Below are 57,671 nucleotides of genomic sequence, written 5' to 3'. Positions count from 1 at the left end.
GGGCGTGAAGCGGGCGCCTACGGTGTCGGTGGTGGGACCGTGAACATTTTCAAGGGCTACGACAGCAGCTGCACGATTAAGGTGCTGGGCGGGCTCGAGATCAAGAGCTGCTGCACCAGCAACGCTGGTGGCGCAGCGTACTCGAACAATGCGATCGGCGGCGCTGCGGTCAGCGCCGGACTATCGGTTGCCGGCACGGCGGCAAAGCAGGGTATCGCGTTGGGGTCGAGATATGTCTTCGACCAGCTTTACGAAACGGTCGATAGCACGATCGTCAACTCGGGTCTGCTGCAGATGGGCGCGTGGGCCGACAGGGCTCTGGCGTCCTCCGGAAACTTTGGCGCCTTCGGCTTTCAGTTCTCGTTCTCGCTTTCCAATGGCGTTCAGTTTGTCGATTTCAATCCGTACGTCTTTGCCGCTGAGATCGCCGCGCAGTTGATCCAGATGTGGCTGGCATGTTCGTCCGATGAGCAGGTGCTCAGTCTCAAGCGTGGCCAGAACCTCTGCGTTCAGTACAACCAAGGCTGTTCCAAGCGCGTGCTCGGCGTGTGTGTCGAAGAAAAGAAGAGCTACTGCTGCTTCAACTCGCTGATCGCGAAGCTCGTCAACCAGCAGGGCAAGGCCCAGCTCGGAATCCCGTTCGCGGGTTGCGCCGGCCTCACGGCCGATCAGCTTCAGCAGATCGATTTTTCGAAGATCGACTTTACCGAGTTCGTCAATTCCATTCAGTCCAAGGCCGTCGACCAGGACGCGATTTTGAAGCGGGTCCAGCAAGCGATCGGCGCCAACGGCAAGGGGTCGTCCCAATGAAACGCATTGTCTCCGTCACGTGCGCCGCGGCGCTGTCCGTTTGCGCCCACATGGCCTACGCCGGCAGCTACGACGACTTCAGCGCGGTACTCGTGGACGCGATCGATCACGGATCGGCGTTCGGTGCGCTGCGTGGGCCCGTTGCCAACTCCCTGATCACCAAGCTGCATGCCAACGGCCCGGTGTACGTCACCGCGCGGCCGATTGGCGATCTCCCCCGCCCTGGATGCAGACGCCTGGATGTCCTGTTCGACATCCGCGGTGTGCAGACCGCGGTAGGTGAAACCAGCGGGCGCTTGGACGTGAAGATGAATTACTGCCGCGACCGCGTCCCGCCGATCGGCCTGACGTCGGGCGCAGCAGTGCCTGAGAAGCACGATGCACCGTGAGTTTTTCTGACCAATACGGAGGAATCATCATGCTGAACGAATCCAAATCGACCGCCACCAGAGCATGGCCGAGTTGGCTCACTCCCCTTCTGTCGAGTGTCCCGACCTATTTATGCCGCCTGGTTTACGTCGCAGTCATCGTGCCATGTGCAATGCCGCTGGCACTGATCCTCGTGCTCAATACGGGGTCCCTGACGGCGACGACACAGACTGTCCTCGAGATGGCTGCAGGTAGCGGAACTGACCCTGCGGCGATCACCTTGCAAACCTGCGACGATGACTTCACGAGTTCGGCGCAGGCAAAGCATGTTCCGCATATCTGCACGCACTACAAGAACGCGGACGTCGCAGTCGCTGAGCTCGCACAGCGAGCCGTGCCGGTGGAGCGCGTGCTCTACCTGGCCGTCGTGATCCTTACCTTGGCGGTCAGCTGGTCGACGTGGCAGCCGACGCCCTTCGGGTGGTACCTGCTTGAGCGGAAAGCCAAGGTGGCCGAAGCCACCGAAGCCAACCGCCATGGAGCGGCGCAATGACCATCCAAATCACGATCACGGGCACCGATGCGGCACAGGCTCCGCATCTGCCGAGCCATCTGTTTGCGGGTTCCGGCAGCGACGGTGCGACGTTCCGTGTAACTGCTGGGAGTGCCCCGTCCGAAGACGAGCTGGCTTGGCTTCTCGAGGATCGCATTCCGGACGCCCACCTCGTCCGCTATGACCAAGAGTCTGGCGAAGGGTTCTTTGTCGTCGTTGATGGGGACGCGCCGGAATGTGGATCGGTCATTTCCCTGGGACCCCGCGAAGATTGGGATGCCGACGGCGGTCAGCCCTCTGACGCCATGCACGATGACGGGTCCATTCCGACCATCGAGCAGTATTTTGACGACCTCGATCGACACGACTGGTACTTCACCTTCTCGGACGATAGCCGCGTTTACCGGAATGGCGTCGACGACAACAAGCGCTTGAGCGCGATTGCGACGCGCCTTGGCGGCGACCACGCTGCGCTCTACGAGGCCTTTAACAAGCACTATTTCTCGGGCGGGCCGTGGTCAACCCCGAAATGCGACAAGCCGACTCGCCCCGTCGACGGTGTCCTCCGCCTGCCCCCGGCGCCCGAGCCGATCGATGCTGCACTTGCCCCGCTACCTGCAGCGACCGTCGCTATGTCGGAGCCCCCGGCGTCAACGATGGTAGCCCTTCTGCGTCAAGCTCGCGAGGTGCTGTCACAGGTGGAGTGGGATTTCGATCCGCCTAGGCACGTTCTTCAGCTTTTCGACGACATCGATGCGCTGGTCTCAGATGCGACTCCTCCGACTGTAGAAGCGCTGACCGCCGAACGCATGGTGAACGACGCATCTGCTGGCGATCGCGATCGAGCGGTCTCAGACGTAATGGCTGCAGCGTGTGTATGGCGGGATGCCCACCGTGCGTTGCAGCGTGCGACCTATTCGCCGCGAATCGCAACGGCCGCTATCGGATTCAATCTTCTCGCCGCGTGGCGTCAGCGTCGATCCGTCGCGACCGCGAAGATCGTCGCAGCTCACGTTCAGGCGGCAGCGGAGGATGACCTTCTCAACGCAGTGGATCGGTTGACGCCTGGCGCCGCCATCGACTTTTCGGAGGGCGCCTAGCATGTGTGCAAACACGAATCTCGCGTTCACTGCCTGCTCCGTCGCTCTTTGCATGATGGTGCCGCAATGAAACCGATCGTCAGCGCATTGATGCTGCTACCGGGCGAGTCGACGTTCGATGCCAGTGCGCGAATCGATTCGATTCGCCACGCGCGTCGGCTCAGCCGTGCGGCCGTCGACAAACTGGCCGAACGCGAGCGCCTGACGAATTTCTGGCGCGCGAGTATGCCCGTCTGGCAACCCGAGCTGTGTCGGATCAAGCCTGCGTTTGCGCTCGCACACGTCGCGGCGTTTCGCCCGGGTAGGAACTTCGGCCATCTGAGCCTGCTTCCCGGGCATGTCCCGCCGCACATCGCATACCGCCAACGGCTCGGAGCGAGCCTCGGGCGTCGCGCCACTACGACGAAGCAGCTTGCATTGTTCGAGGTGACTCCATGAGCGAGAACACGAAGATCGAATGGTGCGACCACACGTGGTCGCCGTGGGAAGGGTGCCAGAAAGTGGGCCCGGGTTGCGACCACTGCTATGCGGAGGCGCGAAACGCGCGTTTCGGCGGCGGCACGCCAACGAACTGGGGACCGGGCGCACCGCGTCGACGCACAGCACCGAACTCGTGGAAGTTGCCGCTGCGGTGGGATCGTAAAGCAGGCGAGATGGGGAAGCGCCTGCGGATCTTCCCGAGCCTTTGCGACCCGTTCGACAACGCCGTCGATCCGGCGTGGCGCGTCGACTTCTTCAGGTTGATCGCCAAGACGCCGAATCTTGACTGGCTTCTCCTGACGAAGAGGATTGGCAACGCCCGTGAAATGCTCAACGAAATCGTCCACGAGCTGTCGTGCGACCTCAATACGTGGGACGAGTTTCCATGGCCGGGCATCTGGCTCGGCGCGACGATCGTCAACCGGGCGGAAATGTTGCGAGACGCCGAAAGGCTTCTCGCAGTGCCGTGCCGTGTCCATTTCTGGAGCGTCGAGCCAATGCTCGGCGACCTGGGCAAGATCCCGCCCGAGATGATGCCCGACTGGATCATCTGCGGTGGCGAAAGCGGGCCTGGTGCCCGGCCAACGCATCCAGAGTGGCCGCGTGCGCTGCGCGACCAATGCGCGGATGCCGGTGTGCCCTTCCATTTTAAGCAATGGGGCCAATGGCACACGGACGCCTTTCTGATGAGCACCGGCGAACCCGTGTTTCGTCAGTTCGACTCATTCCAACAATGGGTCAACAAGGCATCGACTTGGGTGAATGGCGGGGTTTGCCTCGATCGAAACGGCAACGTGCTGCGCAATGGCGGCGACTTCATGCGCGCCCGCGATGCGGGCGACTTTCCGGTGACCGTCATGCATCGAACCGGCAAGCGGGCCGCCGGCCGGTTGCTCGACGGCCGCACTCACGACGAATTCCCGGAGGCGCGATGAAATCTGTACTCGATATTCAGGGATCTGGTGACGCACGGTTGATGCTTGACGTTGCACAACCCGTGGCAGCGCTGCGCGATGACTTCAATTTTGATACGAACAGCCTCATTCGTTCGATCATGACGCTGCTTGAGATGGACGCGGCTGGTGCCCTTATGCCCCAGCGCGGCGGGGATCAATACCGCAAGCTGCTATCGGCGGCGGCTGCGCGACTAGCCGCCGTGCCGCCGCATGAGCCGGGTCCGAAACAGCCGAGTCGGCTGGTTGCACAGTCGACAGCCTGTTTCGCGGAGCTCGCAGATCACGAGCGTTCGGACGCTCCCTCATTCCAGTCGCGAGTGCAGGAGTGGATGCTGACCTGCTTCGGAGCGGCGATATCAGCCGATCGCAATGAGCGCAACGATCGCTTCTACGAAGAGGCCGGCGAGCTTGCGCAGGCGCGTGGCATGACGCGCGAGGAAGCGCATGTGCTGGTCGACTACACCTGGTCACGGCCGGTTGGCGAAGCGAGGCAGGAAGTCGGGGGCGTCATGGTCACGCTCGCTGCACTGTGCTCCGCGAACGACTTGGATATGCAGGCGGCCGGTGAAGCCGAGCTCGCGCGCATCAATGTCCCTTCGACGATCGAGAAGATCCGCGCGAAGCAGGCCGCGAAGCCCAAGCACTCGCCGCTCCCGGCCGTGTCTCCGTCGTTTGTGTCGCCGTCGGACGCAACGGACGACCTCGCCCGCGTTTATGCAGCCTTCGGAATCGGCGAGAAGGCGCGCACGATCAACACGCTGCTTGTGAACATCGGTAACGCAACGCGTCGCTCGGATTGCCTCTGGGGTATCGAAAAGCTGTTTCGCTACGAAGTGCCGGCGGACGACTGCCCGGGCGAGACGATCGAGGAATGCGATCTCAAATGGGGGCAAGCGCCCGCTGAGTACGTTGAGACGTTCAAAGCAGCGCTCCCGGCCTTCATTGCACGCCGACCCGAGCTCGCCTTGCAGCAGACGTTGCCGGCCGGTGCTCGGGATGAAGATGCCCATGTCGCGAAGCGGATGTGGGAGACGCTGGTCACCGTCTACGCGACGATCGTCGGAGACGACCGCGTCGATGTCGACGACGGGCTCAACGCTATCCAGCGCCTCGAGCGCGTGGCCCAGGTTCTCCGCTTCGAAGTCGAGCTTCTCCGCGCCCAAGCGGCGGGCCTTATCGAAACCGGCTCCGGAGATACGACGTCGCACCCCATGCATGTGACGGGTGAAGATGCGACGAGCACCGTGCGGGGGCAGTCATGACCGCGCTGCGGGGAATCGCCGCTGCCGTGCCTATCGTGCTCGCCAGCGCGTTGCTGGTGTCGCCCATCGCGAACGCAGAGGGCATGGACTACCCCTCTGCCTGGCACTGCGATGGGCAGCAAAAGTTCAACTGGTACTGCGATGACGATGACAAGGCGGCCGTACCGGTAGCCGCGAGCGCCGGCAAGCCGGCGGATTCCGACGACTTCGACCAGATCAAGTCGGCCGACGAGATGCGCGAGGCGCTGAAGCACCGACTCGATGTCGCCAACATGGATCCGACGCCCCAGCACATCAAGGCGTACATCAAGCTCTGGGAGTACGTCCAGCAAAAGAGCGCTGTCTTCGCTGATCAATGGCGCCGTGTCGTTTGGCAGAACCCGAGCCTCGACTACTCGCTCAAGCGTCCGACGAACAATGTCGCCGTCCATACCTACGACCAGACGCGCGATTCCGACCAGGACGCTCAGCTGCGCGCGCTCGCGCAGAAACACGGCCTGATCTTCTTTTTCCGCTCGGACTGCCCGTATTGCCATGCCATGGCGCCGACCATTCTGCTGCTCGCGAAGCGCTATGGCATCGATGTGCTGCCGGTCTCGCTGGACGGTCGCGGCATAGCTGAGTTCCCCAGCCCGACGCCCGATCACGGGCAGGCATCGGTCTGGGGTGTCCAGCAGGTGCCCGCTCTCTTCATCGCGTCGAGAGAGACCGGTGACCACGCCATGATCGGCTCGGGAACGATGTCCCTCCAAGACATCATCGAGCGCATCTTCGTTCTGACGACCTCGCAGCCTGGGGAGCTCTTCTGATGAAACCGACACGCTGGGTTGCGGCGTTCACCGCTGCAGTGTTCGCCATCGCCCCTATTTATGCGCAGGCGATGTCGATGCAGCAAGTCTTCGACTCGATCAACGCGATGGGCAACGTCTCGAGCCCGCGCGCATTGCAGGGCGAGACCATGGATATGTACAGCGGCGGCAGCGTGTTCATGCGCACGCCACACAAGACCTACCAGCTCGCGAACGTCACGGCGCCGGAATGGGGCGCGGGCTGTGGCGGGATCGACCTGTTCGCCGGCGGGTTCAGCTTCATCAACAAGGAGCAGTTCGTCGCCCTGCTGCGCAACATCGGCTCAAACGCATTGGGCTACGCGTTTAAGCTAGCACTGCAGAACCTTTGCCCGACCTGCGACAACGTTATGCAGTCGCTGCAGACCATCGCGCGCGACGTCAACCGCATGAACATCGATTCGTGCCAGGCCGCCGAGGGCATCGTCAACGCCGTGACGCCGGTTGCATGGAAAAAAGAGCAGGCGAACCTGGCCGACACGCTCGGTCCGTTCACGAACCTGTATTCGGATATGACCGACGCCTGGTCGAATACTGGTAACAGCTCCGCGCAAGCCGCCCAGACGATCAACACGGCCACCGCTTCAGACTCCAACCTCGCAGCCAAGCAGCCGTATGGCAACGTGACGTGGCAGGCGCTGCAGCAGCTACCAGATCTGAGTACCTCGGATCGCGAGTTCTTGATGTCTTTGGTCGGCACGGTCATTTTCCCTGATCCATCCGATTCGGGTGGGACCGAGGTAAATCCTGTCTTCCTGCCCCGCATCGGTAGCCTCACGGTGCAGGAACTGGTCGGCAACGATCCTGCCTCCAACACTGGCAACACGATCCAGGTGTACGTCTGCGACGAAGCGACGAAATGCCTGAATCCTTCCGTGCAGGAGATCGGCTACACCCCCTTCCGCGCGCTCGTTCAACAGAAGCTGCAGGTGATCACTGACGCGATCGCATCGCGTTCGCCGATCCCCAACCCGGACGACACGTTTCGCTTCCTGAGCATGACCGACCTGCCGGTCTACAAGATGATCGCGGTTGGCACGCGCCTGAACAATTCGGCCCTGGCCGATCAGCTGATGAGCACCTACCAATCGCTCATCGCCACCAAGTACGCCGAGGCGTATATCCACGGATCCGCCGAAGACCTCCGGCGTGCGATCGCACGCTACGGCACGGTGAAATCCAGCACGTCGCTGCTTGACCAAGCTACGAAGCTCAACACCAATATCGACACGGTCGAAGCCGAAGCGCGCAGTGTCGTGATGCAAGCGTTTAGTCAGACCTCAAACGCCTGGCAGCTGGTCGAGCAGCTCCAGTCGATCGAGCGTGCCGTGCACGCGAACGTGTCGTCCTCGCTGCGGAACTCATTGGCATTCGGCCAGACGTTGAATGCCGGGGGCACGCAATGAACATGGAAATCGACACCTACGGCAACGTCGATACCTTGTACTACGTCATGCAAGGCATCGCGTCTTTCATGGGCAGCGGCACCTGGACGGGCCTCATCCGTTACACGTTGCTGTGCGGTGTGGTGATCTGGACGATTGTAGCGATCGGTCGGAAAGGCTATGAGATCTTCCGCTGGTTCGCCGCTGCAATGCTGATGACGCAGCTGCTGTTGCTGCCGATGGAAAACGTATTCATCACCGACGTCAACAATGTGCGGCCGACCCGGGAGGTGGATCACGTCCCGATATATCTGGCTGCGGTTGCCCAGAGCTTCACGCTCATCTCCCGTGTGCTGACGCAGGCGTACGAAACGGTTTTCTCCGTTCCGGATACGCTCACCTTGAAAAAAGGCGATGTTGGTTTCGGTATCTCGGTGTTACAGAAGGTGAACAAGGCTGAAATCTCCGATCCCGGGCTGCACGCCGACCTGATCCAGTTCTTCAAGGAATGCACCGTCTACGACATCCAGGACGGCGCGATTGATCCGAAGACGATTATGAGCGGAACGGATCCGTTCAATACCGTGTTCACGTCGACCAGCCCGGCGCGGTACGTCACCACCAACACCCTCACCGCAAATCCAACGACGGACACATGTTCCGCGATCGGCACGTTGCTGCTCATGCGCGTACAGGACGCCGAGCAAGCGGCCGAGCAGATGTACGGCAGCGAGATGTATCCGGAGATCTCCGACGCCTCCTTGGCGAAGGCGGAGTTTGTCAACGCGATCGGTGATTCATACGGCTTCATCCTCCAGTCGTCGCAGAGCGCGTCGTCGGCGCTGCGTCAGGCGATGTTCAACAATGTGTGGCGTCAGGCGGGCGCTGAGCTGCCCGCGATGCTGAACGATCCGGCGCGCGTTGCTGAGGTCAATGCGTTGATGAGTTCGGCCCAAGCGGCAGTCGCGACGAACGGCTCCCTCTCCAGCATGGCGATCCTCGCGAAGAACACGCTACCGACCGTGCGGAACTATGCCGAAGCGATCATCTATGCCGTTTTCCCGCTCATTCTGGTGCTCTGCTTGATCAGCGGTGCGGATGGCGCCAAGCGGATTCTCGCGATGTACGCCAAGACGGTGGCGTGGGTATCAATCTGGCCGGTGCTTTTCGCGGTGATCAACGGGCTGTCGTTGATCCACCTCAGCCACGAGATGCGCTCGATGTCGCTGCAGGCCGGCGTGCCGTTCGGGATGGCCGCGAAGTTCGGCTCGACGTTGGTCGACGAACAGGCACTGCTCGGATACATGGTGATGCTGACGCCCCCACTTGCGTGGATGCTGATCAACTTCGCATCGATGGGTGTTGTCGGCGCGTTCTCGCAACTGAGCGGTGCGTTGACAGGATCTGCTCAGCAGATCGGCGGCCAGCAGGCGCAGGGCGACGAAAACATCGGCAACGTCCATATGGATTCGTCGTCGATCGACAACGCATCGCGGAACGTGACGTCGGCCAACAAGTACGACAACACGGTGCAGTCGCGCACCGGCTCGATGAATATCGATACCGGTAACGGATCCGCCTTCACCAATTTTGGCAATGGGTTGATCGCGCGCACCGAGTATCAGAACAGCCTGGGGGTCTCTGCCGCGTCCCAGGATTCTTTCGAGCGGTCGCTTGGCACCGATACGTCGACCGGGATCGCCGCGAACCGAACCAACTCGACGTTCTCCGGCCGCGAGCAGCTCGCGTCTAGCACGAACAGCGTATCGAACAGCCAAGAACGCGGCAGCACACAACGGCTGTCGGATGACGCCAGTTCGGGCACGCGTGGTTCCACGAGCCAATCGGGCGAACGCCGGACTTCAGTTGATCAGCAATACGCGGTCGATCAAGCGCACTCGGTTGAAGGCCAAACCTCGGTGGGGGGTAAGGGCTCCATCATGCTCGGCGGGGGCTTTGATAAGTCATTCTCCGATGAAGGGGCGGCAGTTCCCAGCGGTGGTGGTGGAGGCAGCGGCCCATCTCGGGCCACCGGCCGTGGTCCCACTGCGAATGGCGGGTCGGGGACCAACAATCCAGTTGCGAATTCGCCAATATTTGACCAAGCACAAGAAGACAAGCTTGCTCGGAAGGCCGAGTCTCTCGGCAAATCACCGCAGGAAGTCCAAGCCATCCGAGATGCATATCGGTCGAAGGTGCGGGCCGCCGACTACGCCAATGGAGGAGGCACAGGAAAAGGTCGGTCTAGTTTGAAATTTGGTCTCGATTTGGCAGCCGAGGGCGGATACACACGCTTCTGGAGAAATTCCGACGCCCAGAAGTTCGTCGATCAATACGGAAGTCTCGGGGCTTTTACCGAAAGCGACCAAGTCAGCCACGAGGGTTCCCAGACCCACACGGACTCCACCGGTATGGATTCGGGGCAGCATGTCCGCACCGACCACTCGGCTTCTCTGACGGACCAAGTCTCGTCCGGATCGCGTGTCGCCGCAGACCTCTCTCGCAGCGCTGACGTACGCCAGCGCGGGTCGACGCAAATGGTTTCGCGCGTCGATACCTCGACCAACCTGATGACGCCCGAGAACCTGCAGGCGGTCGCAGCGCGCAATGGGATGCGTTACAGCCAATTGATGACGCTGCCCGCTTCGCAACTTGCTCGGCTCGTCGCAGAAGACGCGTCGATGCGCGACATAGTCTCGCGCAACTCCACTTTGCCGACCACCGCTCGTGACGGCACCGCTCTGCCCTCAAGCGGTGCCGATGTCGTTCGGCAGAACCAACGCAATCTGGCTGGTGTTGGTGCAAATGCTCCCGCAGCGTATCAGCGCTTCGCGGGTGCGGTTGGCCCTGTGGACGCTACACCCCTCGATGTTGCAACGCCAATGCCGCAGGTCGTGACCGACGCGCAGCAGCGGGTGGACGGCATGCAACAACGCGTTACGAACGAGGCCGCCGCGCCGATCAAGCAGGTACGGGACCACGTGGACCCGTCGGCCGACAACAAGTCACTCATGACCCCTGAGCGAGCACCGGGTCGGCCGCTTTCAGCGTCGCCGGCACCGGCCTCTGCTTCCAACGAGAACGCACCGCTCACCGCATGGATCAATGCGATCCAGCCGACCGCACCGGCTGGCGGAACTGCTTCCCCGGCGGCGGTCCAAAAGTTCCTGAATCCGCAAGCCACGGGAAACGGACCGACCTTTGAAGCTGCTCGGGTGGTCGGACCAGGCACGCAGGCCTCTGGTACGCCATCGCGCTTGTCGGAGTCTGACTTCCGGATTGTGGCTTTGAATCCCGACAACGATCGCTTGCCATATGGGCAACATGGCCGTCAGGCGGTCGATGCATCGAGCCGGGCCTCGACCAGTTCGACGTCGTCGCAGGCGAACACCACCGCGCTGGGCGGGGCTGCGATCGACCATGCTGCGCCCACCGCTGCCGGCGCACAACAAGGCGAATCGGCGCGACCGATTGATCGGAATCGATTGGTTCCATCGACTCACTCCCGCACGCCGGCCGCTCCTGTGTCGCCAGTGTCGATGATCCGTGGCGACAGCGTTTCGGTGTCGCCGCAGAGTGGCCCAACAGCTCGGAACAGGAATGCGTTCGACACGACGCCGCCGGCCACGCCCGGAACGAGCACCGCCGCCCGACCAGTTTCTGCTGCCGCTCTCTCGACGGCGGAAGGTATCCCGGAACAAGGCGGGGCGACTCGATCCTCCGTTGCAAATCGAGTCCCGCCATCTGTTGGTTCTACCACGTCGGCTACCGCCGTGCCGACTGCGTCCATGAAACGCAGCGGTGGCGTCTCGGCATTGGCACCGACAACCGCAACGGGGCGCAACGCGGCGGCGATCGACGAAACGAAGTCCTCTCAAACCGTCGCGAGTACGACCGCCCCCGTACTTCCGTCGTCCACGCGTCCCACGGTGAGAGATCCGGGGACGGGTGGTGACAACAGCGCGAGCGTCGCGTCACAAACCGCTGGAGTTCAAACCAAGGCGAGGTTCGACCAGGCGCCGGCTGGCCAGTTGCCTGCGGTTGGGGGCGCGATGCCCACGGCTCCCTCGCAGTACGTCGGTCCCTCGAACACAGGCGGTTCAGAGGCAAATGCTCTGCGCGACGAGTCGGCTGCAAGCGGCCCGGCAACGTCGCCCAGCGCTCTCGCGTCGTCGAATCGGCTCGGGCGTGGGCTTGGCGAGGACGTGCGTCCGATGAAGTCGATTCCCAGCACTGATGCCGCAACAGGTGATCTCAATGACCAATGAAAAAGGGGCCTTGCGGCCCCCTCGAGAAGTGAAGAACTACCCTTCACCAATTCCGAAGAGAATCGTTCGGCCCATGGTAAGACTGCTTCCAGCTGTTCGTGTAGTCGTCCACAAGGCTGCTTTGCCGACCGAGTCCGTCGTGATGTCCGTTGTAAGACCTATCGGTCAGGGCGATGTGGCCGAATTTCACTGCAATGCCCAGCTGCGCAAACACGCAGAAGATACAAGACAAAAGTGCGCCGAACGCAAGCCATTCGAATGGCAGTTGCATGACCGTTATCACGAGGGCAGCAATGAGCAGCGTGAACAGGTAGCCCCACATGATTTTTCGATAAATCAGTCGACCGCTTCGCGAAGCGATAAAGGAAGTGAAAACCGAATAAACCACTGCAGCCATGACTGCAAAGAAATTCGCGAGCACATAGTCCATGATGAGCGTCCCCGTACGCAATTAGTGTTGACGTTACGCCTGATCTGGCGTAGCGGCAAGTTAATCCTCGGTGACGCAATTCGTCCCGGCGTCCTTTCAATTACGTCTCGTATTCGGGTTTTGTCGACGGTGAGTCGAGTGCGCCTCGTGGCGCTCACGATTCCCGCACTGCTTCTCGCTGCCTGCGCTGCGCCCCATGGCGATGACGCTTGCGCCGGCCCCTATGCCGCTGGCGCGCAGACCTCCGACGTCGGGAGGCCGGCGTGAAGTTCCTCCTCTTCCTGGTGATCGTGGGCGGTGTTGGGTACTACGTGCTGCATGACGGCCCAACGCCCGATTTGGGCAATCTGCCATCGTCTGTCAGCCATCTGGCTGGATCGCTGAAACACCCTGCCGAAGCCACCTCGCATTCGGAAAGGTCTTCCTCGACGGATCGTGCCTCGGTGCAATTCGCCACCTCGCCCGACGGCCAGGCCGAGGCGTTGGTGTTGAGCGTCATCGACAGCGCGCAGTCGGAACTCGACGTCGCCGCTTATGAGCTCACCAATCGCCGCATCGTCACCCATCTGATTGAGCGCGCCCACGCCGGCGTGCAGGTTCGTGTCGTCCTCGACCGCTCTCAGCTCGACGGCCGCGGCTCGAAGCTCGCGGATCTCGTGGCCGCCGGCGTTCCGATTCGCATCGACATGGCCGTGCCCCTTATGCACGACAAGTTCATCGTCGCCGACGGCGATACGACCCAGACCGGATCCATGAACTACACGCAAGCCGGCGCGTACCACAACGCCGAAAACGTCCTCGTCATCTGGCACCACGCCACTGTTGCAGCAGCCGTGCGCGCCGCATGGACGCGGCTCTGGAATGAATCGAAACCGTACCCGGCAGTTTGATTCGGGACGCACGTAAGCCCACCAATTTCACTGGAGAACACGATGCCTCACGTTGATTACGAAGTCGCCTGCCGGACGATCGGCCAACTGATCGCGCACCAGGTTGCAGTCATCGCGGAAGAAGAGTCCCGAAGCCAACCGGATGCCGCACGTGTTGCGGCAGCAGACGTTGAACGCAAGGCGCTGGTCGCCGCGCGTGACGCGCTGCAGCCGGACGACGCTGCGGCGATTGCGCGTGCGTTGGCCGTGTACGGCCCGCGCGCCTGGCAACTGAACGCCGATCCCGCCTGAGTCCGGAGCCCATCATGGACACGATTCCGGATTTCGTGATGCAGCGCGCTTACGAGCGTGTGGAGCGCGAGGCGATCGACGGCAGCCGCGAGCAAGCCGAACCGCGAGCGGTCTTGTTCGGTGGTCAGCCAGGCACCGGCAAGACGGCCCTCGCACGCCAGGCGATGACCGAACTTAGTGAGCGCGGCGGTGCCGTCTTGATCGACGCGGATCGCATGCGGGAGAACCTCCCGCAGTACAGCCAGCTTCTTCGCCAGGATCCGCAACACGCAGCCGACCTGACTCATGCCGATGCCGGTCGCTGGGCTGGCCGGTTGACCACTGCGGCATCCGAAGCGCGACGCGATCTTGTGATCGACGGGACGATGCGCAACCCCGAGAGCCTGCGCAATCTTGCCCGGCGCCTCAGCGAGCGCGGTTACAAGCTGGAAGTTCGTGGCGTGGCGATGCCCGCAGAGGTGTCGCTCACACGTGCGCAGATGCGTACCGAGCGTGAAATCGCGATAACCGGTGCCGGGCGGGTCGTCAATCCCGAGCAGCACGACCAGGCCTATGCCGGCATGGTGGAAACCGTCGCGTTGCTCGAGCGTGAGAAGGCCGTGGATCGAATCCTGATCGTGGACCGGCATCACCGCGAGGTATATCGAAACGAACTCCATCAGGGCGAGTGGCGGGAGCCTCAAGCGGCCGCGGCGTCGATCGCGCGTGAGCGCGAGCGTCCGATGACGCATGGCGAGATTGCCAATCACGTCCAGATGCTCGATGACGTCCTGGCGGCCCGTACCGCGCGTGGCGCACCCGCACCGGAGATAGCCGACGTCGCGCAGCGACGTGAACACGCGCTGGTCGTCCAGCAAGGTGCGGCACAGGGGTTGATAGTGCGAGCGCCAGGTGAAGATGTGTCCCATCCTGATCGAAGCCTGCGCGACATCCTCCGGTCGATGACGCGCGACGTTCCGAACCTCGGAGGTCACTATCCCGATCCGGTCGCCGAAGAAATTGCCGCGTCACGCCACCTGTCGGCGCTTGAAGCCAGACTGCACGAGCTTGGGGCGACCCGGCTGACGCCATTGGATGCCGGCGCATCGTCAGTGGTGCTGGCAGCCGGCGACAAGCACGTGGTGCGACTCGATAACGGCGACCTCGCCGCTCGTCCGAAGCTTCCAGAAGTGTTGCAGCCAGTGGCAAGCGGCACCGAGGGCAATCTGAGATTCGAGATCATGCCCCGCGCGGATATGCGGGGAATTACGCCCGCCGATGTCGAGCGGACAGCCGAAGCGCTTCGGCGACAGGGATATCACTGGGGCGATCAGGGCGTCGACAATCTGGGCGTAGTCGACGGTCGCGTCGTAGTCGTGGATCCGGGCGGCATCGAGCGACTGCGCGAGCGGCAGCCGTTGCAGGCAGCGCGCCAGCCCGGCGAGGCAAAAGCGGAAGTCGAAATCGATACGGCGCGCGCGCCGCGCCGGCGTACCGTTGACCACGCTCGCGACGCCGAGCGCGGCCGCGCCTTCGATACCTTAGGCCGGGATCAAGCGCTCGCCCTCTTCCCCGAGCTCGACGCAGCCTATCACCACCTCGATACGCGGACCTCGATCAGCGCGGTCCCCCAAAGCGAAATCGAGCGCGCCAACCTGTCCGAACAGATTCACCGCGGCCAGTTGCCCGACGGTGACGTGCCGGACGACGTTTCGCGTCGGGCGATCGGCTTGGCTGGCGATCACCACAACCTGATTCTGCGTGACGCGCAGCAGCTGGAGCGCAACTACCGTGGTGAGGTGCTGGCCAACTCGACGCACCACTCGCTGGTCAAGATCGGCCAGACCGTTGGCATCGTCTATCCGCGCGATCGACTGTCCCGCGATGTCGAGGTTGGCGAGCACGTGGCGATTCAGTATTCGCCCGACAGCGCATTGCACCAGGTCAAGGACCGCGATCACGAAATCGAGCGCGCGGACCGATCGTACGACCACCAACATGCGATCGAGCGATAGGAGCCGCCATGTTCCTGTTCAACCGCCCCAGACGTCTGCGACCGGTTCCGCATTTCACGCGGCTCTATCTCGCTGAACGTCGCCATATTCGCCGCCGGATGTGGACCAGCCCCCGACTGCTCCGTATCGAGGCCGACTGGGCGACCCGCTACGTCGCGCAGTGGCTCGCACTCTGCTGGTTGGCATGGGCGCCGTCTCTGTTCCTCTGGGAGCAGTTGATCACCAACGGATTCCACCTGGATTACCCGATCGTCGTCGTGCCGCGCTCGTCGCTGGCGATCTACGGGCTCACCGGCATCGTCGTTTCGATGCTCTACGTCTGGTGGCGACCGTACATCAGCTACGTCGAGCTGCAGGTGAAGCGCCACATGGACGACTGGTATCGCGCTGTATGTGAGGCCGAGCGAACCGGTCGTCGGTATTAACTCAACAACGAATCACCTTGTCTTTTACAACCGTTGATCACACCACGAGGTAGACCATGAAATTCACCAAGAACACGTTCCTGATCGTCACCCTGTCGGCTGCGGCGTTGCTTGCTGGTTGCGCCACCACCGGTAACGAACATCTCGAAAACGTCACGCAGTCGAGCGTCCAGGCTCAGATTCAGCAGGGCAAGAGCACGAAGCAGGACATTCAGGATGCCTTCGGTTCGCCGAACAAAACCACGTTCACGGATTCCGGGCTCGAGATCTGGACATACGAGCTTGCGCATGCGACGCCGCACGCCATCAACTTCGTGCCGATCGTCGGCGCGTTTGCGCACGGTGCGGACGTGCGAAAGAAGACGTTGACCGTGTTGTTCGATGACAGCGGCGGCGTCAAGAAATACACGTTCTCCGAGACCACCGACGTGGCCAAGGGAGGCATCGGCCAGTAAGCGCCGCCACCGAATTGATCCCCGGAAGTGTGTGTACCCATTTCGCACTTCCTTTGACGCCAGCCGGCTGGCCCGGCTGGTCTTTTTTCCCCTGACATTGCATATCTGCAGAGGCACCAAGGATGAACCAACATCGTGCATCTCTCATTGAGCGACGGAAAGCTGCTGCGTCGATTGTGTGGCCTGAGGGCACCCTAATCCTCACCAATCCGAATCCCGATCCCGCGGCGCGGCGCACGCTCAAGTCGCTGGCGTTTGCTTTGGCAATCGTGCTTTGCATGTTCGCCATCACCGGCCAGAACGGCCCGCTGCAGGACTGGGCTCGCTCGAGGGACAACCTCGACATGCGGCCGGCGATGGAGACCGCGATGAAGGACGGAAACCGTGCGGCCGCTACTTGGCTCGCGGTTCACTTCCATCGCGACTATCCGGGCTTGCTGCAGGCAGAGTCGGACGCCGGCGAGCCGACCGCCATGTACCTGATCGCCCGCATGCGTCTGCAAAAACACGCGGCCACTGCTGATCACTCGCTGGCACCAGTTGATCCGGATCGAAACGACGGCATGCAACTGATGCGGCGAGCCGCGGCTGCTGGCAATCAAGACGCGCTGCGCTATCTGGTCAGCCGATCCGAGAAGTGACCACCACGATGTATTCCGAAAAATGCCCAGCGTGTAAGGGAGAAACCAGTATGCGTACGCCTCCCCGTCGCCATCCAGTTCATCCTCGTCATGTGCGAGTGATGCTCGTCGTGCTGGCGCTCAGTACTTTGTTGCTGATTGCACCGATCGCCTCCTTGGATGCGCTCGGTTTCTGGAACAGCGCCGAACCGCTGTTTGTCGGCACGTTTGTGACCGCAACGTTTTTCTTGCCGGCGGTGCGTTTGGCATGCACTCAACGTGGATCGTGGAGCGGGCTACGTCGAGCACAAGGCGGCTTGCGCGACTTCGGCCTGTGTGTCGGTCTGCTTTGCGTGGTGGTGATGATCGTCATCGTTTGGAACTCGCATTCGCTGTCGGTCGCTCTGGCCAATACAGTCTTCGACGTGTGTTTCGATGGGATGGTGGACGGAGCAACGCTGTACCTCTGGAGCGTGGCCGTGCTGCCGGTCTTGCATGGCCTCGTCTGGGCCGAATTTGCATGGAAGCAGAGAGGTGCTCGATGACGGTTTCCGTTCGCGCTGCACTCCATTTCGTCGCATGTGCGTTGCTCGCTTGCATGCTGAGTGTTTTCGGCTCGCACCCGGCGCACGCCCAACAATTTCTATCGCCGGATCAAGCGTTCCGCGTTCGCATGACTGAAGAGCGTGGCGCGGTTGTCCTCCACTTCTCGATCGCCGATGGCTACCGTCTTTACGGCGATCGATTTCGGGTCGTGAGTGATGACGGCCGGGCGCACCTCGGTGAGATCCAGCGAGGCGCCGGCAAGGTCGTAGCCGATCCGAGCGCGGGGCATCCGGTGGAGGTGTTCGAGCACGAAGTGAGGTTGCGTGTGCCGGTCAATGCTCACGACATGTTCGGTCTCACCGTGACCTACCAAGGCTGTGCAATCAACCAGATCTGCTACCCGCCGATGCAGCGGACCTTTCCGGTGATTGCCGCTGCGCTGCTCGCCCAGCCCGAGGTCTCGCGATGACGGCCGCACTGTCTGCGCCGGAGCGCCGCTGATGCTGCTGAAAAAACTCCCCTCTGTTCCCGGAATCTTGGCGGAGGACAGGAACAGAGGGTTCCAGGCCCTGCGCGAGCGCAGGTGTAACCGTCCCGTAGTCCGGGATCTCGATGTTGAGCGGGGATTGTAATGAAAATCAGGAGCAGACCCACACCAACTGGAATTTCGATCGCGATTGCCGCTGCACTCGCATCGATGTCCGGCGAGGTGCTTGCGCAAACGGCTGGCGGGGGAGCGATCTCAGAAGGGAATAATGCGGTCGCCATTGGTGATTTTTCCGTGGCCATCGGGACGGCGGTCACCTCTGTCGGTGCGCGTGCGTTGAGTTTTGGTTACACGTCGACCGCGGTCGGCGCTGATTCGATCGTACTCGGTACATCCAGCACGGGACAGACGAATGCGGTGGCCATCGGAAACACGACAGTGGCCGGTGCAAATGCAACTGCGATGGGGCCTGCTGCTGTGGCCGCAGGTGACGGTTCTGTCGCGATCGGCAATGGCGCGGTCGCGAGTAACCCGCAGGATGTAGCAATAGGCTCGGGATCGATCACGGGGGCGGCGCACCCGTTCAATAGCATCGGCATCGCTGGCCAGAACTACTCGGTGGCGGGGTCAACCTCCAACGGCGTGGTGAGCTTTGGCGCGCCGCAAAGTCCGAGGCAACTCACCAATGTCGCCGCTGGCGCCGTTAGCGCAACGAGTCTCGACGCCGTTAACGGGTCCGAGCTTTATCAGATGGGTCAGGCAGTCGGCAGCCTCTCGACGTCGACCAGTCAGTCAGTAAATTCACTGTCGACTACGACCGCCAACAACGTAACCGGCATCGCCGGCATATCCACCGGGCTCGCCGCGCTGTCCACGACGGCTGCACAATCCGTCGCGTCGCTGTCGACAGGGGTGGCAACGAACAACGCGAGTATCACGACCCTGTCGAGCGGCACGGCCTCTGGTATCGGCTCGCTCTCAACCGGCCTGGTCGGCATCGACACGACGGTCGCGAACTTGTCCACCAGCACGGTGGGTGGGTTCGCGTCCCTGTCGACGTTGACTGCCCAAACGATCGGTAGCCTTTCCACGGGTATGGCCAGCTCGATCGCCACGCTGTCGACAAATACGTCGCAGTCGGTCACATCGCTCTCGACCGGCATCGGGAGCAACACGGCGAGTATCACGAGTCTATCGAGTGGTACGGCCTCTGGCATCGGCTCGCTCTCAACCGGTCTGGCCGGCATTGACACGACGGTCGCGAGCTTGTCCACCACCACGGCGGATGGGTTCGCGTCCCTGTCGACGTCGACTGCCCAAACGATCGGTAGCCTGTCCACGGGTACGGCCAGCTCGATTGCCACGCTGTCGACCAATACAGCGCAGTCGGTCACATCGCTCTCGACCGGCATCGGGAGCAACACGGCGAGCATCACGATGCCTATCGAGTGGTATGGCTTCTGGCATCGGCTCGCTCTCTACCGGTCTGGCCGGCATTGGCACGACGGTCGCGAGCTTGTCCACCACCACGGCGGGTGGGTTCGCGTCCCTGTCGACGTCGACTGCCCAAACGATCGGTAGCCTGTCCACGGGTACGGCCAGCTCGATCGCCGCGCTGTCGACCAATACGGCGCAGTCGGTCACATCGCTCTCGACCGGCATCGGGAGCAACACGGCGAGCATCACGAGCCTATCGAGTAGTACGGCCTCTGGCATCGGCTCGCTCTCTACCGGTCTGGCCGGCATCGACACGACGGTCGCGAGCCTGTCCACCAACACGGCCGCCGGGTTCGCATCCCTGTCGACGTCAACTGCCCAAACAATCGGTAGCCTGTCCACAGGTACGGCGAGCGCGATCACCACGCTTTCGGCCAGCACCAATCAGTCGATCACATCGCTGTCCACGACGACGAGCCGGTCGATCGCATCTCTTTCGACGGGCCTCGCCGATGACGGCGCGGCACTCTCGGCACTCCAGTCCGGTCTGGCCGCTGGGACTGTCGGCCTGGTTCAGCAAACCGGCGGCGCCAGCACCGGCACGATCACGGTCGGCGCCGGCACTGGCGGCACCGCACTCGACGTCGCAGGCACAGCGGGCGCGCGCCAGGTCAAGGGCGTGGCTGCTGGCACTGATGCCACCGATGCGGTCAACCTGCAGCAGCTGCAGGGCGTGGCGGCTCAGACGGGTGCGATCGGCTCGAGCGCAGTCGCCTACGATGATGCCTCGCATACACGCGTTACCTTCGGTGTAGTAGGTGCGCCCGTGACACTGACCAACCTAGCGGACGGGGCCCTGAGCGCGAGCAGCACCGACGCCGTCACCGGTCGGCAGCTCTATGCTGCGCAGCAGGCAACGATCGCCAACACGGGCGCGATCGCCGCCTTGTCCATTTCGACGCAGGCGGCCACGTCCTCGCTTTCGACGGGCGTCGCCAATAACGTCACCTCGATCGCGAGCCTCTCGGCCAGCACGACCGCATCTCTCTCGTTTCTGTCGACGGGCTTGTCTTCAACTAACGTCAGCGTGTCGGGTCTTGCGTCCAGCCTGACAGCCGGGATCGTCGGGCTGGTTCAGCAATCCGGTGGTGCGAGCACCGGCACGATCACCGTCGGCGCCACCACCGCCGGCACTGTGCTCGACGTTGCCGGCACGGCGGGCGCGCGCCAGGTCAAGGGCGTGGCTGCTGGCACTGACGCCAGCGACGCGGTCAACCTGCAGCAGCTGCAGGGCGTGGCGGCTCAGACGGGTGCGATCGGTTCGAGCGCAGTCGTCTACGATGATGCCTCGCATACACGCGTTACCTTCGGCGTAGTAGGTGCGCCCGTGACACTGACCAACCTAGCGGACGGGGCCCTGAGTGCGAGCAGCACCGACGCCGTCACCGGTCGGCAGCTCTATGCTGCGCAGCAGGCGACGAGCGCCAACACGGGTGCGATCGCAGCCCTGTCCACTTCGACGCAGGCGGCCACGTCCTCGCTTTCGACGGGCTTGTCCTCAACCAACGTCAGCGTGTCGGCTCTCGCGTCCAGCCTGACAGTCGGGACCGTCGGGTTGGTTCAGCAATCCGGTGGTGCGAGCACCGGCACGATCACCGTCGGCGCCGCCACCGCCGGCACTGTGCTCGACGTTGCCGGCACGGCGGGCTCGCGCCAGGTCAAGGGCGTGGCCGCTGGCACCGACTCCACCGACGCGGTCAACCTGCAGCAGCTGCAGGGTGTGACGGCCGCAGTGGGCGCGGTCGGCGCCGGCGCGGTTTCCTACGACGACGCGACGCATTCGCATATCACCCTTGGCGCACCCGGTGGTCGATCGCCCGTCGTGCTCACGAACGTCGCCGACGCTGCATTGACGGCCACCAGCACGGACGCCGTGGCTGGCCGGCAGCTCTATGTCGCCGAACAGGCGATCAGCAACAACACCGTTTCGATCGCGACGCTGTCGACGTCGACGGGCATCGCCGTGTCGTCGCTGTCCACCAGCGCGGCCAGCAGTGGCGCGACGCTTGCCGCGCTGCAGTCGGGACTGGCGAGCGGCACTATCGGTCTGCTGCAGCAAGCCGGGGGCGCCAGCACTGGCACGATCACGATCGGCGCCAGCACCGGCGGCACTGCCCTTGATGTAGCCGGAACCGCGGGCGCGCGCCAGGTCAAGGGCGTGGCCGCCGGCACCGACGCCACCGACGCGGTCAACCTGCAGCAGTTGCAAGGCGTGGCGGCTCAGACCGGCGCGATCGGCGCGAGCGCGGTCGCTTACGACGATGCCTCGCATACGCGCGTCACCTTCGGCGCAGCAGGTGCGCCCGTCACCTTGACCAACGTCGCCGACGCGAACCTGACCGCGACCAGCACCGATGCAGTTTCGGGGCGCCAGCTCTATGCGACCAACCAGAGCGTTTCCGCCTTGGCTGGCCAGCTCGCGGCGGGCACAGTCGGGCTCGTCCAACAACGCGGCGGCTCGAGCGCCGGCGTCATTACGATCGGCGCCGCCACTGGTGGAACCAACATCGACGTAAGTGGCATCGCCGGCGCGCGCCGCATCTCCGGCGTGGCAACTGGTATCAACGTCACGGATGCGGTGAACGTCGGCCAGCTGAATCAGGTCATCGGTACGGTCAATACGATTGCCGGCAACGCGTTGTCCTACGACGACCCCACCAAGCTCAGTGTGACGCTTGGAGGTATCGGTGCCGGCGCCGCCGTCTCGATTCACAACCTGGCGCCCGGTGCGTTATCCGCGGCCAGTACCGACGCGGTGAACGGTGCCCAGCTCTTCGCAACCAATGCAACCGTCGCCGCCAACACCAGCGCGATTAACGCCCTTTCCTCCAGGCTCGGCGCCATCCTGCCGTCGAGGTTCAGTCAGAGCCAACCCGAGCCCGGTCAGGGAAGCCTCAAATATGCCGCCTTCAACAGCACCGGCTCCGGCTCCCTCGCAACCGGGACGGATGCCATGGCGGTCGGCAGCAGTGCGGTGGCCGCTGGCGATCGTAGCGTCGCACTCGGCCTGGGTGCATCGACGCCAGGCGCCGCTTCGGTCGCCGTTGGCAGCGCAGCCGCCGCCACCGGCGTCAATGCGGTTGCGCTTGGCGCCGGCTCGGTGGCCGATCGCGATGACTCGGTGTCGATCGGCAATGCGGTGACGGGTATGACGCGAACGCTCGCCAACGTCTCGGCTGGCACGGCACCGACCGATGCCGTCAATGTGCAGCAGTTGAACGACTCCGTGACGAGCCTAAGCAACCGCATCGAACACGACCGGCGCGACGCCAACGGAGGCATCGCTGCGGCAGTCGCGATCGCCAGTCTGCCCCAGGCGCCAGCACCCGGGAAAAGCATGGTGGCGATCGGGGGAGGGACATACGCAGGGCAGTCCGCGATGGCCCTCGGCATTTCGACCTACGCAGGCCACTGGATTCTGAAGGCAAACGGCTCGACCGATACACGCGGCACCGTGGCCGCTGGCGTAGGCGCTGGCTTCGTCTGGTAATCAAGGAGAATTGAAATGAACGCGTCCCACCCCGTGACCGAGTGAGCGAAGAATGAGGGTGGATCCTCACGGGCCAACGGCATCGATGTGCCCAGGTAGAAAATGCACGCATTTTCTGGCAACCGGAGGATCCACGATGAACAGTATGGCCGTAGGTGTCGACATCGCCAAGCGAGTATTCCAAGTGCATTACGTTGACCGGGAAACCGGCGAGATCGTGAACAAGGCGATCAAACGGGAGAAATTTTTGGAGCACTTCGCGAACCGTGCGGCCTGCCTGATCGGGATGGAAGCATGTGGTGGAGCCCACCACTGGGCTCGGCAACTCACGCAGATGGGTCATGAGATCAGGCTGATGCCGGCCGAGTTCGTGAAGGCGTTCAACATCCGGAACAAGAACGACGCGGCGGATGCCCGGGCGATCTGGCTGGCGGTACAGCAGCCGAGCAAGCCGGTGGCAGTGAAGACCGAGATGCAGCAGGCGATGCTGGCGCTGCACCGGATGCGCGAGCAGTTGGTGAAGTTCCGCACGATGCAGATCAATGGGCTGCGTGGCTTGCTGACCGAATACGGCGAGGTGATGAGCAAGGGACGAGCGAAGCTGGACACGGAAATACCGACTGCGCTCGGCCGAATCGCAGAGCGCTTGCCAGCGGCACTGATCGATACGTTGCGCGAGCAATGGAACGGGTTGGCAAAGCTCGACGAACAGATCGCGGAAATCGAACGCCGGATGCGCGAATGGAAGAAGGAAGACAAGGCAGTGAAGGCGATTAGCGAGATACCCGGCGTAGGTTTGCTGACAGCCACGGCAGCGGTAGCAATGATGGGCGACCCGAAGGCGTTCAGTTCGGGGCGGGAGTTCGCGGCGTGGGCCGGGTTAGTGCCGAAGCAGACCGGCTCGGGCGGCAAGGTGAACCTGCACGGGATCAGCAAGAGGGGCGACACGTATCTGCGCACGCTACTGATCCACGGCGCACGAAGCGTGCTGGCACATGCGAAAGAACCCGGAGAGTGGGTCGAGCAGATGAAGAAGCGGCGACCGCCGAATGTGGTGATCGTCGCATTGGCCAACAAGATGGCGCGAACGATCTGGGCGGTGCTCGCCCATGAGCGGCCGTACCGGAAGGACTACGTGAGCGTGAAACCAGCCTGATCGGATACGCGAAGTAGAAGATCAACGTTTAACACAGGGTGAATGTCGAAAGGTTGCGCAGCAATCGAGTGTGATGACGAATCAGGTAGGACCGGGACTCGCTAAACCTGAATGGTGGTAGGAGCTTCGAGCTCTTACGGAGAATGAGGTGCGAGTCAGCGAATTTCATAGGGGCCCGCAGCGGCAATACCGGCTGCAAGAAGGCCGGATATAGAGCTGCAGCCCATCCTGTCAGTCTGAACACACGAAAACTGTTGCAAACGGGACGCGTTCATATAGACCACCATGGATTCGAACCACCTCTCTCGACTGGACGTGGCGACCGCCGCCGGTTTACCCAATCCAGACGTGCCGGTCGCTTTCGCGCGCGCCCTGCAGGCCCGCATCGATTACGCGATGGCGATTTGCACCACCGACGAACGATCTGACGCTCGAGACGAACTCCTGAAGCGCGCGCGTTATCGGGCAAGGGATCTTGGCCGAGATCTCGTCCTGGTCGGTGCCGACGATCTCGGCTGCTTGCAGTTGCTCGCTGACGTGCCCATGTTGCGGGACGCCTTCGAACACGAGGTCAACGTGACGCAGCTCAACCTGGCCGACGAAAAAGAAGCATCGGCGCAGGCCGAAGCCGAGTTGGAACGCGAGCGAGTTACTGCCGAGCGCCGCGATGCGACGAAAGCAGCAATTGCCGCCGGCGATTGGGCTGCACTTGATCTGCCGACGCCCGACGCCTTCGTGCAAGCGCTGGCCGCGGGCGGCTCGGTCGAAGTCAACGGCCATGCCTTCAGCTACGTCAGCGACGAAGGCCTCTGGTGTACGAACCCATATGGCGTCGATGCCTATTTTGGCGAGGCCATTCCGTCGATCACCTACGCCCGTGAACTGCTCAGCGCAATCGCGCTCGGCACCGTCTTCGGCGATACGCCGCCTGACAGCGACTGACCTGCCCTTTTCCCCGAACCAGGAGCAATCTCATGACCGACCAGGTATTTCGAAGTGGCAAACCCGTGACCGCCCGCAGCATCGTGTCGGCCGCGATCGCTGGCGACATGACGGCCGATGAGGCCGAGGAGCTGGTCCAGTTGCTTATCGAGGCTCGCGCGCGCGGACTCGATGTTCGCGATGCTACGGCGCCCCGTGCGAACGCGTCCTCCCGTGGCTCGGCCAAGCGGTCGGCCACCGTCTGAAAAAGGAGATCTGCCATGCAGGAATTTGAATTGGACGGGCAGGAATACGACGCGGCCAGCAACAGCTTCCTCGCGAAGCTGCCGGCCGCGCACGAGGCGAAGACACGGCCGCTGTGTATGTGCTCGAACCCGCGGATCCCAATGTATATCGCGCGCTTCGAGGGGCGATTCCAGGTGAAGCGCATGCCTGGCACCGGCGCGAAACACAAGATCGGCTGCGACTCGTACGAGGCGCCGCCGGGCCTGAGCGGCTTCGGTGATGTCGACGGCTCGGCGATCGTCGAGGATCCGGAATCCGGTGAGGTGACGCTCAAGATCGGCTTCGCGTTGGCGAAAGGTGCCGCTCGCGAGATGCCGGAGCCGTCAGACAACGAGCCCGACAGCATCAAGGCTGACGGCAAGAAGCTGACGCTGCGTGGCTTGCTGCATTACCTCTGGGAACAGGCAGGCCTGAATCGCTGGTCGCCGGCGATGTCCGGCAAGCGCAATTGGTCCGTGGTGCGCAAATACCTGCTGTTGGCGGCCGCCGGCAAGAACGCGAAGAAGATGAGCCTCGAGGACATGCTGTACGTCCCGGAAATATTCGTCGGCGACCAGAAGGACCTGATCGCGCAGCGGCGCACCGAGCATCTCGCCCGCATCTCCGTTTCCGAGTCCGGTAAGCCGCACTTCGTGCTGGTGATCGGCGAGCTCAAGGAAATCACCACGGCGCGCTTTGGTTTCAAGCTGGTCATCAAGCATCTTCCCGACTACGGCCTGATGGTCGACGAGAAGACCAAGAAGCGGATCGAGAAGGTCTTCGCACCGGAGCTCGAGATCTGGTCGGCCACGGACGGCACGCATCTCATGGTCATCGCAACTGTGAGCCTGTCGTCGACGGGCATCGCCACCGTGCAAGAAGTCTCGATGATGTTGACCACCGATTCGTGGATCCCCTTCGAAACGCTCGCCGATAACACGCTGCTGAAGACATTGGCCAAGCGGCGGTACCAAAAATGCCTTCGGTACAACCAGACTGCGAAGCATCCCATCGCCACGGCGTTGCTGACCGATGCCGAACGCGGTACGGCACTCTATGTCGTCCCGGCCGACGCCTTGTCGGGTTACCAGGCTGAGTTGGACGTGCTCATCGCCGAGTCGGAGCTCGATGCGTGGATCTGGCGACCGGGAGTAGAGGCGATGCCCCCGCTTCCCCTGACGGCCTACGATGCGGCACGCGCATCCACAAACCGTCCGCGGCCGCCGACACCAGCACCAGCACCAGCACCAGCACCAGCACCAGCACCGGCGACGGTGCTGGTGTTTGACGAGCCCCCGATCGACGTTGAGCCGCTACCCATGCTCGACGACGAACCTCCCTATTCCGACGAAGATCGGCCGGCAAACTGGTTGTGAGCGCAACAGTTATACTGGACTGCCAGCGATTGTTGAGGAATGTTGTGTACCGCCCTACTTCTACGGAGAGGTGAGCAGGCAGACCAAAAAAAACGCCCCGAGCGCAATCGGGGCGTGGACAAGATGACGTACGACAGAGACCTTCAGAGCCGCAGACATCACAAGAATGAACTCGGATTCTAGAACAGAAGTAGGCACTGTCAAGCGTCATCTATGTGACACCAACTTCACGAATCAGCACATCAGATGATGAAACAGAACAAGATTGGCCGCATTGCGAGTGGGACGTTGAAATCAGAAGCCGCGTCGATACCGCGCCGCTCCACGGTAGCGGATCGCGTCGCACCGGAAATCCAGAATCCGAGAGGCATGGAGACGGACTGAGCCAGCTCGTGACGCGCCCGATTCACGGTACGTCGCCCATCTTGGCGAACGCACCGCTGATTCCGACTCGCTCGGCCGCCATCGACGACTGGATGGCTGCAGGCACGCGCGCGCCGATCCGGCGCGCAGCGCTGCCAGACCGCGTTTGGCCGGCCGACATCCCGTGCCCGGCGCCGGCGAATAGCCCCCGCCTGCTGCGCGAGTTGAGGCTGCGCCTCGGGCGCTATCTCGACACGCCGCAGGCCTGGTTGCCAGCCCTGAACGCTGCGAACGGGAGCCGCCGCCAGCAGCGCAGCGAACGCCGCGTTGCCTGTGTGCAGTTGGTACGAGCGCTCGTCAAATTCTGTGACGTCTCGACGTTGCGCATCGCCGTCCCGGCGCAGGGCGGCTGGGTGGATTTCACACTGCCCTACCTGGCGGAGCAGGCGGGCCTGTCCGTGCGGCGAGCCGAGCGCGCGCTGCGCGACCTTGTTACGGCACGACTGGTGAAGAGCCGGCCGCAGTGCGAGGTGGAGATCAGTGACGAAGGGCCTCGCTATCGCGGGCTGGCAGCGATTCGGTACATTACGCCGGCGCTGTTCGAACAATTCGGTCTCGGTAAGTGGCTACGGCACGAGCGCACGCGTGCCCACCTGCGTGCCCACCTGCGTGCGCAACGCCGGCGCGACGCCGCGCGAAAACGCGAGCGGAAGATCGGTGCTGGCGCTGGCCAGCTGCTGACTCAGCTCACTGACAAACTGGCGGCCGCACAGGCGAAGGCTGCCGCCCGGGGCATGCTTTCCGAGAGCGATCGGCGCTCCGAGCTCGAGCGCGCGGTCATGATCCGCGCCGGCGAACTCAATGCCACCTATCCCGACTGGGATCGCGACCGGTGTTTCCGCGTCGCGCGCAACCAGCTCGCTCCACCCGCCTAGCATCTAGGCGATTCTCCCTCTCTTCCCATCGCTGCTGCGAAGACGGTGCTCGCGCGGATCCAGGGTAGTGCCACCTGTCGCTGGCGTTTTGTGTTGGATTGGCGGGTTTGCGGCCCCGGATGTCGCGCCGTGTCGCCGCTCAGCCGTCCACAGCTGTGAATAAGTGCATTTAACTGTCGGGACGGCTTGCCATTAAGTGTCGGGACTTAATCAGAACCTATCTCTACCTATACCCCATATCGACCCGCGGCAAGCCGCGGCTTCACGCGGACCTTGCCCGCTTGCCGGGGAAACCCCATCGAACCGCACGCGCTACCCTTCGGCAGGCCGTAAGCGCCGCAGCGGCCGTTGGCCGCCGCACCGCTAACGGCGCGTTGAACCAGCGCCCGGCTGCCTGCAATCGATATCTACGACCGACGCCCGTTGAGCTTGCAGAGAGGGAGGTACATTCAATATGCAACTAACAACCAGTCGCGCGAAACCCTTCGACAATGCGCCCTGCCACTGCATACGTCCGGTCTACAAGAAGCGGGGCCATCCACAACGTCGACCAACCCCTGTGAATTTCATCCGCGCTTCATGGTAGCGCGATGCCCTAACTTGGCTAAGATTGAAGCCAACTACCGCGAGTACGGGCACCACGATACCACGTCTGTCGTGAGTCGCATCGCTTGGAATTCTCTGCATAGCAACCGACGGCTGCCTTGATACAGCAACGTAATCCACAGGATTTCTCGGGCCTCCCTTTGCCGTCGGGTGATTCCGTTCATAGTCAGTCGCTCACCTCCGGCAGTGCATCGCTGTATTCATCAAGCTCAGTCGGCATACAGGCTCAGCAGCCGTTGCACGCTGGTGCAACCGCAACATAGTCATCTTCAGGTGGGCCGCAGCGCGGCACGGCACAACGCCAGGACGGCTCCGTATCCTGCGTCGTCGTCGCTGTCCTCCGACTCCAACACAACTTCGCGTACCCCTGCGCGGCGACTCTGGGTTAGGCCGACGCGGCCCGAGCACATCGCGCTGATGAATGGGCTGCCTCAGGGATTGCGCCAGCAACAGCGTTCGGCCATCAACCGGTTCCTGTGCGATCTGGAACAGCAGAGTCGTTCGTGGTCGCAACTGGTACCGGAAGGCAGCGGCGAGCGGCCTGCGGGACTCGAACTTCAGGTTCAGCTTACGGACCAGCCTCACGTTCGCCACCAGCAATCGAATGCGAGCAGCGGATTAGGCGAGGAGAACTTCGATTGAAAACATAGATTGGGCGAATTATCTGAATCGATTTGTTCAATTGATGCCGAAATCCTAGACTGATGGCCAGTTTCCAGCCACAGCGAGATGCAAATAATGATGCACACCAACAAGATCTATCGGCTCGGCGACGTCACTGTCACCAAGATCGAGGAAGTCCGCCTCAACGGCGCCTCGCCGTCTTTCCTGTACCCGGCCTGGGAGCCGGAGGAGCTGGGCCGCAACCTGCCCTGGCTAACGCCGTCGAACATGGACGCGACCACCGGCAACCTGATCCAAAGCATCCATAGCTGGCTCGTCCGCACGCCGCACCACACGATCCTGATCGACACCGGCACGGGCAACTACAAGGAACGGCCTCAGTTCCAGGTGTGCCACCAGCTCAAGACGCCGTACCTGCAGCGCCTGGTCGCCGCCGGCGTGCGGCCGGAGGACGTCGACTACGTGCTGCACACGCATCTGCACGTCGATCACTGCGGGTGGAACACCCGTCTCGTCGACGGCCGCTGGGTGCCGACGTTTCCGAACGCGCGCCACGTATTCTCGAAGGCCGAGGAGGACTATTACAGCAGCCCGGCCAGCCACAACGAGGTGAACGTGCCGAGCCGCGGCGTATTCGAGGACAGCGTGTTGCCGATCATTGAGTCCGGGCAGGTCGAACGCATCCCGAATGACGGCGGCGATTATCTCGACCATTTCAGGTTCCATTCGACGAAGGGCCACAGCATCGGCCACATGTCGATCGAACTGCGCTCGAACGGGCACATCGCGCTCTTCACCGGCGACGTGATGCACCACCCGTTGCAGGTGTGGCGGCCGGACTGGAACTCCGTGTTCTGCGAATGGCAGGACGACGCGCGCGCATCGCGCCGCTGGGTGCTCGAAGAGGCCGCCGAACGCCGTCAGCTGCTCTTCACCCCGCACTTCGCGGAAACGTCCGCCGGCTACGTCACCCGTCAGGACGACCGCTTCGCGTGGCATTACGAATGAGCGGCACGGGAGAGACTTTCATGAGCCAGACCTCTGTGGTGAACGGAACCCCCATCGCATTCGACGAACTGCGCGTGAAAACCGGCACGCCCGGCATCGAACTCTACGTCCGCAACAAGCGCCAGGCGTCGGCGACCCGCTTCGGTCCCGAACGCACGATCGTGATGGTGCACGGCGCAACCTTTTCGTCGGGCAGCCTCTACGACCTGCCGTTCAACGGCACGTCGTTCATCGACTTTCTCGCGGTAGCGGGGTACGACGTGTACGCGCTCGACGTGCGCGGCTACGGCCTTTCGACACGGCCGCCGGAAATGGAGCGGACGGCCGGCGAAAACTGGCCGCTCGTCAACACCGACACCGGCGTGGTCGATCTCGGCACGGTGATCGACCATGTGCTCGAACGGCGGTCACTGGAGAAGGTCTGCCTGTTCGGCATGTCGTGGGGCGGCACGGTCGCCGGCGCGTACACGAGCCGCAACAACGACAAGGTCCACAAGCTGGCGTTGCTCGCGCCGCAGTGGCTGAGCGACAGGCCGGTTCCGATCGATACCGGTGGCCCGCTCGACGCCTACCGGCTCGTGCCGGTGCGGGAAAGCAAGGCCCGCTGGCTCGGCACCGCACCGGAACATGCACGCGCGAGCCTCGTGCCCGAAGGCTGGTTCGAGCAATGGGCGGACTTCACGCTGGCCGAGGATCCGTGGAGCCGCGAGCGGACACTGGATCGCATGCGGGCGACCAATGGCCCGATTCAGGACATTCGCGACTACTGGCACGCGGGACGCAAATACTACGAACCCTCGGAGATTCACGTGCCAGTGCTGCTCGTTCATGGCGAGTGGGACATCGACGTGCCGATCGACCTCGCGCAGGCGCTGTTTCTCGAACTGAAGAACGCATGCTACCGTCAGTGGGTAGAAATCGGCGAGGCCACGCATCTGGTCCTGCTGGAGAAGAACCGGCTGCTCGCGTTCAACGCCATTCGGGATTTCTACGACCGGACCTTCGAACCGGAAACGGCAGCGCGCTAGCGGGCCGGGCCTGCGACCCGTTTGGCCGGTCCCTGCCGGTGGTCTATGATGCCTTGCATCGCATAGAGAACCGGCCCGCGCCATGTCGTCCATCGATCACTTCAACCTCTGGTCGTTCGACCTGAACCTGCTGGTCGCCTTCGACGCGCTGATGCGCGAATGCAGCGTCACGAATGCGGCCGCCCGACTGAAGATCCAGCAGTCGGCGATGAGCCACAACCTCGGCACGCTGCGTATGTTGCTGGACGACGAGCTATTCATTCGCGTTGGCCACGTGATGAAGCCCACGCCCCGAGCCATCGCGCTGTCGGCCTCCATCGCCGGGATTCTCGAACAGGCGCAGCAAACCATTACCTCGCGCGATACGTTTCGTCCGGAAACCGCGCAGCGGACTTTTTCGCTCGGCTTTTCGAGCGAAATGGAAGTGCTGTTGATGCCGTGCCTGACCACCCACGTACAACGATGTGCGCCCGGCATCCGGCTGCTCGCGCGGCCGGCGCAACCGGACGAGGTGCACCGGTTGCTCGACGACGGCGCCATTGATGTCGGCATCGGCTGCTTCGGCGACGGCGTGGAACGGCATCGCAGGGCACTGCTGTTCGAGCAGTCGTTGATGTGCTGCTTCAACCCCGACCTGCTCGACCTGCCGGTGCCGATCGGCCGCGAGCTTTATCTGGCGCAACGCCACGCGCTCGTGTCGCAGAACGCCAGCATTCGTGGATGCCTGGAAGAGGCGTTGCGCGCGGCGGGTGTGGAACTCGACATGACGATGGCGGCACCGGAATTCCTGACCGTGCTGGCAACGGTCATGTATGCGCCGGTCGTCGCCACGCTGCCGTCGCGGATCATCCGCCGCTATGCGCCGCTGATGGGGCTGGTGTCGAGCCCCATCCCGCTCGATTTGTCCGTCGCCCCCATTTCGATGGTATGGGCGACGCATTCCGACCGCGATCCTGCATCCGCATGGCTGCGCGAGCAGGTACAACCGCTCCTCGCGAAACTCGACGAAGGCCGTCCGTCCGACGACCCTGCCGTCCGCGAAGCCGCCTTCAGTACGTAGGACACCACGGCTATCCTCGCAACGGTCCGGCACGGCCAACGGCGCGATGTTCATGACGCTCGGGGACGAGACGGGCCAGGTCAACGTGATCCTGTGGGTCGCGCTCGTCGAACAGTTTCGGAAAGAGGCGCTCGGCGCCGCGCTGCTTGCCGTCTATGGAGTGTGGCAGACCGACGGCAAGGTGCGGCACCTGATCGCGCGCAAGCTCGTCGACAGAACCGAGCTACTCGGAGCGCTGCCGACGACCGCACGAGAGTTTTGTTGATGCGAAGAACCGTCAGCGGGCATCTTCAAAGATGATCAGGTAATGCCGTAGCCGAGGTGAGTTTTGGCATCTTGAGCAGCCTTGCTTTGTAGTCGAGCAGACTGTTCTCGTCGACATCGAATCGACGCAGCCAATCATCGCTTTCGGCTGTCGTATCGAAGTACGGTGCAGCGGCTCCCATCAAACCGCGCTGCAAACGCCAAACCGTAGTAGCTCGAACGGCTTTCAGAGCATTGTTGAGGATCACGTAGTTCGCCGGCGCGACCGGCGGCCCCTTCCCTGCCTCATCGGCTGCGCCACCGGACTCTGCTTCAGGGCCGGCCTGAATCACGACCCCGCCGTTCATGTCGTACAGCGCGTACCAGTCTGGCGGTAGCTCGCTTCGGAGCGCCGAGATCCCGCCCACCTGCTCCAACAACGTCTTGTCCAGACACGTGAGCCAAGACACCGTTTTCAGTTTGGCTCGCAGGTGCGTCGCGTTGAGCAGCGGGTTGCCGACGTCGAGTGCAATGTGACGCCTAGCCAACCAGTATTCCGTCGGAGTGTTGGCTTCGGCTTCCGTCAGGCTTAGATTCACCGCGAATCCGGCATAGCCGTTGTAAGCGTTCAGTCGCTTCGCGAAGTCGACGAACAGCTGCTGAAATGCGCGAGGCTCGGCAACCAGAAACGGCGCGGGAACCGAGAAGGTCAGCGCGCTGGCGCCGCCCTCCGGCATCGCTTCCTCGTACTCCAAGGTCCCGAACACGCGGAACTCCCACAGTCCGGCATCGTCAGCCTTTTCGCCAGACGACACATAGGCCGTGACACCCGCGTCGCCCCGCGCGCGAAACGCCTTCGGGTCGACCTGGCCATCCTTCAGCTGCACGGGCTTCCGGCCATCCTGCGTGAGCCAGTGAAGACGCGGACCCACGTAGGCCGAATACGCGGCGAAGCAGTTTGCAATCTCGCCCTGCACGGCTTCCTGATACGCGTTCGGGAAAAACAGCGCCGCGCGCACAACCATGGCAGCGCCGATGTAGTCGTGGCGTTGCTTGGGCAGGAGCATGCCCCCTTTCAACAGGGCATCAGTCTGGGCATTTTTCGCCCACTCGATCAGTGCTTGTTTGTCCATGATCATCAGAATAACGGAATCAGGTTCGGCGATGGTGGAGGCGCAGCACCGTCCGGCGGTCGCGGGCCGAAGACGCTGCGCGCACGTTTCGTCACGCCCTCAAGCTCATCGAACGGGCTCCAGGGTGCCGCTTTCGATGCACCGTCCGAGGCGTCCCGAGGCACGGGTCCAAGCACCGGGTACTCGCTGGTCTTTTCCTGCTTCTTCCCATCGTCGTCAGGACACCCGCAATCCTCTGGCGTTAACAAGACCGAAGAGGCGTTCGGGCCCGCGATATCTTCGTCCTGCTTCTGGTGCCGCGTCGAATACGTGTCGCCCTTGAACTTCATCTCGACCACCGCATCGAGATTATCCTGCGTCGGCTCCTTCGCGGGATCCTTCACGATCACCACATCGGGGATCCGTACGTTGCCGGCGCCGCGTTGGTACTCCCCCTCCCAGTTGTCTTTGATCCACTGCGGGAGCCAGCCGTAGGTCTTGTTTGGGGTGCGCGGGCTCATGATCGGGGTGGGTGGCCGAACCGTCATCAGGTACTTCACTTCCGCCTTGTAGATGCTGGTCGTGAAGCCGCTGTCTTCCTTTTTCAGTTGCGTTGCGACGCAGATCTGTCGGAGGTCTTTGCCATCGACAGACTGCGGCGGATTGTTCTTGCATGTGCACATCAGGCTGCACAGCTTCGCCTGATCCTTGGGGCGCAGCTTCGAATTGAGGTAGACGCGACTGGTTTCACCATCGCCTGGCGCCGTGCCTCCGATCGACCACTTGCTCACGTTTCGGCACTCCCCTCGCCGTGAAACGTGATCGACGCCGGCTCGGCAGACTCGTGCCACTGCGTGAAGCCTTGCGAGTCGGTCTCGCCTGAGATCGTGGAACCGTCGGGTGTCTGGAACGAGTAGGGGTGGTTCGGAACGGGGCTTCCCGTTTCGCTGTTCAGGACTTGAAACCGGCCGCGATACCGATCGGTCAAGTTCGGATCTTGCTGTGGCACGACGCTCTTTCCGCCACCAATGCCGCCAGCGGCGCCCGACACCTGCTCGACGTGGGCCGACCCTTGTGAGGCGATCAGCGACGCCCCACAGGCCGTCTTGTCCCCTTCGGTCGCGACCGGCCGGCCGCCGAAGGTCATGCTTCTCACCTTGACGTCGACGATCGGATAGACGCCGCCACATTTCGGACACGCCACCATGTCGCCGAGGAGCGCCACAGGTTTGCCGAACATCATGTTCGTTGATGTGCAGGCGAGTACGTGTCCACCATGCGACGTCGTATCGCCTTCGCGAATAAACGCGTAGGTCATAGCCAGCCCTCGATTGTTTTATCTGATGAATTTTGCACGGTTTCTTACCGGCAGGCTTCATCGAAAGGGTTAGCCATTGTTAGACGTAGGAGTGGTGCTACCGATGCGTAGGGATAGGAGTTGACAGGTGAAGAAGTATTGCAATCGAGCTCAGCGAAAGGGAGGAGCTGTAGCTAATAACGCAACTAACGATCAAACGACCTCCATCCTTCGTTAAACGCCATCTTGCCCCCCAGCCCCCCGAGTCTACAAGAACAAGGCATGCCTCATGCTTGCCGAACGCCACCTACGGATACTCGCCCGGGCTCCGCTCGTCAGCGCCAATCGGCGCGCGTAGATGCGGCTCGCTCGCTTACCCACGCTTGATTGGGACGCCAGCCGTCGAAACGCCGATCCAACAGATGCGGCGCCACCGGCAGGCGATGCGTCGAATCCGTGGTCACCCGATACGGACGCTTGTAGACCGGGCGCAACCCTTGACGTTGCAGGCTGCGACGCACGCGCTCGGCGTTCGCCGGCCGGCCCTGAGCAAGCAGCTGCCGCGCGATGCGAGGACGGCCATAGCTGTCAACGCCGACTGAAAACTGACCCACCTTTCGGCGTTTCGCCGAAGTAAATCTGACCCACCCGGGTCCTTTGTCGGGGTAATCGTCCTTTTCGTGCAAAATCTGGCGGTTTCGCCGGAAAGCCCGTTGCACCAACGCTTTCCGGGCACACCTCCCGACGATTGTTGGCAAGCCAGGCTGTGGATCAATGGCAAGCTACTTGGTCGCAAATTCTTATTGCGACCTTGACGGGAGGGCGGAGATGCAAGACTGCGCGAGCACGACCATGACCAGATAGCGTGGGAACGGGCAAGTATTGACGCAGCCATCGTGCCCAGCCCCCGGGGCCAGGGAACCCGACGGACCGCGGCAAGCCCGGCAGCGAGCGGCACCTCATCGTAGATACGGGCATTCCGCTGGCCTTGCCGTTACGGGAGCCAACCGGCAGACTCGGTGGCGAATCCCATGGGGCCTTGGTTATATTTGCGATGCCCGCCGATCCAGCGACACAAGGTTCACTTTCAGGCCATGCGAGAGAGTAACTCCGCCAGTGAGCGTGTCGGGGCCCGTGTTTCCGCTATGACCGCGCACGCGGAACTCATTCGTGTAATTCCGGGAGCCTTGCCGGCGCCCCTGGCCTTGCTGCGCATTGATTTCCTTTTTTTCTGATTTCCACCACACCCTGATGGGAGCCAGATTGCCGTCTATTACAGATGGTAATTGCGCAACGCTTATTCCCTGCGAGCACCGGATAGTGTTCCAACAACGCGACACCGTGATCACCATCATGCTGCGGCTCCCGCGCTCTCCGTGCATCGCAAAGGGCCGTATGAGCACATAATCCGCTACGCGCACGTGGGCAACGAGCGCACGGCACCGTAGATCCGTCCATCGAGATGCGGCGCATGTCGATTGACGCCCATCGCGGCTTCGATATGCTGGACGATGTCACCGCGTGCGTAGCGCTCGATCGCCTGCATGCGCATGGAGTGCTTGTCGATGAACGGATCGAGGTCGGTCCAAGCCAATGTGGACCAGATGGCGATTTGTTCTACGTTGGTCCGTGTGGGTCGGTACGGCACCCCTACTATGCCTTCCAAGTTGAACTGCATCCGCCAAATAGCTCCTGCGAATTTCCTGGGCGGCCCGACTTCATGTAGGTCAATTTTTGCTCGGCGTAAACATTCGCTTCACTTCCGACGCGCGAACACCCGGCAGCCCGCTGCGCGACAAGCTACGCATATGGTGGCCGGCACGGCTGCCAGTCACCCCTTCTCCGTGATAACCACTGACCTCCGGCTGCCCAAATCCTCGCTCGCTCAGCGCATTGCACAAAGACTGGGCAAACGGCTGACTCGACACCATACGCCCTCCGAACAAACCAAGGAAGCGGCGCAACGTGTCCACCTTTGGCGCAGCGGCACGCTGCAAATCATCTCGCCGGAAAGATGCCGGCTCCCGCGCATCCGCAGAGAAGCAAGCTTTGACTCGAAAATCTCTAAAATCTCGATCCAGGCCTCCGGTCGCCAGTTGCTCTGCCAAGTCGGCGACGGAAATCTGACCATGCGCTCCTTCCGTATCTGCACTCAGGATATCCGTGCCTGCCGCGCAATGGCCGGCGATGTAAAGCTTGTCACGCTGCCAATTCATTCGGCTCAGCTCGAATCCGCCCGTATTGCTGCGCACCTCCATATTCTGGAGTATATCGGCATTCCGAATCAGCTCTCTGGCATGGCTCATGGGCTCAGAATATCGCCGATCGATTTCCTGATCGGACAGTTTTTCTCTATACTTCATTTGTTCGATTCTAGTCAGCGTCCCTATACCACTGTCGCGGTACTGCTTCTCTATCTGCTGCTTCAAAATTCGAAACTGATCCTGAGTAGCGTCATCCCGTACGATCAGCGGAATCGGGCACTTACCATTCTGAACTCGCATCTTATTGTTACACATGCATTGCATGACCACATCCGGAGAAACAAAAGGCAAATATAACGCTGCTTGCCGATTAGCACCTTGCGGCGACGAGGGGCTGGACAGTGCATGCTTGGATACCCCAAGTACCTTCCCCGCTTGCGCCGGCTTCCGGTCGCTTGGACTCGCAATGCCGACATGCTTGATCTCATGTGTGAGCGTGCCGTCGTTCGAGCTGACGCGTGAATCGGGATCAGATGCCGCGTTTGAACGATTTGGCTGCTGGTGATATGAAGTTCGGCTTATCGATAGCATTTCGAGTTTTCCATTTTAGAAAAGACATTGAGCAATTTCAATCGCATTGAGATGAATGATACGTTATCGGGTGTTTAAGCCACTTTCAAAAATCGGCCGACTCGTGGGGGATGAGCGAGATCTGTCGCCATTATTGCGAGCTGCGGCGAAATTGGTTGAAGAATGGTTTGAGCTGACTCTCGCAAGTCTGAGAACAGTCGAGCGAAAGGAAAGTCTCGTGGTCTTCGTGCAAAATCTGGCGGTTTCGTCGCAAAGCCTTCTGCAGCAAGGCTTTGCGGTCGATTCTGACTATCGTCGGCAGTCCCGGCCGGGATCTGCGGTAAGCTACCTGCCCGCAATTTTCAATTGCGACCGTGGCGGGAGGCAGTAGATGCTAGGCCTGGAATTTCGGTATATGGGGCAGGATCGCTTGCCCGCGCGACTGTCGGAGTTCGACGTCGAGCGTTACTTTGCGCTGAGCGACAGCGACGTGGCCGCGATCAATGAACGTTTCCGGCGCGATCGCCGCGCAGGCGCCGCCATCCAACTGGTCTTTCTGCGGGCTAGCGGTCACACGCTGGATCATGTCGGGACCCTGCCACGGCAACTGCTGCGCTATGTCGGCGAGCGACTCGGCCCGCCGACACCGTCGATCGCGTCACTGCGCACGCTCTACCAACGCTACAAGACCCAATACGAGCATCAGGTGCGGGCGTGCGAATACCTCGGCCTGATGTCGATGGGCGCAGACCAGTGGTCCGGCGTCAAAGCGTGGATGCGGCAAGATGCTGCCGAATCGCTGGCGCTCGACGAACTGGTGCAGCATGCGTACCACTGGCTGTACGAGAGGCGGCTTTTGATTCCCGCCGAGCGAACGTTACGGGACTTGGGGCGAGCGATCTGGGCGGAGGCAGAGCGTGGCCTGCTTGCGACGATCCAGGCGACCGTCAGCGACGCCCAACTGGTGCGCGCCGACGCGGTCTTGTCCACTCAACATGGTACGTCGGGGATGACGGTGCTCGAATGGCTCAAGACGCCGCCGGCACGGCACAGCCCGTCGACCATTACCGAAACCCTGTCGAAGGTTCGTTTCCTCAAGTCGCTCGGCGCCCACACGTGGAACCTGGACGCGGTGCCGATCGAGAAACAGCGCGCCTATGCGCAGCGCATTCAGGTCCGGCGTCCCGCCAAGGTTCGTGAATTGAAGGTGTCGACGCGCACGATCGAGCTGATTTTCTTTCTGCACGTGACGCTACTGGAGCTGACCGACACGCTGCTCTATCAAACGGGCCGCCGCGTCTCGGACCTCGTCCGGCACGCCTACTGTCGCGGGGCGGCGTAAAGGAGCCGGGGATGGGCGGCGTAATGGCGCCAGCAGAACCGGGGGTAAAGCTCGGATTCGAACGGCTTCAAGGTTGCGGTTTTTTACCGTTTTTGGCAACTGCATTTTGAGGGGGATCGGGCATCGGTTTCGGGGTGCGGTAACTGTCGCCCTCAAGGACGAGCCGGTAGGCGCCGTGGCGTAGCCGGTCGAGCGTGGCGGTGCCGAGGATGCGGTTGTCGGGGAACGCGGCGCCCCATTCACCGAAGTCGAGATTCGATGTCAGGATGGTCGCCGCGTGCTCGTAGCGGGCGGCGACGAGATCGTGGAAGTCCTCGTCCTGCGGGGTACGTAGCGGTTTGAGCGCGAAGTCATCGACGATCAGCAGTGGCACCCGGGCGTACTGCTGGAACTTGCGGTCATAGGCGCCAGTGGCACGCGCGGTGTTCAGTCGCTTGAGCAGCTCGGTCTGCGAGATGAACAGCACGTCGCGCCCCTGTCTCGATCGACACGCACGGGTAGCGCATGAAACACGCGGCCTCGAGCCGCCGAACCGGTTGCCGGATGCGCTTGCTGACGGACGGCGGACGGTTCGCGCACCGTCGCGCATAGTGCCGGACTACCGCCTCGTTGCATTCGGCCGGCCAGTGATCATGGACACCAAGTTTGGTCAAGCGCTCGATCTTGCGAAATAGGTCGCCCATCTGGTTCGTCGAATTCCGTAGCGGGACGGACCAAAGCCACTGCTGGAGGCTGGCGCCGCCGGCTTCGGGCCGGGGTAGCAGCACGCCCCACTGATCGAGCGTCGCGGCACCGAACGCGGCCTCGAGCTGGTGTGTCAGCGCGGCCTCGACATCCTGCACCGCCTGAACGATCAGTTGCCACAGCGCGCGGTCGTGGACGATCAGAACCCGATGCTCGTAAAGCCATTGCTTGAGGTCGTACAGCGCCGTGCTGCGATCCTGCCTGCCGGACAATCGCTCCTTGAGCCAGCGCACCACGTAGCGGCGCTGATGCTCGGCCATCGGCCGAAACCCGAGCGCCTCGTAGGCCAGCTTCTGGTGGTCGGCGAGCGTGTCGGTCCGATCGTCGTACAGCGCGCGCAAGGTGCCGAGATCCGGAGGCTCGATGCCGAGTTGTTCGCCCAGATGGTGCCAGAGTCGCTTCGGAATTTGTTTGTAAGCATCGAGCGTGCGCCCGGTCATGCGGACGAACCCGAGATGCAGTCCGACAGCCAGCCGGTACAAATGCGAGCGTCGGCCGTCGATCAGCGCGCGTTCCCGCGCCGAGAACGTGAAGAACGTATGGAGCTCGAACTCGGTCAGCTCGTGCGGAAAGTGCCGCATGCCGAGGTAGGCCTGCCGCCAGTGATCCATCGCACGCACCTCCGCGCGAAAAATGGATTGTGCAGCGTAGCCGGAAAACATCGGAGGTGCAATCGGAGGCGTCAGACAAGGTGGTGCCGGTCCGGAGTGGCCATTCTCCCGCCGGCCTCATTGCCAGCGATCATGACCATGGGCACCTTTCGTCTCCAGGCTTGATTTATGCGAAAACGCCCGCCTCGATAATGAGCGAAAAATAGTAGAAATACCCGATGAAATCGGCGACCCTATTTTGTATTGTGAGAAATGAGCAATTCCATCTGCTCGCCTTGGCAAATTTTGTGATTGCCGAGGATTGGCTCGCCCGGAACTTTTGCCATATTGATTCGGGAAGTCAAGTTATTTCAAGAGTTATAATTTAATCGCACCAATTATTCCGACATCAATATATATGCCAATTCATATCAATGCGCCCGCACTTGGTAACAATCGAATTATTCATCAAAATAGCGACAAGAATCTAGCGCAGAGCCCCGCCTCGATCGTCAATCAGATCAAGGATGTGAAAAATTCAATCAATAGTCCGATCGACATCAGTAACGATCCGAAAAGTACGGCCGCACAAAAAATCAGCACTTTCTTGCGCAAGGTGGTGGCTGCGCAGTCTTACGGCTTGATGTTTGCCAATGGATCGGCGTTCGAAAAAACTGGCGACGCGCTTCCAAAGAAGGGAGGGCATGAAGCCTATGGATTTAGCTCACTTCAAAAACTTGATGATCTCTCAAAAAAGAATCTTTCCGTGATTCGAAATAGCCTGGGAGCTCTCACGACCGACGAGATCTCGCTAAAGGAAAAGATAACGGCGGCAAAATGGGATTTTCGCCACCAGACCAACGCCATGGTGGACGATGGGAAGACACTGAACATTGCCTCCAATTACATGCTGTGTCGTGACAATGAGTCATTCCGCTCTAAAACCTTCGCCGAAGACAAGAGGATTTTGAGCAATCATGATTTTGTATTTTTTGGTGTTGAGTATTCAGGGATCGGGAAAGAAGATCGTCCTCTGAATAGCCGGCACCAGACTGTTGATTTTGGTGCCAATGCATACGCCGTATCCGAGGATTTGCCATCTCTTCGGCATGGCTATCTCACGTTAACGGACCACTTCGAAACTCGCCTTCCTCGTTGGAGGTACCCAGAGCATACCGACTTCTTTCAGCGGTTTCCCATTGCGAAAGGTGAGCTCTCGCGCGCCATTCCTGAGGGAGTCGAATATGGAGATGCACCGATATTTTCATTCAACGACATGAAGGAAGCGGTAGCGCTGCATCTCATTGAATTTCTTAGAAATAGCAAAGATTCCGAATTTAAGAGGTATGTGCTGACGCAGGGGATGAACTCCGGTCGCGAAATGGATCGCGTTCTAAACAGTGTATTCCAGGCCGAATTTCATGCACCTAGAATTCTGAGTTCTCGGGACTATGCCAAGCACACGCTCCGGGATATTTCACTTGAAGAGGCGGTGCAGGCAACTAATTTTTCCGAGCTGGACGGAAAAATATCAGATAAAGGCGAAGCGGCGTCCGCAATGGTTCACGCGATTAAATCTGGAAACGACAAAGTTGCGAGTTACTTGTTTGAGAAGTGGACATTTTCGCGGCAGGACTTCGCTCGCCAGTCCATTGGTGACGTGGCATACCTGCTGAGCAACTGCGGTCGAAGTTGTTACACTCTGGACAAATTCCTGTCCCTCAATTTGGTTGACGTGAATACCAAATTTGAGGAGGTGAACAAGGGTGACACAATGCTGAATAACGCGCTCAAATTCCGCGACGAGCGGATGATTTCGGTATTGACAAAGCATGGCGCAAAACTCAAGTATGCGGAATCAACGTTGGGTATTAAGAATGATGTGGTTAGCATGTTGTCGAGGAATTTTCCAAAAGACGAGTTGATGGATTATCTCAACCTCGGCTGGGAAGGAGACGATAAATTTTACAAATCATTCCCTGAAGATAAGGAAGCGGGGCTTAAGAGGCGATCTGAGATTTTAAAGAATCTCGGCATTGTTGGGTCGATCGATGCTGTCGATCAACTTGAGGCGCGACGCGGAAGCGCAAAACTTTATGCTGGAGGCGCGAACATAGACCAGATGCCAGGAATGGTTCAATCGATGGCATCCTTCGCAAAACCGATTGGTGGCGAAAGTCAGGCCACCGAACCCCAGGAGAAGGGTAGTTTCACTTTGGCATCTTCAATGCCGTAATGGCTATTGATTCAGGCAATTTTGCCGCGCGCGATTTCGGCTGTTCTTCGAGGCCAATATCGCGCCGGCAGTGAATTGCTCTTGTTCACCAGCGAGCGCATGTGGACACCGCTCGGGAGCTTAGCACAGAGGCGTTAAGACGCGAACGAAAAATAAATCAGCAGATCTTGATTTTATTGATTATTATTTTGGGGGCAGACCGCTGAGCCTTACCGCGCTTAAGTCGCCCTACCCGGGTAAATCGCAGCGAAATCAAGGGGACCCCTACTACAAGTTCATCGAGCTCGACGCCTACTTCCGCAAGCGTGCGCTTCCACCCGTCGGCCGGCTTCGCGAAGGCCAGATTGTCGCCATATTGCGCGAATACAGCATCGACCTGAAATGGGAAGGCCCGCGCCCGGACAAGACGACGTTCATGAGGTCCGGGCGGGCCTACGTAAAACGAGGGCGCCAGCCGATTGGTGCCGCGTCGTCCGCGCCGCAGCATGATGGCCGCTCGGAATCGAGCGACGGCCCGCCCTCAATCCCTGTAACGTCCAAGCGTAAGCAGGCCTGAGTTCGACGTATCGACTGCGCGTTACGATAACCGAGCCTTGCTGAGCACCGGTTTGGCGGCCGCACATGATTGCATCACCGATCGGCGCCAGGTGCGCCCTCTGCGCCACAAACTACACCGCTATCGCGACTGTGCCAGCGATAGCCAACCATTGAGGGCCGGATCGGTGGCACGCGATCGTCGACAGGCGACGATCGGTCTAATGGTCCCACTCAGTCGAGCAGCGATGGCCAAAATACTCATCAGGCGCCGAATATGAGACTAATGCGTGCTCGGAACTTCCGGAGGGAATCGATATCAGGCATTTGCCCGATGCGCGTATCCCGACTCGATGTGATCATTGGTTGCCTTTCGGCGTAGGCGATTTTTGTCACATCTTGACGGTACAACAAGCGTAGCTGAAAGTGTTGTAGCGTTAGGCTCGAAAGAGCGTTTGAATACTGTCAACCATTGACTCGCTCCGCTGATTCGCAAACAAAGGCTGTGTAGATTTTCGAGGATGGGGGTCGGCTGAGGCGGTCCAGACGAACGGCTTACATTTTTCGTTGTAGTGGGAGGCGAATTGATCGATACGCTTGATCAGTTGTTTGGCCAAACTGAATGAGTCCCTTCGCCCTTCGGTTCACGTCGTTGGTTGATGTCATGGCGAATCCTCTCGGCAAAAATCGAAAATCTACGTAGGAACCCGAATTGTTAGCAGATCTGCGTCCACGGAAGTCGCGCCCAAACGTCAAGCGGCCGCATTTATGCAACAACGCCGCGCGACAGCCGACCTCCGCGAGATGATTTGAGTGAGAGTTTTCGAGGCAATGTGGAAGTCTGCTGGACAGCTCGCCATGCTGAACAATTGGGCCGATGCCCATCTTTCAGCAAGAGGGTGCATCGATATCAGGTCAATGTATACCAGTCCGAGTCGAATCCTATCTGCGGTCACGTGTGTTATGCTAAGCTCATTCGCTAGTTTAGCATATGCAACGGTCGACTCAGAAGACATGTCGGGCGATAACGCTCGGTATGCGATAAACAATCACGCAAAGGGTTTTTATCGACTCTTCGATTTTGAAGATGGTTTTATAGATGACGATTTCGATGAGCATCGAAAAAATGATAGCATCCGTCTATACGCAGATTCACTCGAAGAATTTTCGCGTGGAGTTGACGATCATCTGCGCGTGCCGATCTTACAACCGGGCAGTGAGATGATCGACGTGTCTGGCGCGGGCGGCACGCGTACGCTCGCCAGCCTGAAAGACGCGGTGCTGTCTCATATAAGCACAAGCGCTTCGGTGGTAACTGGCAAGCAATTGAATGCGACCAATACGGCTTTGGGTGTGCTACAGGCCAGCGCTGTTCAGTACGACAATGCCGACAAGAACAGCGTCACGTTCAACAGTGGTAGCAACGCCGTGCAACTGAGGAATGTCGCCGCTGGTACAGCGCCTACCGATGCGGCGAATGCGCAGCAAGTGAGTGATGCGCTCGCGTCGGCGAACCGGTACACCGATAGCTCGGTTCACTCGCTCAGTAACGCGCTGAATCAGCGTCTCGACGACACGAACCGCTCGATCAACCAGCTTGCGAAGAGCGCTTACGCGGGGATCGCGGCCGCGATGGCGATGCCTAACTTAACGCCGTCTGGTCCGGGCAGGACGATCGTCGCGGCAGGCGGCGCCACCTATAAGGGAGGCAACGCGGTCGCTGCCGGTGTGACCTACCGTTCGCGCGATAATAAGTGGTTAATGAACAGCGCAGTTTCCGTCACGTCGACGGGCGACGCAGGCGTCCGCGCCCAAGTCGGCTGCGAGTTCTGACCGAACGGTCCCGCGTCGCTCGCGTAACCGCCTAAGAAGCTGTTGCGAAATTACGGATTAGGCCTGTTAACTTTTTCGAGAGGGTGTTAACTTTCTGACTTGTTTTTCCTGCCAGGAAGCGATGCACCAAGAACTGATAGACGACGAGCTGTGGTCACTCATCGAACCTTTGCTGCCGAAGCGAGCGTCGCGGAACCGCCGATACGCGGGACGCAAGCCAACGCCAGACCGAGCGGTGCTGAGCGGTGCTGAGCGGTGCTGAGCGGTGCTGAGCGGCATCGTATTCGTGCTGCGCTCAGGCATCGCCTGGAATCTGCTGCCGCAAGAAATGGGCTGCGGTTCAGGCACTGCGTGCTGGCGGCGGCTGATTGCATGGCAAGAGGCAGGCGTCTGGCAACGCATCCACGAGACGCTGCTGGCGGAGTTGCGCCGTCGTGGCCAGCTCGACATGGCACGCGCCATTGTCGACAGCTCGTCAGTTCGCGCAATGCGTGCGGGAAAAAAACCGGCCCGAACCCAACGGACCGGCGCAAGCTCGGCAGCAAGCACCACCTCATCGTCGACGCGCAAGGCATCCCGCTCGCGGTCATCCTGACTGCCGCCAATTGCAACGACATCACGCAACTCGATGCGCTGGTCGAGGCGATTCCTCCCATCCGAGGAAAACGTGGACGTCCTCTGCGCAAACCGAAAATTGTTCAGGGTGACCGGGGCTACAGTTCCGAGCCACACCGGCAGCGTCTGCGCGAGCGTGGCATCACGCCCTGCTTGCCAAAATCGGTTCGCCTCATGGCAGTGGCCTTGGTAAAACGCGCTGGTTCATCGAACGTTCCTTTGCCTGGCTTCATGCATTCAGACGGCTCAAGATTCGCTACGAACGGTACGCACACGTGCATGAGGCATTCCTCTCGCTCGCGTGTTGCCTGATTTGCTGGAACAAACTCAAGACAGCGTGTGATTAATTTCGCAACAGCTTCTAAGAGCGCGTTTGGAAAATCAGGGATGAGAGATTCTGCGTAACAACAGGCTGCCCATCGCGAGATGGATCATGGCCTCGGACACATCGGCACGTCGCTCGTAGTCACGCATGCTCTTCTCCATACAGACAAAAAGTTATCAAACTTCTTGCTGTACGTGGATTCAGGGCAGGGTCAGACCTGCGGCACACGCGGACGAACTGGCACGTGCAGCGCGGCACGCCGCTCCTGGTGCTGAAGGAAGTGGGCGGCTGGGAAACGATGGAGATGGTGCAGCGGTACGCGCACCTGTCGGCGGGTCGCCTGGCGCAGTGGGTCACGCCGCTGACGGCCGAGCCCGCGCCGATGCCGGCTGCAATCTAGCTGCAACGAAGCTGTCCGACGAAGAGAGGAAACCGCTGAGAGTCTTGCTAGACTTGGCGCGCCCGGCTGGGATCGAACCAGCAACCCCTGCCCTCTCCGGGCAGTCGTTGCAGACCGAATTCCGGCTGCTCACCAGCATCAGCCACACGAGCCACCCGGTCGGCTGGGAGGAGCTGTCGGCGCGCCGGTAGGACGTGATCGACAAGGCGGTCGGGCTGCCGTAGGAGAACTACGAGTACGCCGCGACGCGGCGCTGCGCCGAGATGACCGAATACCTACTGTGTGCGTCCGTGATGCTGGCCGGCGAGGACGCGCCGGTTCGCAGCCTGCTCGGCAAGCTCGTTCGCACGACGCTGACCTGCAAGCGCGGCCCGCTGCCGCTCGACGATGCCGCGCTTCCCGGTGCGGCAAGGGCTCGCGTTCCTCGCCAGCCTGGACAAGCGCGCGGTGCTCGACCAGTACGCCAGCCTGCGAGACGGCTTGCAAGGTTTGGCCAGGAGCTCTCACTCACAAGATATAAGATAGTCCAATGCGTTAATCGCATTGGATGGCGAAAAATATTTGATTTACGATTACGTGAATTTAACTTTATTTTTATTTTTGAAAACCCACATCGCACCATACGGCAATGGCACATGCGAATTGTAGGATTTTTGGATGAGAGAAAGGTGAAGCCGGCTTACATATCAAATAAATTGTCTATGTAACATTGAAAATTGTTGATTGCCTTCTCGGTTATGTAGCTCACTCAGGCAGGACCAGTTAGAAACAAGCGTGTTGTTGGATCATGCGACGCGCCTGCAGGTATGTCGAACAATCGATCACAGTCGCTCATAACTTGACTCTCATCCGTGTTAAGCCACAATCGATCATCACCATGCTATCGCCCCGGCGACACGTCTCGAGTTATCGATGTCATGGCGAAGTGATTTGATAAATACATGTAAAATTGAAATGAGAGAGGGGAATAAAAAAATTGACCGATTTTCTATCGCCGCTGGACGGGGCATGGCAACAATCATGTTTGATGGCACACCTACATTAATGCAATCAACAGCGCAAAGGCAAATGGAATAGGGATCAGTTCGGCTGCCAATACGAGTGGGACTACGGCGTCGAGCGGCCAGTTCGGCCGCAAGGCGCTCGGGCCGCTCGCCAAGGATCGAAATATCGAACATCTCGGTGCGCACGAGCGATGGCGCAGTGCTGCTAAGTGGTACCGTGCCCGACCGGGCGAAGATTGAAAAGGCTGGTGAAGCGGTGATGAGTGTGGTGGGCATCAGTGCCGAACAGACTAACCGTAAAACACGAATAAGAGGTCAGCGAAAAGACGAATGATATTGTTTCTCTGAAAGAGAGTTGCTTTGGACATTGAACAACAGGCGAGCGAGACACCTATCGCGAATGGCGAATTATGAACATCGATCAGACCGCGGCGGCCGCTTCCGAAACCGTGGCGCAAGATATATTCCAATTCCTGTCGCGCGGCAAATCGAATGATGTATTCTTCCGTTGCTACTCAAAATAGGATTGTACTGAATTGAGCTATCGACATGATTGAGTTTGCATTCGGTCGTCACCTGCTCTCGGTGGCGGCGAGGCCGGAAGGCGTGTGGCGCAGGTCCCACGAGTTGCTACTAGCGAAATTGAGAAAATCTATCCAGATCGATTCTTCGACGGATAGCGATGTTGGTATGGGCGGAAAACCGATCAGAACCCACGGATCGTATGTAACGGCGCCATACGTCACATCCTCACGGACGCCTGTTGCGCTCGTTTCGGCATAACCCCAACTGGTGTAAACAGAGGCGACGTTACCAAACAGCGGCCGCTCCTCGACGAGATTCCGCCAGTTCGAAGTGCATGCGGCCGGTTACTTCGAAAGCTGGAGCATATATGTGACGGCCGGGGCTCCGATTCAAAGTCTCGTCGTCAGCGGCTCCGCAACTGCGACATCAAAGCTGTCATCGCAACGCGCTGAATTGGACACGGTCGAGGGCGCGGCCAATTCCGATAGATTATCGGACAAACTCGCTCGCAGCTGCGCCATTTCCACCAACTACTTGTTTATTAAAGTCATGCCAAAATTTGCGAAGAATCCACCAAATAAAATTATAATTTAGTCAAATTAAGTGACGAACTCGCACTACTTTGCAAGATGATCGAGCACAAAAATTCTACAAACGTTAATGCTCTACCACTCGCTTTTCGATTAATTCTCATGAACAGAATATCTAACCGACGTACAGGGCATCGGCCGCTCACCAAAAACCTGTTGTTGCCGCTACCGCTTTCCCAAACGCGTGCACTTTCGCTCGAGCATCATCTCGCGCTGGCAACCATCGGCCGCGGGTACGGCAATGTAGACCTGCTGCTCTGTTTGTTGAAGGCGGTCTATGTGGCGTTCTATCTGCGTGACGAAACACCGGAAGGCGAGAGTGATCGTCCATTCCAGCTTGCTGAAGCGGCGCTGGAGCGATGCATTGCCCGCGCAGAACAAGGCGAGAAATGGATCATGCTTGATAAAGACAAGGTGGTAATCGAGAGGGTGCTGCTGCTGCACGACGAGCAGCTCGCAGCGACACCGGCACATCGCTACATCGACGCGCTCAACAAGTTGCATCGATTCGCGATCGAGGGACTGACGTCCCCTATCCCCGCATTATTCGACATGGAATAATCGTGATTTTTATATGATACTTTAAATTATCAAGTCTTCTGAAAAGAAATAGTTTCCTTGGGCCGCACTCACTCATGGAATAATATAATTCCAAAGCTGCCAATCATCTATCTACATCTGAGCCTTCGATATTCGGTCTCTAGGGTTGCCCGCTTATCGTATCCTCGTAACTCGTTTCGCGACTTTCCTTCTTGGCCATAGCCCCGAGCCACCAAATTCTTACGTTCTGGGAAGGAAATTGCCTGGTTGATTGCACTACTGAGCTCTAAGCACCGCCTCCGTATCGACGTTGACGGAGAGGCAGACATAGTGTCTGCCTATGTTACGCGCCAAGGGCGATTTGAACTTAGAAGCAGATGATCCCGTCAACTCGACACCACTGACGACTTGAGCATTGGCATACGCTGAAAATGCCAACAAATTCAGAAATATGAAAATCACATACATATGAATTATCTATGGTTATTTATGAGGAGCGTTAGACCTCGACTTATTGGGAGTCCATGACCCCCTTGATTCCCTCTGTTTTTCGCCTTCCAACGGGCCCAAGTTATGCGGCCACATCCCTGCTTTCCGTGAAATTTTGGCAGAATTAGTATCGCCGCAGATCAGGAAACGCTCATTTCAATTCTCCGTTCAGTGGCAGCTACCATCATCTGCCCTCGGTTCGCTGAGGGCTTGTGTTAACGGGCGAAAATATCGCGCCAAAACGCGTTGCGTCGCGCCAGTAGGCTTGGTGAAATCGCGCGCGGAAGATATTGTGGTCCGGTGTTTGGCTCGGTCAGCGCGCCCACGTAGAATGCATCCTTTGCATGCGGAGGAATGCGACGTGTGTCACGGCTAAAGCCCAGGATCAAACAACCAAGATCATTGTCGTAAAAGCGGCTGCGCGTCCACATGTTGAACGTCGTCAACATTCGGCCAAGCACGGCGACCTCATGTGTTGGCGTGCCTGGCAAGTCGGTACGGTTCCACAGTTCCACTCGACGACTGTCATCGAGCTCCAGTGTGAGACCAATTGGGATGCTACCACTTGTCACGTGTGCTTTTTTGACATTGTACAGCTTGCCCGGTCCTAGCTTAGGCAATGTAACGGTATACTTTTCGCGACCGCCACCCGCATTTGCTATGATTTCGGTACGGTCAGTGCGATTGCCACCCCACACTTTGGGCCCTGCGCCTTTTGGGTATTGCACTCTGACGACGCGCGGCGTGCGATTCCACAGCTCAATGTAGATGCTAGAAAAGCTTGCAAGGGGCGCACTGTATGGTGTCGCTACAGCGTTTTTGGACCAGTTGCTGCACGTTTGGTCCCAGTCATCAGCAGTTCCGTACGCGCGGCTGTAGACGTCCTTGAATGGGATTTCTTGTGATGCGTCCGGATGCTTGACTGGATCGAGATACACCAGCAGCGTTCGATAATCGTCGATAAGCACGATCCGCTTAGACTCGAAAGGCTGCCAGTAATTATAGATTTCCGTACGGTGCTGACCAGGCGACGCAGGTGCTCCCTTCTCCAAACGAGACCTCTCGTCCGCGACCACCATATCGAGATAGCCAATGTACGCTTCCGCCGTATCACCAGCTTGCGTCACGACGTTCGCATAGGCCTCGGCGCCCCCCCCCCAGTTCTTGCCATTCAAAACGGCGTCACGTAGCAGCAGCAAGTGCAGCTGCGAAAATATCGCGAACAGCGGAGCGAGAGTCCATCGGTAATCCTTGTTCTGGAATTTCGAAGCGGCTGCGACGAAGAGAGTATTGGTGGCAATGAACTGCATCCGGATTGTCTCCATATCGTGCGCTGCCACTGCCTGGAAGTACAGCTTTAACGCGCCACCAAGACCGTCCAGCTCCGCCTTCAGCAAGCTGTAAACTGCGTCGTTGATCTTGCTGTCGATCATCGCCTCGACCTCCTTTCGGACGAGATCCCATGCATCCGGGCCGCCGCTCGGCCACAGCAGACTTACGATCGCCGCCAGGATGCTACCCACCTCCGGGATCTGGCCCAGCCCCCATGTAACGATCGTCTTAAGTGTGTCGAGTATGTCATCCTGATTGATGTCAACATATACAGTAACCGGCGCCGCATAAAGCGTCGGCAGAACCCACGCGCTTCCCAATACTGGAATGGTCTTAAGTAGTGTGCGTCGTGTCAGCATCGCTTTTCAAGCTCCACAAAAATACGAATATCGTTGATAATCACACAAATATTTATTCAATCTGCCGACATACGCCCGAGTACGTAAATTAACAGCAACAATCGATCAACAAAGCGAACTACCCTCCACCAAAGCGAAGCCCCTACATTTTGGGCACACCATCCAATATGGCACACACTGTTATCGAAAAAATTTCAGAACAATTTCGTTTATTCGTCGCCAGATGATAGAGGCGGCGCCGTTCGTTCGAACGCAAGCACTCGGGGAAGACATCTTGATCAAGGGTTCGGCGGCGGCAAGAATCTTGTCCATCCAAATTTTAAATGGCAGATGTACACGATGAATGAGGCCAATGTGGAACAAGGCGTTGTGCAGCCGACACGGCGTCGGACGCACAGCAAGGAGCTCAAGGAGCAGGTGATCCGCGCGGCGATGCAGCCGAATGTGTCGATGCGGCGGTGGCACTGCACCATTACTTGAACGCCACATGTTGCGGAGTTGGGTGACCGCGCAAGAGGAACGAGACGCTGCGGATGCTGCCCGGCAGTTGTTGATGCAGTGGATGCAGAATTTTTCCGGCTGCACCTTGAAGCGCCCACCGTCACACCGGGTTCGACGGTGAGCTTTCCTCACAACGCCTTCGGTTGCGCCGTCGATGACCGTCGATCCTGATAAATCGGTGTTTCCCTAGGCGTGATCACAACACAACTATACAAAAGTCTCCCCAAAAAAAGAGACTTTATTAGAGGACGAATCTTCTCCACGCTCGTTAATAATTTCAATTTTATCACACCACTCTCTAAATTCAAAATTCAACCTATTCGCAAACTCCATGAATTTAATTTCATTATTTATATTCAAGGCCATTTTTATATTATCTTCTTGTTTATTTTTTAGAGTCTCTCCCCCCTCGACACTCTTACCAATTTTACTAAGAAATGGCGCAACAGCGGAGCTCATGATAGTCACCGCAACCTTAGCGCTTCCGGCGAGAGATGCCGGATCGAGTTGGCCAGCGACCGCACCGCCAACAGCGAGTAACGCACGCCCCCCAGTTGAAGCAAAAGTTCCTACCTTCATCGAAGCTTCATCGGAGACATTGAAGCGCCTTGCGATATTTAGTACAGCATTTCCAATGCCGTCATCTTCCATCGGCAAGCCGCTACCGCCCATCTTCTTGCTGTGCCAGTCATATAGCGCACAGCATGTGTCTGCCAAGACTATACAGAAACTTACGCTGGCGATTGCCAAGAGTGGAGCGCCCCCGCCAGTGAGCGCCGTGACGGCGATGGCCGCACTGAGACCGACAACAGAAGCAGCTAGCGCCAACGCCTTTCCCATAAATTTTCGCTTCTTGATGTCGACGCCGAATTTTCTTGCATTATCATTAGCCTTCGATGCGATCTCTTTTAAATTTTCCAAAGTGGACGCACCATGCGGTGGAGTGCGGAAGGGGGCGGCCATCCCAATACTTTCGCAAGTTTCACCCTTCTCAAGCTTGGAACGCTCTTCCCCTTCGCTGTCTTTTACTGCATCTCTCGTGCGTATACTTGGCGGCGCGATGTACGCGGCTTTAATGCTATTCATACAGCACCCTCGTTTTATCGGCTTAATTTAATTATCATGGATTCAGCTTTGTGACGCAGCTGATCATACCGCCAACCTTCATTAGTCTGCCCATGGCACAAGCTAATCACGGCATCGAGTGCATCGCGCGCACTTTCGACTTCATTGAGCGCCAGCAAGCATTCCGCAATATGAAAGGAACAAAAAGGATCATCCGATTTCATGGCGACGGCAAAGCAAAAAAAATTAATGGCATAACGAAACTCGCCGTGGAGTTTGAGTGCACAAGCAAAGGCAAAATGAAAACGAAAATCGAGCGGTCGATGCAAAATCAGAAATCCGAAATCATAAGTTGCCGAATCAAGGTCTCCCGAATTGAAAGATTCATAGCCGCGAGCATAGATAAACTCCAACCTAGCATCATCAAAACGCGTCATGGACATAAAATCCGTCTCCCCATTCATTATATCGATGCAATGCCTAGCAATGACATCGGGCCTCACCTTTGGCGCAGCGCTTAAATTTGAATTTACTTGTCGCTTCATATGAATTAGATTATCTTGCCAAAAAATTTATCAAATACCCTTACATTATGCCACCACTCTCCATTTCATGGTAACGGCAAGCCAAACAAAGCACAATTTCATCTACCCGAGCTCCTTTATGGAACCAGCAATCCCGCCGGATCCATATGCGACTGACATCATGAAAATAGAATTTTATTAAATGCATTATTTCCTAAATAAGCTCGCCGCATCTTTCAAATATCGATCACGGGGCAACTCGGTAGAATTTGCAAAAATCGGCATCACTGCATAGCTCGAGTGCAAGGACAAAGCGTCATAAGCGTCAATCCGAGGCCGTCTTGACGATCAGAACTTGACCTCTGAGAGCCGCTGATTCGCGAGCACGAGATCGAAGGCGGCGGGATCGAAGCCGCCACACCACTCAAGGAAGTAATCGTGCTGCTCATGCGTCGAATTGGTGATCGCTTCGAGGAAGTCGACATATCTGGGCACTCCGCGGACGTCTTCCGGCGGACATGCATTCTGCCCGTCCAGGCACAACGGCCGGCGCATGTCTGGATCAGGCACAAGTTCGCGATCCTCTACGAGGATCGCTTCGTTCGATCATCCGTTTGATTATTAACCCGCCTTGAACATGGAAATTCTGATACTCCCGCGCAGCCGCGTCTTGGCGATCACAATCAGTACCACCCCGGTATCCCCGGCGGCGACCGTGCAACGGCTGGGTACCTGCGCGCCGCTCCCCAGGGACAGCTTCCAGTTCTTCTCGCCCAGCTCCAAAGCCATGTAAAGCCGGCTAGTTACCGTCGAATCCTGCCCTTGAAAGGCCGTGTCAGGCGCATCCATTTGCGTGCTCCTTTCAAGAAACGAGTCTCCGAATCCTCGTTTTACTCCAGGAGGCCCACTTACTTCCACGGCCCTTCCATATCAGTATCCAGTTAGATTCCGAATCGCTCTTGCAAATATTCCACCAGACGTTCTGCTAGCCACGCGTGCGTGCGCGTCGTCGGGTGCAGCGTGTCCCAGAACACGAAGCGGGCCGGGTCGCGGCAGTCCGCGCGCGGCGTCTGCGCGGCCATGTAGGTGAACGACGACGGCTTCGGAATGTCGAGGCACGAGCGCGTCGAATCGTCGAAGCCGTATTTGGCCGGGTGGCTCAGCAGGTCGTCGAACAGCGCGTACGCGTCGAACACCTCGAGCCGCAGCGTCGCGCCGTAGCGCGCGCGCAGCGCGGTGGCCGCGTCGGCGAGGCGCTTGTTGTAGTCCTTCACCTGCGCGGCCACGCTCGCCGTGTCGCTGCGGGTCGCGAACACCGGCGCGCGCGACACGTCCGGCAGCGTCACCAGCATGATCCGCGTCGCGCCGGCAGCGGCGAGCTTGTCGAGGCTGTCGCGCACCGCGTTCGCCGCCTGCTCGGGCGTGCGGCCGTAATTCACCAGGTCGTTGCCGCCCGCGAACACCGCGAACAGCGTGTTGCCGGACCGGTAGTCGGGCGCGCGCTCCATGTATTCGCGCCACGAGTCGATCTGCTGCACGAGGCCCGGCACGACGAGGTGCTGGTCGGTCGCCGCGCCGCCGATCGCCCAGTTGTAGAACGGCAGCCGCAGCGCGTTCGCGAGATATTCCGGCCACACCGGCCCGTTGCTGAAGCGCCCCGCATGCCAGCTCGTGCCGTTCGGCAGCTTCCACTGGCTCGCGTTGAACATGTTCTGGGTGTCCGACAGGCTGTCGCCGAACACGATCAGCTTGTTCACGCGCGCGTCCTGCTGCGCGGCGTCGATCGTCCAGACGGTGTAGTTGAACGACAGCGCGTTGTTGGCCGCGACCGCCTGCGTGAGGCCGGTCTTGATGCCTTTCGCGGCCAGCGTCTTGCGGCACACGTCGGCGAGCGTGTCCTGCGACGTCGTGCTGTAGAACATGTTCTTCCACTGCGTGATGCCGTCCGCCCACCAGTAGCCGGACACCCGGTACCAGTCGCCGCTGCCCGCATCGCGCGCCCACTCGTAGGTCGCGGCCGGCTTCAGCGGATCCGCGTCGATCCGGTACCAGCAGCGCAGGTACGTGTAGGTGTCGGCGCCGCGGCGCGCCGTGCGCAGCGACGCGGAGGCGCCGGCCGGCGGGGGCGAGGCCGGCACGACGTCGGGGCCGGCCGGCGACAGCGACATGTCGCCCGTCGGCGCGGGCAGCGGCACGGAGGCAGCGTGCGCGGGGGCAAAGACCAATATAGCGCCAAACACCGCGATGGCGGCACGGCGGGTCAGCGAGGCAATACGGGAATGATTCATAATCTCCTCGAGTAGTTTTGATTGGCAATTTGGAGCAGCCCCCTGAAACGCCGGACACAGTCACCCACGTGCAATAACGGGCAGGCATGCGACTGTGTTTTTGACTAACACCAAGCGAGAAGTGATGGAAGTGTTGACGGGGCCCGAGCGCCGGCGGCGGTGGTCGGAAGAAGAAAAAGTGGCGATGGTCAGAGAGACCTTCGAGCCGGGCAAGACGGTCTCGATGGTCGCGCGCCAGCACAATGTGAACCCGAACCAGCTGTTCCACTGGCGCAAGCTGTACCAGGATGGGAGCCTGTCAGCGGTCAAGGCTGACGACGAAGTGGTTCGGCCTCGGAGCTGGCCGACGCGCTCAAGCAGATTCGTGAGCTGCCGGAGGCGTCCATATAAAGACGATGGAGGCGGAAATCCTGCGCGAAGCCGTCGAATACGGTCGAGCAAAAAATGGATTGCGCGCCATCTTTGCCGGGAGACGACCAGTGAAGCAGATCTGTGAAGGTACGCTCTCAATTTTCATCGAGCAGCCCCAATCCCATCCAATACACGAGCCACAACGTCACCGACTGTATTCATGGATACGATATCGCTTTCATCGAATACCAAACCAAACATATTTTCCAACTCAATCCCTAAATCGAAAAAATCCAGCGAGTCGGCACCGAGGTCGTATACTAAATGTTTGTCGTCACTCAGAGTCTGCAGGGCAACGCGAAGCTGGCGAGCAATCACCAACCTAATTTCTGCTGCAATTTCAGCGTCATTTTTCATATATCATGTTCCTTGCGTTATGTTATACATCACCCCTACGGCATTGCTTGCCTCAAAGAGTTGACCGGAATCGCACCAGGGGCGGCTGAGCTTGATTCGCCCAACCGGCAGAAGCTAATTGGTCGTCCCTGAATAATTCAATTTTCTCTGCGGCATCATGCCGTCGCCAGCGCGACAGCCCAGCGATTGAGCAGGACGGCAAGAGTCAGAGCGAAAAAACGCCAGTTTCCGGAAGATCATCCGCAGATTGTGGCCGGCGCCGCACAGCACCGCATGGATCGCGTCGCCCAGCGCGCCTTTTAGCCAATTGCGATCGAGCTTGTCATCCGCCTTCATGTGACCGATGGCCGGCTCAATCGCACTGTGGCGGCGGATCATCGCGCGCAGGCCTCGTCTGATGCCGCATCGCAAACCCAGGTGATAGACCTTCATCCGCCCATCGATGGCGACGCCCTTGTAGCTGCGATCGACGGCGGCGATCTCCGGTCCGACATCGCTCAGGATCGCCGCCTGCTCCAGCGCTTCGGCCGGCGTGTGCCCGCCGTACGGATTACCCGGCATCGAGCGCGCGCCCACGACCAAGCCTTCCTTGTGCGTCGTCGTGATCGAAACCTTCACGCCGAATTCGTCCAGCTTGCGCGCCTTGCCCTTGGCCAGACACTCAACTTCCGGCGCATGTAGCGCGTACAGATTGTTCTTGTCCTTTTGCTTCTGTGACAGAATCCGCTTCGTGTGGCTAATCAAGTCTTCCAACGCGGGGCGGCTTTGCTGTGCGACGCCATCGGGTTGCAGTTCGACGTCACGCATCACGCGGCCCACTCGCAAACGCAAGGCCCGCGACACCTTCTTCATCCGCTTGCATTGCTTCGTATGCGCGTAGCGCCCAATCTGGTTCTCGAGGCGCGGCGCCTCGCGATGGTAGCTCTGCCGCAGCTTCAGCTCATGCAGGGCGGCTGCCTTCACCAGATGTTCGCGACAGCGCTCGAGCAGCCGCGAATCGGTCGGATGGGCAATCGCCTTCTCCATCACCGGCGTATCGACGATCACTCGCTTCAGGCTCCCGTTCTTGACGACGTTAGAGTAGACCGCGGCGTCCGAGACTTTTCCCAGTCGACTCGCTCGA

The 57,671-nt window shown here is 60.0% G+C and carries 47 protein-coding genes and 12 pseudogenes (1 of these 59 running past the window's edge); 40 read left to right on the top strand and 19 right to left on the bottom strand.

Annotation, left to right across the window (positions count from 1 at the left end; translation table 11 throughout):
* From VL15_RS15060 to VL15_RS15015, 10 genes are all read left to right on the top strand, one after another.
* Window positions 1-810: the 3' portion of a conjugal transfer protein TraN gene (locus VL15_RS15060; RefSeq protein WP_053077649.1), read on the top strand. 474 nt of this gene lie to the left of the window's left edge; only the last 810 of its 1,284 coding nucleotides appear in the window; its start codon lies off the left edge, out of view; the stop codon is at window positions 808-810.
* A complete protein-coding gene (locus tag VL15_RS15055) occupies window positions 807-1,199 on the top strand; it encodes a hypothetical protein (RefSeq protein WP_048246422.1) in 393 nt (130 codons plus the stop codon). The genes VL15_RS15060 and VL15_RS15055 overlap by 4 nt, the downstream gene beginning before the upstream one ends.
* 29 nt (window positions 1,200-1,228) lie before the next feature.
* Window positions 1,229-1,732 (top strand): hypothetical protein, encoded by a 504-nt coding sequence (locus VL15_RS15050; RefSeq protein ID WP_155420223.1) that lies wholly within the window; start codon window positions 1,229-1,231, stop codon window positions 1,730-1,732.
* Window positions 1,729-2,832, top strand: a complete 1,104-nt coding sequence (locus tag VL15_RS15045) for a hypothetical protein (RefSeq protein ID WP_048246420.1) — start codon at window positions 1,729-1,731, stop codon at window positions 2,830-2,832. The genes VL15_RS15050 and VL15_RS15045 overlap by 4 nt, the downstream gene beginning before the upstream one ends.
* 66 nt (window positions 2,833-2,898) lie before the next feature.
* Window positions 2,899-3,270, top strand: coding sequence for a hypothetical protein (locus tag VL15_RS15040; RefSeq protein WP_048246419.1), 372 nt, complete (start codon window positions 2,899-2,901; stop codon window positions 3,268-3,270).
* Window positions 3,267-4,247, top strand: coding sequence for a phage Gp37/Gp68 family protein (locus VL15_RS15035; RefSeq protein WP_048246418.1), 981 nt, complete (start codon window positions 3,267-3,269; stop codon window positions 4,245-4,247). Before VL15_RS15040 ends, VL15_RS15035 begins: the two co-directional genes overlap by 4 nt.
* Window positions 4,244-5,530 carry a hypothetical protein gene (locus VL15_RS43690; protein WP_063778208.1) on the top strand — a complete coding sequence of 429 codons (1,287 nt, stop codon included), beginning with the start codon at window positions 4,244-4,246 and terminating at the stop codon, window positions 5,528-5,530. The genes VL15_RS15035 and VL15_RS43690 overlap by 4 nt, the downstream gene beginning before the upstream one ends.
* Window positions 5,527-6,339 carry a conjugal transfer protein TraF gene (locus tag VL15_RS15025; RefSeq protein WP_048246417.1) on the top strand — a complete coding sequence of 271 codons (813 nt, stop codon included), beginning with the start codon at window positions 5,527-5,529 and terminating at the stop codon, window positions 6,337-6,339. The genes VL15_RS43690 and VL15_RS15025 overlap by 4 nt, the downstream gene beginning before the upstream one ends.
* Complete coding sequence (locus VL15_RS15020) at window positions 6,339-7,784, top strand: conjugal transfer protein TraH (RefSeq protein WP_053077648.1); 1,446 nt, start codon at window positions 6,339-6,341, stop codon at window positions 7,782-7,784. The genes VL15_RS15025 and VL15_RS15020 overlap by 1 nt, the downstream gene beginning before the upstream one ends.
* Window positions 7,785-7,786: 2 nt before the next feature.
* Window positions 7,787-12,031, top strand: a complete 4,245-nt coding sequence (locus tag VL15_RS15015; protein ID WP_230684454.1) for a conjugal transfer protein TraG N-terminal domain-containing protein — start codon at window positions 7,787-7,789, stop codon at window positions 12,029-12,031.
* Window positions 12,032-12,074: 43 nt separating this feature from the next.
* Here VL15_RS15015 and VL15_RS40090 read toward each other — a convergent pair whose 3' ends face one another.
* Window positions 12,075-12,461: a hypothetical protein gene (locus VL15_RS40090; protein ID WP_196319589.1), complete on the bottom strand. Its 387-nt coding sequence runs from the start codon at window positions 12,459-12,461 to the stop codon at window positions 12,075-12,077.
* 263 nt (window positions 12,462-12,724) lie between these two features.
* Here VL15_RS40090 and VL15_RS15005 point away from each other — a divergent pair, with 263 nt between their 5' ends.
* The 9 genes and pseudogenes from VL15_RS15005 to VL15_RS43805 all read left to right on the top strand — a co-directional run.
* Window positions 12,725-13,351 carry a phospholipase D family protein gene (locus VL15_RS15005; protein WP_053077647.1) on the top strand — a complete coding sequence of 209 codons (627 nt, stop codon included), beginning with the start codon at window positions 12,725-12,727 and terminating at the stop codon, window positions 13,349-13,351.
* 42 nt (window positions 13,352-13,393) lie between these two features.
* Window positions 13,394-13,642: a hypothetical protein gene (locus VL15_RS15000; protein ID WP_048246415.1), complete on the top strand. Its 249-nt coding sequence runs from the start codon at window positions 13,394-13,396 to the stop codon at window positions 13,640-13,642.
* A 14-nt stretch (window positions 13,643-13,656) separates the two neighbouring features.
* Complete coding sequence (locus tag VL15_RS14995; protein WP_048246414.1) at window positions 13,657-15,636, top strand: zeta toxin family protein; 1,980 nt, start codon at window positions 13,657-13,659, stop codon at window positions 15,634-15,636.
* Between the two features lie 8 nt (window positions 15,637-15,644).
* A complete protein-coding gene (locus tag VL15_RS14990) occupies window positions 15,645-16,061 on the top strand; it encodes a hypothetical protein (RefSeq protein ID WP_048246413.1) in 417 nt (138 codons plus the stop codon).
* A 56-nt stretch (window positions 16,062-16,117) separates the two neighbouring features.
* Window positions 16,118-16,516: an outer membrane protein assembly factor BamE gene (locus VL15_RS14985; protein WP_048246412.1), complete on the top strand. Its 399-nt coding sequence runs from the start codon at window positions 16,118-16,120 to the stop codon at window positions 16,514-16,516.
* 122 nt (window positions 16,517-16,638) lie between these two features.
* Window positions 16,639-17,157: a hypothetical protein gene (locus tag VL15_RS14980; protein WP_048246411.1), complete on the top strand. Its 519-nt coding sequence runs from the start codon at window positions 16,639-16,641 to the stop codon at window positions 17,155-17,157.
* Window positions 17,158-17,258: 101 nt separating this feature from the next.
* A complete protein-coding gene (locus VL15_RS14975; RefSeq protein WP_048246410.1) occupies window positions 17,259-17,681 on the top strand; it encodes a hypothetical protein in 423 nt (140 codons plus the stop codon).
* Window positions 17,678-18,151, top strand: a complete 474-nt coding sequence (locus VL15_RS14970; protein WP_048246409.1) for a protein-disulfide reductase DsbD N-terminal domain-containing protein — start codon at window positions 17,678-17,680, stop codon at window positions 18,149-18,151. Before VL15_RS14975 ends, VL15_RS14970 begins: the two co-directional genes overlap by 4 nt.
* Before the next feature lie 162 nt (window positions 18,152-18,313).
* Window positions 18,314-18,697, top strand: a pseudogene (locus tag VL15_RS43805) (adhesin); the annotation flags it as partial.
* A gap of 260 nt (window positions 18,698-18,957) precedes the next feature.
* Here VL15_RS43805 and VL15_RS43175 read toward each other — a convergent pair.
* Entirely contained in the window at window positions 18,958-19,605 is a 648-nt protein-coding gene (locus VL15_RS43175; RefSeq protein ID WP_230684465.1) for a hypothetical protein, read from the bottom strand.
* A gap of 17 nt (window positions 19,606-19,622) precedes the next feature.
* Here VL15_RS43175 and VL15_RS42700 point away from each other — a divergent pair, with 17 nt between their 5' ends.
* The 11 genes and pseudogenes from VL15_RS42700 to VL15_RS14915 form a co-directional block, all read left to right on the top strand.
* Window positions 19,623-23,156, top strand: coding sequence for a YadA family autotransporter adhesin (locus VL15_RS42700; RefSeq protein ID WP_230684453.1), 3,534 nt, complete (start codon window positions 19,623-19,625; stop codon window positions 23,154-23,156).
* Between the two features lie 136 nt (window positions 23,157-23,292).
* Entirely contained in the window at window positions 23,293-24,312 is a 1,020-nt protein-coding gene (locus tag VL15_RS14955) for an IS110 family transposase (RefSeq protein WP_048246407.1), read from the top strand.
* A 285-nt stretch (window positions 24,313-24,597) separates the two neighbouring features.
* Window positions 24,598-25,254 (top strand): hypothetical protein, encoded by a 657-nt coding sequence (locus VL15_RS14950; RefSeq protein WP_048246406.1) that lies wholly within the window; start codon window positions 24,598-24,600, stop codon window positions 25,252-25,254.
* Between the two features lie 32 nt (window positions 25,255-25,286).
* Window positions 25,287-25,499: a hypothetical protein gene (locus VL15_RS14945; RefSeq protein ID WP_048246405.1), complete on the top strand. Its 213-nt coding sequence runs from the start codon at window positions 25,287-25,289 to the stop codon at window positions 25,497-25,499.
* A gap of 15 nt (window positions 25,500-25,514) precedes the next feature.
* Window positions 25,515-26,894: a DUF1173 domain-containing protein gene (locus VL15_RS14940; RefSeq protein WP_048246404.1), complete on the top strand. Its 1,380-nt coding sequence runs from the start codon at window positions 25,515-25,517 to the stop codon at window positions 26,892-26,894.
* A gap of 392 nt (window positions 26,895-27,286) precedes the next feature.
* Window positions 27,287-28,192: a hypothetical protein gene (locus tag VL15_RS14935; protein WP_048246403.1), complete on the top strand. Its 906-nt coding sequence runs from the start codon at window positions 27,287-27,289 to the stop codon at window positions 28,190-28,192.
* Window positions 28,193-29,215: 1,023 nt separating this feature from the next.
* The gene (locus tag VL15_RS41980; protein ID WP_155420221.1) at window positions 29,216-29,440 is read left to right on the top strand and encodes a hypothetical protein; all 225 of its coding nucleotides are present in this window, start codon (window positions 29,216-29,218) and stop codon (window positions 29,438-29,440) included.
* Between the two features lie 96 nt (window positions 29,441-29,536).
* A complete protein-coding gene (locus VL15_RS14930; RefSeq protein ID WP_048246402.1) occupies window positions 29,537-30,430 on the top strand; it encodes an MBL fold metallo-hydrolase in 894 nt (297 codons plus the stop codon).
* A gap of 20 nt (window positions 30,431-30,450) precedes the next feature.
* The gene (locus tag VL15_RS14925; RefSeq protein WP_048246401.1) at window positions 30,451-31,458 is read left to right on the top strand and encodes an alpha/beta hydrolase; all 1,008 of its coding nucleotides are present in this window, start codon (window positions 30,451-30,453) and stop codon (window positions 31,456-31,458) included.
* Window positions 31,459-31,540: 82 nt separating this feature from the next.
* Window positions 31,541-32,518: a LysR family transcriptional regulator gene (locus VL15_RS14920; RefSeq protein WP_048246400.1), complete on the top strand. Its 978-nt coding sequence runs from the start codon at window positions 31,541-31,543 to the stop codon at window positions 32,516-32,518.
* 19 nt (window positions 32,519-32,537) lie between these two features.
* A pseudogene (locus VL15_RS14915) lies at window positions 32,538-32,783 on the top strand (hypothetical protein); the annotation flags it as partial.
* A 25-nt stretch (window positions 32,784-32,808) separates the two neighbouring features.
* On the opposite strand, the gene VL15_RS14910 reads toward VL15_RS14915, so the two are convergent.
* The 4 genes and pseudogenes from VL15_RS14910 to VL15_RS40085 form a co-directional block, all read right to left on the bottom strand.
* Entirely contained in the window at window positions 32,809-33,900 is a 1,092-nt protein-coding gene (locus VL15_RS14910; protein ID WP_230684452.1) for a type VI immunity family protein, read from the bottom strand.
* Window positions 33,900-34,664: a hypothetical protein gene (locus VL15_RS14905; RefSeq protein WP_053077646.1), complete on the bottom strand. Its 765-nt coding sequence runs from the start codon at window positions 34,662-34,664 to the stop codon at window positions 33,900-33,902. Before VL15_RS14905 ends, VL15_RS14910 begins: the two co-directional genes overlap by 1 nt.
* Complete coding sequence (locus VL15_RS14900) at window positions 34,661-35,191, bottom strand: PAAR domain-containing protein (protein ID WP_048246398.1); 531 nt, start codon at window positions 35,189-35,191, stop codon at window positions 34,661-34,663. The genes VL15_RS14905 and VL15_RS14900 overlap by 4 nt, the downstream gene beginning before the upstream one ends.
* Before the next feature lie 347 nt (window positions 35,192-35,538).
* A pseudogene (locus VL15_RS40085) lies at window positions 35,539-35,757 on the bottom strand (IS3 family transposase); the annotation flags it as partial.
* A gap of 246 nt (window positions 35,758-36,003) precedes the next feature.
* Here VL15_RS40085 and VL15_RS43800 point away from each other — a divergent pair.
* Window positions 36,004-36,181, top strand: a pseudogene (locus tag VL15_RS43800) (IS5/IS1182 family transposase); the annotation flags it as partial.
* Between the two features lie 400 nt (window positions 36,182-36,581).
* On the opposite strand, the gene VL15_RS14895 reads toward VL15_RS43800, so the two are convergent.
* Entirely contained in the window at window positions 36,582-36,848 is a 267-nt protein-coding gene (locus VL15_RS14895; RefSeq protein WP_155420220.1) for a hypothetical protein, read from the bottom strand.
* Between the two features lie 49 nt (window positions 36,849-36,897).
* Window positions 36,898-37,965: a hypothetical protein gene (locus VL15_RS14890; RefSeq protein ID WP_155420219.1), complete on the bottom strand. Its 1,068-nt coding sequence runs from the start codon at window positions 37,963-37,965 to the stop codon at window positions 36,898-36,900.
* A 370-nt stretch (window positions 37,966-38,335) separates the two neighbouring features.
* Here VL15_RS14890 and VL15_RS40080 point away from each other — a divergent pair, with 370 nt between their 5' ends.
* Window positions 38,336-39,286, top strand: a complete 951-nt coding sequence (locus tag VL15_RS40080; RefSeq protein ID WP_230684451.1) for a DUF4158 domain-containing protein — start codon at window positions 38,336-38,338, stop codon at window positions 39,284-39,286.
* 67 nt (window positions 39,287-39,353) lie between these two features.
* Here VL15_RS40080 and istB read toward each other — a convergent pair.
* A pseudogene (gene istB / locus VL15_RS14880) lies at window positions 39,354-39,776 on the bottom strand (IS21-like element ISBmu1 family helper ATPase IstB); the annotation flags it as partial.
* Window positions 39,777-39,783: 7 nt separating this feature from the next.
* A pseudogene (locus VL15_RS40070) lies at window positions 39,784-40,641 on the bottom strand (DUF4158 domain-containing protein); the annotation flags it as partial.
* Between the two features lie 397 nt (window positions 40,642-41,038).
* Here VL15_RS40070 and VL15_RS39085 point away from each other — a divergent pair.
* The 3 genes and pseudogenes from VL15_RS39085 to VL15_RS40060 all read left to right on the top strand — a co-directional run bounded on the left by VL15_RS39085 (window position 41,039) and on the right by VL15_RS40060 (window position 46,185).
* On the top strand, window positions 41,039-42,856 hold the full coding sequence (locus VL15_RS39085; RefSeq protein ID WP_080970833.1) for a T3SS effector OspC family protein: 1,818 nt from the start codon (window positions 41,039-41,041) through the stop codon (window positions 42,854-42,856).
* Between the two features lie 1,548 nt (window positions 42,857-44,404).
* Window positions 44,405-45,223, top strand: coding sequence for a YadA C-terminal domain-containing protein (locus tag VL15_RS40065; RefSeq protein WP_196319588.1), 819 nt, complete (start codon window positions 44,405-44,407; stop codon window positions 45,221-45,223).
* Window positions 45,224-45,344: 121 nt separating this feature from the next.
* Window positions 45,345-46,185, top strand: a pseudogene (locus VL15_RS40060) (IS5 family transposase).
* 34 nt (window positions 46,186-46,219) lie between these two features.
* On the opposite strand, the pseudogene VL15_RS41975 reads toward VL15_RS40060, so the two are convergent.
* A pseudogene (locus VL15_RS41975) lies at window positions 46,220-46,312 on the bottom strand (IS5/IS1182 family transposase); the annotation flags it as partial.
* 59 nt (window positions 46,313-46,371) lie between these two features.
* Between VL15_RS41975 and VL15_RS40055 the strand changes: the two are divergent.
* The 4 genes and pseudogenes from VL15_RS40055 to VL15_RS40040 all read left to right on the top strand — a co-directional run.
* Window positions 46,372-46,563 (top strand): annotated as a pseudogene (locus VL15_RS40055) (site-specific integrase); the annotation flags it as partial.
* 95 nt (window positions 46,564-46,658) lie between these two features.
* Window positions 46,659-47,079 (top strand): annotated as a pseudogene (locus tag VL15_RS40050) (hypothetical protein); the annotation flags it as partial.
* Window positions 47,080-47,664: 585 nt separating this feature from the next.
* A complete protein-coding gene (locus VL15_RS43795) occupies window positions 47,665-47,901 on the top strand; it encodes a BON domain-containing protein (RefSeq protein WP_196319587.1) in 237 nt (78 codons plus the stop codon).
* A gap of 883 nt (window positions 47,902-48,784) precedes the next feature.
* Window positions 48,785-49,243, top strand: coding sequence for a hypothetical protein (locus VL15_RS40040; RefSeq protein ID WP_080970830.1), 459 nt, complete (start codon window positions 48,785-48,787; stop codon window positions 49,241-49,243).
* Between the two features lie 683 nt (window positions 49,244-49,926).
* On the opposite strand, the gene VL15_RS14855 is transcribed toward VL15_RS40040, so the two are convergent.
* The 6 genes from VL15_RS14855 to VL15_RS14830 all read right to left on the bottom strand — a co-directional run bounded on the left by VL15_RS14855 (window position 49,927) and on the right by VL15_RS14830 (window position 55,780).
* Window positions 49,927-51,402 carry an insecticidal delta-endotoxin Cry8Ea1 family protein gene (locus VL15_RS14855; RefSeq protein WP_048246392.1) on the bottom strand — a complete coding sequence of 492 codons (1,476 nt, stop codon included), beginning with the start codon at window positions 51,400-51,402 and terminating at the stop codon, window positions 49,927-49,929.
* 708 nt (window positions 51,403-52,110) lie between these two features.
* The gene (locus VL15_RS41970; RefSeq protein WP_155420217.1) at window positions 52,111-52,989 is read right to left on the bottom strand and encodes a hypothetical protein; all 879 of its coding nucleotides are present in this window, start codon (window positions 52,987-52,989) and stop codon (window positions 52,111-52,113) included.
* Window positions 52,990-53,003: 14 nt separating this feature from the next.
* On the bottom strand, window positions 53,004-53,405 hold the full coding sequence (locus tag VL15_RS41965) for a hypothetical protein (RefSeq protein ID WP_230684450.1): 402 nt from the start codon (window positions 53,403-53,405) through the stop codon (window positions 53,004-53,006).
* A gap of 435 nt (window positions 53,406-53,840) precedes the next feature.
* Window positions 53,841-54,062, bottom strand: a complete 222-nt coding sequence (locus VL15_RS14840; protein WP_230684449.1) for a plasmid pRiA4b ORF-3 family protein — start codon at window positions 54,060-54,062, stop codon at window positions 53,841-53,843.
* A 51-nt stretch (window positions 54,063-54,113) separates the two neighbouring features.
* The gene (locus VL15_RS14835) at window positions 54,114-54,341 is read right to left on the bottom strand and encodes a hypothetical protein (RefSeq protein WP_048246390.1); all 228 of its coding nucleotides are present in this window, start codon (window positions 54,339-54,341) and stop codon (window positions 54,114-54,116) included.
* 92 nt (window positions 54,342-54,433) lie between these two features.
* A complete protein-coding gene (locus tag VL15_RS14830; protein WP_053077644.1) occupies window positions 54,434-55,780 on the bottom strand; it encodes an SGNH/GDSL hydrolase family protein in 1,347 nt (448 codons plus the stop codon).
* Window positions 55,781-55,904: 124 nt separating this feature from the next.
* Between VL15_RS14830 and VL15_RS40035 the strand changes: the two are divergent.
* Window positions 55,905-56,277, top strand: a pseudogene (locus tag VL15_RS40035) (transposase); the annotation flags it as partial.
* 16 nt (window positions 56,278-56,293) lie between these two features.
* Here VL15_RS40035 and VL15_RS14825 read toward each other — a convergent pair.
* Both VL15_RS14825 and VL15_RS14820 read right to left on the bottom strand, forming a co-directional pair.
* A complete protein-coding gene (locus tag VL15_RS14825) occupies window positions 56,294-56,548 on the bottom strand; it encodes an acyl carrier protein (protein WP_048246389.1) in 255 nt (84 codons plus the stop codon).
* A gap of 155 nt (window positions 56,549-56,703) precedes the next feature.
* A pseudogene (locus VL15_RS14820) lies at window positions 56,704-57,671 on the bottom strand (IS5 family transposase); the annotation flags it as partial.

This window comes from Burkholderia cepacia, assembly GCF_001039005.1.
Lineage (GTDB): Bacteria > Pseudomonadota > Gammaproteobacteria > Burkholderiales > Burkholderiaceae > Burkholderia > Burkholderia theae.
Note: the sequence above shows the minus strand (reverse complement) of the source record. Positions and strands in the feature narration are given on the sequence as shown.

Coding starts and splice junctions, on each gene's coding strand:
- VL15_RS15055 (WP_048246422.1), top strand. CDS start 807: ATGAAACGCATTGTCTCCGTCACGTGCGCCGCGGCGCTGTCCGTTTGC.
- VL15_RS15050 (WP_155420223.1), top strand. CDS start 1,229: ATGCTGAACGAATCCAAATCGACCGCCACCAGAGCATGGCCGAGTTGG.
- VL15_RS15045 (WP_048246420.1), top strand. CDS start 1,729: ATGACCATCCAAATCACGATCACGGGCACCGATGCGGCACAGGCTCCG.
- VL15_RS15040 (WP_048246419.1), top strand. CDS start 2,899: ATGAAACCGATCGTCAGCGCATTGATGCTGCTACCGGGCGAGTCGACG.
- VL15_RS15035 (WP_048246418.1), top strand. CDS start 3,267: ATGAGCGAGAACACGAAGATCGAATGGTGCGACCACACGTGGTCGCCG.
- VL15_RS43690 (WP_063778208.1), top strand. CDS start 4,244: ATGAAATCTGTACTCGATATTCAGGGATCTGGTGACGCACGGTTGATG.
- VL15_RS15025 (WP_048246417.1), top strand. CDS start 5,527: ATGACCGCGCTGCGGGGAATCGCCGCTGCCGTGCCTATCGTGCTCGCC.
- VL15_RS15020 (WP_053077648.1), top strand. CDS start 6,339: ATGAAACCGACACGCTGGGTTGCGGCGTTCACCGCTGCAGTGTTCGCC.
- VL15_RS15015 (WP_230684454.1), top strand. CDS start 7,787: ATGGAAATCGACACCTACGGCAACGTCGATACCTTGTACTACGTCATG.
- VL15_RS40090 (WP_196319589.1), bottom strand. CDS start 12,461: ATGGACTATGTGCTCGCGAATTTCTTTGCAGTCATGGCTGCAGTGGTT.
- VL15_RS15000 (WP_048246415.1), top strand. CDS start 13,394: ATGCCTCACGTTGATTACGAAGTCGCCTGCCGGACGATCGGCCAACTG.
- VL15_RS14995 (WP_048246414.1), top strand. CDS start 13,657: ATGGACACGATTCCGGATTTCGTGATGCAGCGCGCTTACGAGCGTGTG.
- VL15_RS14990 (WP_048246413.1), top strand. CDS start 15,645: ATGTTCCTGTTCAACCGCCCCAGACGTCTGCGACCGGTTCCGCATTTC.
- VL15_RS14985 (WP_048246412.1), top strand. CDS start 16,118: ATGAAATTCACCAAGAACACGTTCCTGATCGTCACCCTGTCGGCTGCG.
- VL15_RS14980 (WP_048246411.1), top strand. CDS start 16,639: ATGAACCAACATCGTGCATCTCTCATTGAGCGACGGAAAGCTGCTGCG.
- VL15_RS14975 (WP_048246410.1), top strand. CDS start 17,259: ATGCTCGTCGTGCTGGCGCTCAGTACTTTGTTGCTGATTGCACCGATC.
- VL15_RS14970 (WP_048246409.1), top strand. CDS start 17,678: ATGACGGTTTCCGTTCGCGCTGCACTCCATTTCGTCGCATGTGCGTTG.
- VL15_RS42700 (WP_230684453.1), top strand. CDS start 19,623: ATGGCTTCTGGCATCGGCTCGCTCTCTACCGGTCTGGCCGGCATTGGC.
- VL15_RS14955 (WP_048246407.1), top strand. CDS start 23,293: ATGAACAGTATGGCCGTAGGTGTCGACATCGCCAAGCGAGTATTCCAA.
- VL15_RS14950 (WP_048246406.1), top strand. CDS start 24,598: ATGGATTCGAACCACCTCTCTCGACTGGACGTGGCGACCGCCGCCGGT.
- VL15_RS14945 (WP_048246405.1), top strand. CDS start 25,287: ATGACCGACCAGGTATTTCGAAGTGGCAAACCCGTGACCGCCCGCAGC.
- VL15_RS14940 (WP_048246404.1), top strand. CDS start 25,515: ATGCAGGAATTTGAATTGGACGGGCAGGAATACGACGCGGCCAGCAAC.
- VL15_RS41980 (WP_155420221.1), top strand. CDS start 29,216: ATGAATGGGCTGCCTCAGGGATTGCGCCAGCAACAGCGTTCGGCCATC.
- VL15_RS14930 (WP_048246402.1), top strand. CDS start 29,537: ATGATGCACACCAACAAGATCTATCGGCTCGGCGACGTCACTGTCACC.
- VL15_RS14925 (WP_048246401.1), top strand. CDS start 30,451: ATGAGCCAGACCTCTGTGGTGAACGGAACCCCCATCGCATTCGACGAA.
- VL15_RS14920 (WP_048246400.1), top strand. CDS start 31,541: ATGTCGTCCATCGATCACTTCAACCTCTGGTCGTTCGACCTGAACCTG.
- VL15_RS14910 (WP_230684452.1), bottom strand. CDS start 33,900: ATGATCATGGACAAACAAGCACTGATCGAGTGGGCGAAAAATGCCCAG.
- VL15_RS14900 (WP_048246398.1), bottom strand. CDS start 35,191: ATGACCTACGCGTTTATTCGCGAAGGCGATACGACGTCGCATGGTGGA.
- VL15_RS14895 (WP_155420220.1), bottom strand. CDS start 36,848: ATGCAGTTCAACTTGGAAGGCATAGTAGGGGTGCCGTACCGACCCACA.
- VL15_RS14890 (WP_155420219.1), bottom strand. CDS start 37,965: ATGCTATCGATAAGCCGAACTTCATATCACCAGCAGCCAAATCGTTCA.
- VL15_RS40080 (WP_230684451.1), top strand. CDS start 38,336: ATGCTAGGCCTGGAATTTCGGTATATGGGGCAGGATCGCTTGCCCGCG.
- VL15_RS39085 (WP_080970833.1), top strand. CDS start 41,039: ATGCCAATTCATATCAATGCGCCCGCACTTGGTAACAATCGAATTATT.
- VL15_RS40065 (WP_196319588.1), top strand. CDS start 44,405: ATGTCGGGCGATAACGCTCGGTATGCGATAAACAATCACGCAAAGGGT.
- VL15_RS40040 (WP_080970830.1), top strand. CDS start 48,785: ATGAACAGAATATCTAACCGACGTACAGGGCATCGGCCGCTCACCAAA.
- VL15_RS14855 (WP_048246392.1), bottom strand. CDS start 51,402: ATGCTGACACGACGCACACTACTTAAGACCATTCCAGTATTGGGAAGC.
- VL15_RS41970 (WP_155420217.1), bottom strand. CDS start 52,989: ATGAATAGCATTAAAGCCGCGTACATCGCGCCGCCAAGTATACGCACG.
- VL15_RS41965 (WP_230684450.1), bottom strand. CDS start 53,405: ATGACGCGTTTTGATGATGCTAGGTTGGAGTTTATCTATGCTCGCGGC.
- VL15_RS14835 (WP_048246390.1), bottom strand. CDS start 54,341: ATGGATGCGCCTGACACGGCCTTTCAAGGGCAGGATTCGACGGTAACT.
- VL15_RS14830 (WP_053077644.1), bottom strand. CDS start 55,780: ATGAATCATTCCCGTATTGCCTCGCTGACCCGCCGTGCCGCCATCGCG.
- VL15_RS14825 (WP_048246389.1), bottom strand. CDS start 56,548: ATGAAAAATGACGCTGAAATTGCAGCAGAAATTAGGTTGGTGATTGCT.